This is a genomic window from Ignavibacteria bacterium (assembly GCA_013177855.1).
In the GTDB taxonomy this organism is placed as follows: domain Bacteria; phylum Bacteroidota; class Ignavibacteria; order Ch128b; family Ch128b; genus Ch128b.
The window spans coordinates 692057-749727 of record JABLYA010000001.1; the positions used below are offsets into that span (position 1 = coordinate 692057).

Consider the following 57671-nt stretch of genomic DNA (forward strand, 5'->3'; position numbering starts at 1 on the left):
AGATAAAATTTAGAGACCAATTAATTGAGACAAATGAAAAATTAAAATTATTGGTTGAAGGTATCCCCTATTTCTTCTTTTATACACACGACACTGAAGGAAGAATTACATACATTTCCCCTTCAGTTGAAAAAATAACTGGATACACTGTTTCCGAATGGATTGGAAATAACAGTTGGTTTTTGACTGATAATCCAATTAATGAATTAGCTCGAGAAAACACAAGAAAAGTTTTACGTGGTGAACCGGGGAAATTTCCAATTTATATTGAAATATATCACAAGAATAGTGATAAAATAATTTTAGAAATTTTTGAAGTCCCTTACTATAAAGAAGGAAAAATTATTGGGCTGCATGGAGTTGCAAGAGATGTAACGGTTGAAAAACGATACGAAGAAAAATTAATAAAAAGCGAAGAAAAATTTAGAAAATTATTTAAAGAACATTCAGCAGTAAAAATCATATTTGATCCAGAGACGGAAAAAATATATGATGTTAATAATGCTGCCATAAAGTTTTTTGGATACGATTATAATGAAATGGTAAATATGACTATGAGAAATCTAGCTGTTGAAGCTCGTGAAAATATTTTAAAGAAAGTTACTGAAGTAAGAGAAAAAGGCTCACCATTAATAGAAACAAAATACAAACTAAAAGATGGTTCAATAAAAGATGTAGCGGTGTTCTTTAGTAATGTAGAAATCGATTCAAAAAATTATATTCATTTAATAATCATAGATATAACTGAAGCCAAAAAACTGGAAAAGGAAATAGAATTGGAGAGATATAAGTTCCAGCAGCTTTTCGATAACTCCCCAATTGCAATTACAATGATTGATAAAGCGCAAAAAATAGTGACGACAAACTCCCAATTCTTAAATTTCTTTAATCTAAAACAGGATGAGGCAACCGGGAAAATAATTACAGAGATTTGCTGCAAAGAAGATTTCGATATTACTTTAAAGAATTTTATTAACCGGGTTTTAAATGGTGATAAACAATCTACAGAAACTTATATTCAGAAATTGAATGGTGATTTTGCTTATGTACAATTGATGGGCCTTCCAATTTTTATTAGTGGCGAGATTATTGGAGCTTTTATAATGATTGTTGATATTACCAAAATCAAAAAAGCTGAAGAAGATATGCGAGCAGCAAAAGAACTCGCCGAATTGGCAAACAAAATGAAAGATACTTTTATTGCTAACATTTCTCACGAAATTCGAACTCCACTTAATGCAATTCTTGGTTACAATGAATTGATCAAAGAAATTACATTGGACTATCTGGATCAGGAAGAACAAAATTATTTTAATATTATTAAATCTGCTGGTGATAGATTGATGCGAACAATTGAAATGATTATGAATTATTCCAGGATTGTCTCGGGTGATATGCCAATAAGAAAAGAAATCATCAATCTTAATGATATTTTAGAAAATCTCTATAATGAATTTCAGATAAGAGCTACTCAAAAAAATCTTGAATTTACTCTGACAAACGAATGCGGAGATATTAAAATTTTTGCGGATAGATATTGTATCACTCAAGCTATTGCAAATTTGATAGATAATGCGATTAAATACACCAAAAAAGGTAATGTTAAAGTTTCTTTAAGACGAAATGAAAATTCTGAAATAGAATTAGAAATTTCTGATACAGGAATTGGCATTTCCGAAGAATATCAAAAAAGAATTTTCGAACCTTACACTCAGCAGGAACTCGGTTGGAATCGTCCTTACGAAGGAGTTGGGCTTGGATTGGCTCTTGTAAAAAATTATCTAAATCTGAATGGGATTGACTTAACATTTATAAGCAAAGAAAATGTAGGAACGACTTTTATTATTCACTTCAAAGGCACTGAAGTAAAGGATTAAAAGATTTTATTTGAGCATTAAAATAATGTCATCCCTTCGGGATTTTATTTTTTTGGGGTGCATTTTCATTTCTATAATAATTTCATCCTTTCAGGATTTTATTTTTTCCCGTTGTTCATAAATCTATAACAATTTCATTCCTTCGGGATTTTATTCCCGTTATTTTCAACCCTATAATAATTTCATACTTTTAGGATTTTTATGTTGATCGAATTTCTTTTTAAAATTTTTTCATTTGATCTTTGCGAAACTTTGCGTTCTTTGCGTCTCAGCGTTTAAAATCATTCTCAACATTCGTTTTTTTAATAATGTCATCCCTTCAGGATTTTATTCTTTTGGGTGCATTTTCACTTCTACAATAATTTCATCCCTTCGGGATTTTTATTTTTGGGGTGAGTTTTCATTTCTATAATAATTTCATTCTTTCAGGATTTTTATTGTTGAAAAAACTTTCCTTTCAAGATTAGAATTAAAACTAAACATTTAACCTCGAAGAGGTGAAATTATTATAGAAAAGTTTTTTGAGTTCATTTATTAAAACTCTGAAAGAGTGACATTATAGCAACTTCTAAGAAATCTAATTTTTATTCCAACCATTGAAATAAATATTCTGGTTTGTATTCAATTTCAAATTTTTTCAGAAATTCAATGTATTCATCATGGAATGTTTTCTTTTTGTGATGCTCTTCTTGTTTTAGAATATAACTGTATACTCTATTTAATTGAGAGTGTGAATATGAAAATGCTCCGTAACCTTCTTGCCATCTAAAATGGCTTTTTATGAATTTTCTCTCATTAATATATTTTGATGAATTATTCTTTATATCACGAACTAAATCTGAAATTGATGAATATGGTTTTAATCCAATTAAACAATGAACATGATCTTGTTATCCATTTACTATGATTGCCTTATGACCTTTATTTTTAATTATCCCTGAAATATATCTAAAGACTTCTCCTCTAAATTCTTTTCTCAGTAAATTTTCTCTACCCTTTACTGCAAAAATGATATGAACATAAATTTGAGTATATGTTCCTGCCATGAGAAACCTCAATTTTGAATAGAGATATTTAAACGACAATTATAAATTTTTTTAATAATGTCATCCATTCGGGATTTTTATTTTTTGGGTGCATTTTCATTTCTATAATAATGTCATCCCTTCGGGATTTTATTTTTTTGGGGTGCATTTTCATCTCTATAATAATTTCATCCTTTCAGGATTTGATCAATAGTGCATACAACTTTTTTAAAATTACATCAAATAATATTTTGCTCAACTTTGCATCTCTGTATTTAATATAATTTTCAAAATTTATTTTTCAATAATGTCATTCCTTCGGGATTTTATTCCCGTTATTTTCAACCCTATAATAATTTCATCCCTTCAGGATTTTTTGAAGGTTTGTTCAATCTATAAAGGTCCGACTACTTCGAGATATTTTTGTTTGCCCTACCTAAAAATGAATTTATCTCTCTAAGATTGTAGGTTTTATGACTCTTTTAATCATCCTGAAATGAATTTCATTAAAGCTTGTTAGTTCAAATGAGAAAATTCAACAAGTCGGTACTGATCAGAAAAAAATTTAAAGCTTCATCATTGAAGCTTCATCAATCTTTCTCTGAATATTTTTGCTTCATCAAAATTCTTTTCAACATTTTCAAGAACTGTGATTACTAATTGTATTGCTTCTTTCAAATCCGGTTTGTACTCGAGAGATTTTAGAGCGCTTTCTTTAGCTAAATCATATTTTTGTTGCAAAAAATAAACTCGTGCAAGTTCATAATGTGCTTCGTAATATTCTGGAAATAATTCAATTGCTCGTTTCAGATACGTCTCAGCATTTTCATAATCTTTTAAGAAATCATAGACATTGCCCAGAAGCAAAAGTGTACGAGATGATTTTGGATCAAGTCGTAAAGATCGCATCAGAAAGTCTAAAGCGGCTCTATAATTTCCATTTTGAACAAAAAACAAAGCCCGCTGGTTATAGAACGATGCTTCCTTCGGCATTAAATGAAATCTCTGCGGATCAAATTTAAAGACTTCCATAAATTCAAACTCGTTAATAGGAATATACACAGGTCTCTGATTAACAGCTTCAAACCAGTTCCTCATTGTCACAAAATATGAGACATTATTTTTGATAAAATAATTTTTCAAATAGTCAGATAAATTTTTGTCATTGAGATGTTCAATCACTTCAGGATTGACAAGTCCAACCATATCAATAATTTTTCTATTGCTATAAAAAGCAATTGCGCCTATATCGTGTGTTGCAATAACTTCATTTTCTTTTGTGTTCTGTTTAATCCACTCAGCTATTCTAATGTGACGGTCATAATGATATTTACCGGTGTAAGCAATCTCTTCAGCATTCTTTGGAATTTGATTTAAAGACAGTACCAGAATGAAAAGTCCAAAAGCAACATAAATTATATTCAAAAACTTACTTTGATCAGATTTACTCTTAACCTGCAAATAATTCAATATTCTCTGGAAACCATCAAAAGCTGTAAGTAAATAAATTGGAATTACAGGCATTAAATACCTTCCGAACCTGTGCGTAAATGGAAGCTGGATGTAATAAATTAAAATGAATGATAAGATAAATGAAAAATAGACAATCGATTTATTGTATTCTTTTTTGAAAATGTCCCTCACTATGAATAATATATTAAGAACAAATGGTATCCAGATAAGAATAAATTCTTTAGTCGAGAAATAGTCGATTACATCTCGCTTGAGAAAATTCTTTCTATCAGAACCAAAATAATAAGTCAATTTAGCTTTGTAAGTATTTGGCAAAATATTACCCGACAGGATGTAATTAAACAAGAAATAAGAAATTATTATAATTAGAATCGGCAGAACAAAATGAACATATCTTTTTTCTTTAATAAATTTTTCAGCAAACTCTGTCTTGAAATAAATTATTTGAATTATCAAATCAAAGGTCAAAATTGCAATTAGAATTAAACCTTCTGGTCTTGCCCATACACTTAATCCAGAAAATATTCCAGCAATTAAATAATTCTCTCTTCTATAAAAATATATAGACGAAATTATAAAAAAGATAAACATCGTTGTCTCCATCCCCGAGACAGATATCAATCCAAGTTTCGGTTGAATCGCAACCAAAATGCTTAAAACTAATGCAGCATAATTTGAATTAAACTCAAACTGAGTCAACTTGAAGAAGAAGTAAGTCATTAAACCAAAGAATAAAATTCCAATTATGTAACTTAAAATGAATTCATTTTTGATAATTAAATAAAGTAAAGCAGCCAGAAAAGTATAAAGCGGTGAGGTTGATCCTGAAGTTATAACCTGATCTTTAAAATAAGAGTAAGCACCATACTCAATTAAATTTCTTGCAAATTGTAAATGGATCCAGGGATCATCAAGCGGAAAAGAAAAAAATCCATTTTTCGAATACTGGTAAATTACATAATAGACAGGAAGAGCTATGGCAATTAAAATTGGGACAATTAGAAAAACAAATCTTAACCTTACCGCCGACACTTTTTGAAATAAAAGCGGGCTTTTGGATATAATTTTCTGATGATGTTTTTCTTTTTTAATCTTCTTCGTTTTCATTTTTACTCTGAGTTATTTTTTTGAAATGACAATTAATCCAGTGCCTTTATCTATTCTGGATTTTGTGTCGAGATAGTTTAATAAAATAAAGAAAGGTAAGATCAGGATATAATAAAAAGGTAAGAGCAATAAAAATATTTTACTCACATTTAAAAGCAGCATTGGATATTTAATTCCAATTCGCCAGGCTTTATCACCCCAGAAACCATAAGTGTAAAACCCTTCGAATGAATTAAAACCAGCTAGTTTTAATTTTTCAAACATTTCCTCCTTTGAGTAACCAGTTCGAAAATGTTCACCAATAAAACTTTCATCTTCTTCACCGTGAGCGTCACTGCCGCCAAAGATTGAAGGAGTATTAATAATTAAATATCCATCCTTCTTTAATGCACGATGAAAGTTTCTTAAAACACCAATATCGTTCTCGATATGTTCCATCACATCAACGCATACAATCAGGTCAAACTCATTATTGTATGTGATTTTTGTCAGATCATCAATTTTGAATTCGACATTTTTCAGGTTTGATTTTTTGAAAAATGTGGAAGCGTCGTTTATGTAATCTTCCTTTATATCAACAGCAAGAATTTTTGTGTTTGGGAATTTCTTAGCTATAAAGTAGGAGTATTGACCAAATCCAGTCCCTGCATCGAAGACAACCGGCGCAGATGTATTAATTTGTGGAATTATTTTTTTTAATAACTTTCTGATGTACCAGCTTCTCAGGAAAAATAAATTTAAGAGAGAGTAAAAAATCTTTCTTAGTAATAAATTCGATTTGATAAATTTTGCGAAGATATTTTTGATGGGATCGTAATGCATTTTATTCCTTCATTTGTTCAATTAATTTTTGAAATACAGTTTCGGGTTTAATTGAATTCATACAATTCGGATCAAAATCGCAATCCATCTTGTAACAAACAAGACAATCGAGGTCCGATTGAATTTTTGTAATCAATCCATAATCTTCTATTTCATTGGCAGAGGTAGGACCAAATAATGCAATTATTTTTTTCCCTAAAGCTGTTGCTGTGTGCATTGCAAGAGTATCGCCAGTAACTAATAAATCGCACAAGTTCATCAAAGCAAAAAATTGTCTGAGAGAGTTCTCTGTGCCAGTATCTACAACTCTTGTGGAATGCAATTTTGCAAGATAATTATTCCTTTCTTTTTCAAATGGACCACCGTAAAGAAAAACATAATAATCAGTTTTATCCAAAATCATTTTGATGAGAGTTTCAAATCCATCGAGCGTCCAGCTCTTAAATTTCCATCTTGTACCAGCTCCAGTGTTTAGTCCGATAATTTTTTTTGATTTATCGATATTGCTATTGAGCAAAAATTTTTTTGCAAATTCTTTTTCCTTCTCATCAAGGGTCAAAATTATTGGGAAATTTTTTGTTTTTATTTTCGCAATCTCAAGAATAATAGATTGATAAGTTTTCGTGTTTTTCTTTTTCACATCATCGAAAGCACCCATAATAAACCATTCTTCAGCTTCTTTATTTATCGGATAGACTTTGCCTTTTTCATCTAATCCGTATCCTAATTTCTCCTTACCTTTAACCGCAGAACAAATTGCTGAACTGATTGTTGATGAATCTAAATTTATTACAAGATCAAATTCTTCCACAGATAGAAAATAGTTTGTTTCGTTTTTCTCGATTTCAAGCAGACGATCTACAAGATTATTGTTATAAAAAATTTCTTTTGCACTTGAGCGAGTTATCCAAGTGATGTGAGATTGTGGATATTTTTCTTTTAGACCTGGCAGAATACAAGTTGTTCTCAAAACATCACCAACTGCATCAAGTTTAATGATTAGTATTTTAAAACTTATCGTTTCATAGTGTGGACAATCATCACATTTGATTCCAGTAAACTTATGAAACGAGCAAGGTCGATCTCCAGGAAAATGTTTACAATCTCGTTTTAACATAGCTGAAACTTATTTTTTCAAAGTTAAGAATTTCAATATTTCTTTGATTAATGTTTTCTCAGCAAAAAAATCAAAACAGAATTCAGGTTCAGAACTGTTAAACTTTATTATTAATAAATCTTAATTTATACTTAGTAATAATTTTAGTATGTGAAATTGAATTCAAAATAATTATGATACTAAGGATAAAATTTAAGTAAAATAATCTAAAACATTTTAATTTTATTTTGGTTATTCGACTTACCGTAGGCAGACCAATCGTAGTCCCTTGAGTGGGAATGAAAGGAGACAAAACAATAATGACAATTGTCGAAGGCCAATTAGCAGTAATAATATACAAAAGCGAAAGTACAAAAAGTTTGTTAAAATAGTTTAGAATATTTAGTTACTTATGAAAGATAATTTAAGATTTAAATTGGCAAGAAAATAGTTTTTAGAGTCGCTCGGCTGAGCGACTCTACGGTAAAATTTAATTTGTTAAGATTTTTCTACCTTAGGTAGATGCATCTACCGTAGGTAGACAAACTTCTTTGTCGAAGTGAATGAACCTGAACGTAGTTGATATAAATAGATTCCTGAACTCAATCCATATTTACTTGCATCAAACTCAACTTCATATTCACCGGCTTGCATTGGTTCATTTACAAGTACGGCAACTTCACGGCCGAGTAAATCAAAAACTTTCAATGTAACAAATTGTTCTGCGCTCTGATTACTGCCTACTGCATATCTTATTTTTGTTGTTGGATTGAATGGGTTGGGGTAGTTTTGATGCAGAACAAATCCATTTGGATTCTGTACTTCCAAGGAAACATCTGTAGTGTTCCGCTCTATGATTAGTTTTACCGGCATGTCAACTACCAATCCCCAATTTTGACTCGTTTCGTAAAATCCGATTGAGTTACCGCTAATTGGAATATTAGTTGGCCACACCAAATCAAGTGGTCCAATCAATCCGTAAGGTACCTCTATTACTCCCTGGATAGGAATAAAGTTTGTATCAACAATTACCTTATACCAATTCGGATAAACATCTACTGAATCTAAAATATCATTAATCGTTTGTTCAAACACTTTTGTTTTTAATGTATCTTTATAAAAAGCGATTGCTTTTAATGTATCACCAATTACATTATGCGAGAATAGGTAATGAATTTCTTTTATTTTATAAGCTTCCCAATCATCCTTTGGTCTAAATCGGCCATGTCGATAATAAATTTCATCAGTTAAAGCGTATTTAACTAAAAACCTTGCTGTATCAGGAAGATAATAAAGTGTATCTATGTCTGTTAGCGTTTGTTTCTGAACCATTGTTCCTCTGGTAGAAACTGAGTTCGAAGAGGATGATGATAGACTATTGTTTTTCGCCTGAACATAATAAAAGTATATTTGACCTCTACCAATCCCAATTTGATTATCAATAAAACTCAAAGTGTCTTTATTTGTAAAACCGATAAGTGAATAGTTGTTAGGTGGTGTTGATCCATCGAGAGAGACCCCTCTATAAATATCGTAACCTGTAACGAAGTTATCTGGAGAGGCGTTCCAAGTAAGTTTAGGATTTCCATTATAATTTGTTAAAACCAAATTAGAAGGTGGATTAGGAAGCTTACATGAATTCCCCCCTGAATTACATATTAATGAAGAGCCATTTAAGAATGTTATGTTTGCACCGGATTTAATTAAGACACTTCCTCCTTGCTCAATGACTATGTTTGTATTTACAGTTAAATTTCCTTCTATTATCAAATTACCGTAAACAATAAATTGGCAATTATTATTGAATAGTAATTGAGTATTTGGTCTTAGCGTTAAACTTACATTTTGTGCAACAGCAATTGTATAATGCGGTTTTAATGTTTTACTCCAAATGGTATTTTCTGTAATATATCCATTGAAAGTTAATGCTTTGTATGCATTCAATAATCCATTACCTATCAGTCCATAGAAGTCAAAATTGCAAATGTTGCTACTTGCCCTGTTTTGTTCATCTCTATTTGTACATGTCATTAAAATCTGATTTATAATTTTTTCGTTGTTCCATGAATGATATTTTGCAGCCAATAAAGCGACAAGACCTGATGTCATAGCGGTTGTTCCAGAAGAGTGAACTGTCCATCCATAAGTATACTGTCCAGAATTATACCAAGGCCATCTAACTAATTTTGATCCTAGAACATCTATCTTGTTATTGACATAAGAATTCAATCTCATATGAACACCATCTCCATCTAAGACTGATGCGGCGATAACATTGTTATATGAAGCGGGAAAGGTATAAGTATTGCTCGGACAATTAGAGTATGTAAAGCCACCACAAGCAATCAACACACAGTTTTTGACATTATATGCATAATTAATTATATCTTGTTCATATTGACTTGGTAGAGTATCGATGCTTGGATAGAAAAAACTCATATTGATTGCTTTAACCCCCTTGTTTGCTGCATAATAAATAGCATCTACCCAATCTCCCCCTATAGTTCCATTTTCACCAGCTTTAAGATGTAAAACTTTACTATAAAAAGATACTCCAGCCGCACCCTCATTGTTATTACCCTTTGCCGCAATTATACCGAAAATTGCCGTTCCGTGAGTAGAATTGGGATCGGGTGGAATAATGTTGTTATTTCCATTTAAAAAATTCCATCCAGCAAAATCATCTATCTTTCCATTTCCATCATCATCAATTCCATTAATATCACCTGGGTCAAATACTATTTGGTTATTAATAATCTCAAGCGTATGACCATCTCCATCTGCATCTTCACCATAATTTCCCGAACCACCAGTAATATTTTGATAAACATTATCCATACCTATATCAGGATGTCTCCAATCCAAACCATTATCAATCACGGCAACAGTAATCCCACTGTTTCCTGTTTCTACATCCCATGCTTCTGGTAGATGCATATCCCAATATGCTTTACAATTTACGGAATCAAGCAAGGGATCATTTGGTAAAAATGATGTTATCGGGATACTCATTTTTTCTACATAATCAAAGTAATCAGTGAGCAATGAATATGAATTGAATATATATTCAATATCCTCTGGAGATAAAAATTTAAATAAGTACCATCGATTAATATCATATTCATTAACATTGGGAAATTTTTGAACTACTTCAGTGCAAAGAAATAATTCATTCAATCTGTCTATGTCCTCAACTCCTGTAAATGTTATCAAGATTCCACTTTCATTATACCTTTGCTTTATATTAAAGTTAACATCTTCTTTGACTTTGATTATAAGTCTATCATTGTGAAAATTTTGTTGAGATATTGCACTTGTATTTAAAAAAAATAAAAACGCTAATAATAAAATTTGTGTTTTCATTGTATTTTTCCTCCTTAATTTTTAAGATATATTTACAATTGTTTCGCAATATCTTCCTCAAGTAAACCCTGTAGTATAAAAATATTGCCCCTTTGTTGATGAAGGATTAAATCTAACATCTTCTTTACATCTTAAACCATTGAGTAATTCTGAAAAAGAAATGAAATAATTAAGGCTATATATATGCCTGTTAATCAGTCTACAGAAAATATCTAATTTTCCAAACCCACAGACAAATTCTTTTATGCCCGAAGAAAAATATTTTGAAAAATTAAATAACATCTTTATCTCATGATTGAGATTAAGTTCTAACAAAGGTATAAATTGAAACATTGAAAAGCAAAAGTAATCTCTCATCAAAAGTCTTCAATCTCAAAAACAATTGTAGAGACACAACTATTTGTGTCTCTACTTAAATAGATATTTAAAAAATAAAATATACCTGAGAACTGTACCCGGCTTTTCACTCACTTATCGCCTGTTCATAATTTTCTTCAAGAGATAGGATTCAATCAGCTTTTAATTTTAAAATTATTTTAAAAAATCTTAGAACCGTCAAAATTAACTATTTCTTTTTTTTCACATTCCGATTTTTACTAAATACTTGTCTTTTTCTAATTTAATTTTGAAGGTTCTTCATTTTTCAAATACTTTTTGAACCAATTCAATCCTCTATTCAACATATTTAGATAATGTTGTGGTTCATTTCTAATTCCATGACCTTCTCTTGGATAAACAACAAATTCAACTGTCCTACCCAAAATTTTTAATGCCTGATACATCTCCTGTGAATTCGCAAGGTTCGTGTATTTATCTTTATCACCTTGAAGTATGAGAACAGGTGTTTTTATATTCTGTACATAAAATGCTGGTGAGCGATTTACCCAAAGATGATTCATTTCAATTGGCTTTTCCCAGTAGTAATATCCAAAATACATTTTCTCAAAAATCGGTTGCCAGGAATTTGAAAAATCGGTGAAGAAACTGAAAATTCCATACATCGAAACTGCTGCAGCAAAACGATCGGTTTGTGAAATTATCCAGTTTGTCATATACCCGCCATAACTTCCACCAATCACTCCCATTCTGGTTGAATCAACAAATCCCATTTTAATTACTTCGTCAACAGATTGCATTGCATCTTGAAAGTCACCACCACCCAAATCATAACGATTTGATTGACCAAATTTATCTGAATAGCCCGCACTGCCTCTTACATTTGGAGCGACTACGACAAAACCTTCATTTGCATAAACCTGCATTGGATAACTCTGCAAAAATGTTCTCTTGAATGCACTGTAAGGTCCGCCATGAACACACAAAATCAAAGGATATTTTTTCGATGGATCGAAATCAACTGGTTTAACTAACATTGATTCAATTTCAAACTTTTTATCGTAAGACTTAAATGAAAATATTTCAACTGACCCTTTCTTGAATTTCTTAATTTGCTCAGAATAATTAGTCAATAGTTCGATCTGATTTTTTGTCAGCTTACCGATTTCTTTCAAGAGATTTTCATTCTCATAGATGAAAAACAATTCACCATTACCCGCAATTTTTAAATTACTTATAACCGAACCATCATCAATAATTTTTTTAATTGAGTTTTTCTTAACATCAATTTGATAAATAGAATTTGTATAACCTTCATTCACCAGTGCAAAAATCAAAAAGTCCTTTGGATGCCAGATGTAATTAATTATTGAAAAACCAAAATTTTTCGTCAGATTAACTCTTGTCATATTTTGAAGATCGAGCAATTCGATATCCGTTTCGGCGAATTCAATATCAGGGACTGTCTGAGAAATGAATGAAACAAATTTCTCATCTGGAGAAGTTTGAGGTTCTGTCTCTGGTCCTTCAAAATCTGTCAATTGAGTTACAGTACCGTCAAGAGTCAATTTGTAAATATCGTGATGTTGTTCGTCATTATATTCACCGGTATAATTAGTCTGATAGAGCAAAAAATTTCCTTTTGATGAAAATCGAATATTGCTGATCCCGGCATCACCTTTAAAAATTTTTTTCAGTTGTTTGCTCGAAAAATCATAAAGCCATATTTCTTTTTTGGGATTTTCTTTTGGATAAACAATTTCATCATTTTTTGTTCTTTCTTTTTCATCAAGAATCTTTTGAAGACTATCGGAAATCTCTTCATCTGAAAGAAGTGCCAGATATTTTCCATCATTAGAGAATGTGAACTCATCAACTCCATTTGGTAATCTTAAAAAATGTTCTGCTTCACCGCCATCAATAGAAATTCTCCAGAGCTGTTTTTCACCTTTAATGGTCTTTCCATCATCACTCTGAAATTCCCTCGACGATAAGAAGTAAACAAATTTTCCATCCGGTGAGAAGGTAAAATTCCCCACTCCGGATTTGTGAGTTGTTAATTGCCGAATTTGTTTAGTTTTATTGTTCAACAAGTAAATCTGACTCGCCCACTTCGCATTTTCAAAATCTGGTTTTCGAATATTGAATGCTGTAAAATTCCCATCATTCGAAACCGAGATTGATGATGGATACTCAAGTTTGAATTGGTCTTCCAATGTAAATTTCTCTTGACCATTTAATACCTGTAAAGTAAATAAAAGAATAAAGATGAATTTACGCATATTAACTTCTCCGATAATTTTTCATTTAATTTAATTAAAGAAGATGAATTATTGAACGTGGATTTTTTGTTAATTCAATTGTTAGATATTAATTGAAGGGCAAAATTTTTATCGGTAACTTTGTAAAAATTTGAGGAGATAAAACAAAACATGGCTAAACTAATTCTATTAAGACACGGTGAATCGCAATGGAATCTTGAAAATCGTTTCACCGGCTGGGTTGATGTCCCATTAAGTCCAAGAGGCGAAGAAGAAGCCCGCAAAGCTGGTGAGAAGTTAAAAAACATTCAAATTGACAAGAGATATACTTCAGTTCTTAAGCGTGCAATCGATACAGATCGAATTGCAATGGAAGTCGCCGGAAAGCTTGATGTTCCTGTAGAAAGAGATAAAGCCTTGAATGAGAGACATTACGGTGCTCTTCAAGGATTAAATAAAGAAGAAACTGCTCAAAAATATGGCAAAGAACAAGTTCATTTATGGAGAAGAAGTTACGACATTGCTCCACCTAAAGATGTAACTCCACTAAATCCGGATGGAATTAGCGAAAGTTTGAAAGATACGGCAGATAGAGTCATTCCATACTTTTTAAATAAAATTAAACCCGACATTGATGCCGGATTAAATGTTCTCGTAACTGCTCACGGTAATTCACTGAGAGCGCTGGTGATGTATCTTGACGGATTGACAAAAGAAGAAGTTCTTGAATTAAACATTCCAACTGGAGTCCCTATTGTCTATGAATTCGAAAATGGTAAAATCGTAAATAAATATTACTTAGAATGATCAGTAAAAATTTCATACATAAAATTCTTTCTGAAGTCGAACTCGAAAAAATTGCTGAAGAGATAAAATCACAGGAACTCAGAACATCCGGCGAACTTAAAGTTTCGATTAAAAAAGGTCGCAGCCTTTTTGATAAAAGAAAAAGCATCCGAGAACTTGCAATCAGAGAATTCCACCGTCTCGGTATGACAAATACTCGAGATAGGAGTGGAATTCTCTTTTTTTTATTGTTAAATGACAGAGAGTTTTATATTCTTCCAGATATTGGTATCTCCGAAAAAATCCCGCAAACTTTCTGGGATGAACTTGCAAAGGAAGCAGAAAATTCATTCAGAGAAAAAAATTTCTTTGAAGGAATATTAAAAGTTCTTAGAAAATGCGGTGATGTTTTAGCCGAACATTTCCCCCGCAAATCAGATGATATGGACGAACTAAGTAATAAAGTGGAGATAAGTTGATGGAACAAGACTTAAAAGAAATTTTATTAAAAATTTCAATATCATTAGATAAAATTTCAAATTCACTTGAATTAATTAATAAACATTTAACGAAAAAAGCAGAAAATATTAAACCTGATAAACAAATTTTTATTGAAGACAATGCAGAGGAATTAAATGAACCTAATAAAATTGAAGATGAAAATAAAAATAATGAAACATCAAAATTAGCCTCATATTTTGCAAACAAGCAGATAATTTTAAAGTCCGCGGAAAGCACTGATTTTGTAGAACATAATTTATCAAAGCTGGCGAATTTCATTGGGAATAAACATAATTTAATAGTGCCTTTCTTAGAAAAAATTAAGAGCGCTTTAAACAATGGTCAAACTATTAAAATGGATTTAAAGTATGAAAGTCCTGAGCGTATTTCTGCTATTTGCCAATTAGGTAAAGACTTGCAGAACTTAGCTTTTTTAACAAATTTCTTTTACAGGAATTCTCCTGTTTGTGCTTTAACAGCTACCCCTAACAGGATTCCAGAAGCAATAAATTTTTTATCAGGTAAATGGGCTGAAATATATATTTCTGATACTCTAAAAAAAATTTTATTGCCTCTAAAGAATAAAATTTATTTTGAAGTTTTAATTAATCCAGTTTTCAGACTTCCAGACTCAACAGAAATCGAAATTGATATTCTATTATTAATAAATAATGAATTGTACTTGTTTGAAGTTAAAACTGGAACTTATCAAAAGTTCATACAGCAGTTCAAAAAAATTCAAAAGTATTTTAAAATCGATTCAAAAAATTGCTTTTTAATTCTTACAAACAATCAAAGTCTTAATATAGACTTGCTTTCCAATCTTTATAATTTGAATTTCGTTGAAATTCAAAACTTTAAATCACTGTTTTTATCATCGCTTAATATAAAATTAAATTTGCCTTGATCTTATAAATTTAACCATTTAATACTCTAATATTATTAATTTTATAATCCTTCCACTAAAAATTTCTACAAAACTTTCACAAAAAATTATTTACTTCTTCATTTAATCAAATTGTTTTCAAGATTTCAAAACTAAATATGTTATTTCACTTTGCAAGTATGACTTTTATTAATTCAATAGTTCAAACATTGTATTTGCCAGAAAGAATAATTTTTCTAACACCTAATTTTAATTTTCCTTATTTAGTGTATTTTCATTCTGATTTATCATAGGATTCTATGGTAAAAAAGGATGTCGGAAGGAAAAATTAATATGCTTCTGGTAAATTTTTATCTAACAATTTGAGACAAACATTGGATATAGGACATTTATTACATTCAGGATTTTGGGGATGACAATATTTCCTTCCGATTATCCAACAAGGAAAATCTAATATCCCGGGATATTCAGGATTTAATTCTCGTGCTGTTTGCAAAATAAGGTTCATATCATCTCTATAAACCAATCCTGTTCTCAAAAATATCCTCCGGACTTGAATATCATAGGAGACATCAATACCTCTTTTATCTTTGATTTCGATCTTAAAATCTCTAACTAACATATTTGTCCCCATTGAAGCTTTCTTTTGTCCAATACCTTGAAATTCTAAAAATCTTTGATGAAGTTCATTACTTTCTGGCTTATCATTCCAAATGTTTTCAACCTTCCCATTATATTTTTCAATAATATGTTGACAGGCTTTTTTAACAAACAAAGCCATTCTTCTGGGAAATCGATGAAGTTTTGGTGCCTCCATAAACACAGATATAATTTCTTCATCTGAAATACTTGCGATTTTAAAGACATCCAAGTGCCCTAATCTCTGTTTGAGTAAATAAGGAATTTCCCAGGCCTTTTCAGCCTTCATACCTTGGTCTAATAAAACAGCCAAAAAAAATGCTAGTGGATTGTTCCATATTAGTTGTTCTGCATTTGGGTTACGAGTAAAAAATATTTCTTTTTTCGAATTGAGATTTTCTAACACTTGCCCAAATTTAATTAAAGCTTTAGCAATGTTATGTTTATAATTATCAGTCATCATTTTAATGATAACTATCGAATTTATAAGATTATTTAATAAAATAATGATTAGTTAACTTAATTAAAATTTTTATTTATTGAGTTGCTTGAGAATATGAAGCATCGAACGACTGACCTTGAGCCGTAGTTGGCAAGATACCCATAAAGAATCCTCTTGATGGTAGCTGAGGTGAATCATCTGGAATAATCGTTTCAGGCTCGGTAGGAGTAGTTTCTTTTTTTTCACATCCAGATATCAAAACAACACCAATTATCATCATCGCAATAAATGCCAGTCTGATTAAATTTTTTGTTTTAATCTTGAGCATTCTATTCTCCCCTCCTTTCTATTAATTCTTTAGACCTTTTAAATATTTTTCCAAATCTTTTACCTCAACAGCGTGGTTCGGAATTTCATATAATGTCCACATGTTGCCAAAGCTCAACCGCCCTAAGGCCCCCACAAAAGTCGCAGTATTCGACGATGTGGTGAAGCCGTCGTCTTACAGGACTTGGGCGGATGAGTTTGGTCGCGCCCACTTCATGAACCATCATCTTCGAAACAGCTTCATGATTCAGCCTTCCTCTTCGAATACCCATCTTCGAAATACCGCAACCCGCCAGCAGCAACATATTGTCATATTTCGTATCAAGCCCTGGACAGAAGTTATTCAATTACACGCCAGCTGAACTAGGATGGTTAGCTGGTCGGCAATAAATATTTCCAAACTTTATCGTAATACTAGTAATACAATCAATGTAATTGGCATTAAAAAATCCGGCAAAATAATCCATGTATTGCCAGGTTCGAAATTTTTGTTCCTTATCATTTCAATAATATGAATTGCTCCAGCCCCAATTAGAAATGTCGAAAACGGAATTATCGTCGCAATCCAAAAATTGTCTCTAATCCAATAACACAAGATACCTGATATTCCAATCCCCAAAGAAACCCATCCCAGCTCTTTTTGAAAAAGATTGGACTCCCATCCTATTTTTTGGGCAACTTGCTTACTTAAAAAAACATGTCCAATAAAGTTAAAAATTCCGAAAAATCCAACTGTAAAAACTAATTGAACCAGTAATTGAGTATTGATAAAACCATATTCCGGTTTTAAGAAGTATATAATTATCCCTAAAATCCAACCACAAAGATAGCTAACTAAATAGATCATATTGTAATTCCTCCATTTTTTAATAATAATTACTTAAGTTGTTTTTGCTTTAGATACACCTCCTTGAACTACCATAAATGGCCGTGCCCACTAAGGGACCGCCACGCGGGCCTGATATGTCATATAAGGTTTTGGACTATACGAAGGTCTGCGATAGCCGATTTGGGCGAACGGAGTGAGCGTATAGCCCGTGTTATGTGAAGTAAATTTAAAGCCATTTATTTTTCAACTTGGGTATCCAAAAACTGCTTCATTAGAATAAAGGAAAATATTATTCCTTCTTTTTCAGAAAAAATTTCTTTTAAATAAATTTTTGTATACTCTATATATTTCTTAGGAAATTTGATACTTAAATATGTCATTCTCTCTTTTTGTGCTTCTCAAAATCTTTATTTTACTGTCTCCATTCCTTTATATTTGTTTAAAGATTTATCAATAGATTTTTCTTCTTCCTGCCAATTAATTATTAATTTATTAATCCAGACTTCATTCCAGCTTTCAAAAAAGAAAAATATACGACAATATTTCTAATGAATTTAAAAAGTTCACTTCCTATTTCAGCTTCCATTGGAGGTCTTGCTTTTTTAATGTGTTCAATTACCCATTTAATAGGAGGATAATTAAGCAATTCAGCGTAGACTGCAAAAACATATTCCAATACTTTTTTCCTACTTTTTTCTTTATCAACTTAGAAAATTCACAAGTGTCTGTCAAACAAATACACAGTGGTTATATGTCTTTCCGAAGCAGTCATATTTCTTTCCGAAAAGGTTATATGCCATTCCGAAGTGGTTATTTGTCCTTCCGAAACGGTTATATATGCTTCCGAAGAGGTTATATGTCTTTCCGCAATGGTTATATGTCGTTCCGAAAAGGTCATATTTGATTCCGAATAGGAAATATGTCTTTCCGAAAAGGTAATGTGTCATTCCGAATAGGTCATATGTCTTGCCGAAATGGTAATATGTGATTCCGAAAAGGTCTTTATTATCATTGAGCTTTTCAATCCAGTTCTTCTTCGATCTCTTCAGTTCTTCACTAAAATTAAGCTACTTTAATAGAACAAGTTTTTTTGTCAATATTTTTTCATCAGATACAAGTTGATAAAAATATATTCCTGAGGTTAGATGTTGTGGAAAATGATTCGAGTTCAATTCAATCTCATAATTGCCGGGATTTTTTGTTTCATTTATTAACTCAGAAATTTTTCTACCAAGACAGTCATATAGATTAATTTTTACATTAGTTTGTTTTGGAATGCTATATCGAATTTTTGTAATTGAATTAAATGGATTGGGAAAATTCTGGCTCAAGTAAAAATTTTCCAGAAAAAGTTTTTCATCTTCAACCGAAGTAGTTGTATCGATTGTAATTTGATATGCACCAATTCCATTATTTGTTGAAAGTACATAAATAATAAAAACTCCCCTTCCGTAATATCGCACTGCTACATCTCCACTTAAACCAATGTTATTGGCATTATCACCGAGTGTTGGAGTTGTTTCATATGTGGTTGCATTTGCAATTCCATTTGTTATATCTAATATCCTCGCATTTTCATTAAATACACCGTATTGATATGTGACTAAAAATTTTTTACCGAATTTTTCAAAATATCTTATTGCATTGCTCTGCGTTGCAACCAAACCAGTCGGACAGGTTCCGAGTATTGAACCTGTTGGAGAATAATATTTCGGTAAGATACTTGTTGCATTAACAAAAAAATTTGAATTACCTTTTCCTATCGGTGCGACAGATGGATTGGTTCCATAATTCGTTACATCAGAAAGCACAATCTCTTGAGGAGTTTGATTAAATGAACCATTGCTCATTGTCCATTTCAAAATTCTATTTGAATTAGCTGCTGCGGCATAAATAACTGCTGAATTATCCGACCAACTGCCTACGACAGTAATTTTATCACCTAGACGATAAGCATTGGCAGAATACTCAATTATGACTTGCGGCGCTGAATTTTCATCATCCCATTTATAAATTTTAAATGGAGAAGTAGATGCGCTTGTAGTGAGATTTGCAGCAATAATTTTTCCATCATCGGTTACTTCAACATCATTGAGTGTGAATGTTCCACCAGTGACTCCATTAATATTCAAACTGCCCACAACATCGCCAGTCTGTGCATCCAGGATTAAAACATTTGGTCTTGATACTACATAAAGTCGATGATTATTATTTGTAAATCCATATGCCAAACCTCGTTCTGTGCTTGCTGTTGGAGATAACCAGGACGGCATATTATTACCTGCATCGGAAAAACTCCAGGTCGGAATTCTTTCGCCGGTAACAGTCACTGAAATTGTATCTGCAAGATTTTTAATTCTTCCAATTATAATTCCAGTACCTACCTGCAATGGGTAGAAAAATCCAAGTGAATCGATATAACCATTCAAGCCTTGAATTTCCCAATTGACTTCAGATGGTAAGACATCAATTTCGTATCCCCATATATCTTTTCCATAGATTTCAATTTTTTTCGATTGAGTGGAGTCAATAAAAATTTGTCGGGGCCAGAGATAAAAGCTATCAATAACTTCACTTGCATAAATTTCGCTTATTGCAAGAAGTGCATTTGCAACAGATCTTTCTCCCGCAGCATCACTAGGTGAATTGACCACTCTATTTCTCACAACCATTGTAGTCGATCCTCCGCCATCTAAGTTTACAGCATTATAACAACCAATTGATTTCATATAATTTGCAAGCTCAGGTAAAGACATTCCAACACTAAAGCCTGGCTGACGCCCATCAACTGTTACGAAAAATAATTTTGTTGAGTCTTGATTAAATCCAACTGCGGTTCTCGGATGCACAGCAGTCTGAAGTCCATCAGGAATTACACCATTAATTACAAGTGTTGGTCCGCCACCTGTCATTGTAAAGATGTTTCCCCTAAATGGATTTGTACTGAAAAGAATTGTTATTGTATCGTTGACAAGAATTGTGGAATCTAAAAATGCTTTTGCTGTTCCATTTCCAGATAAAACATATTCATCTGCTGAATAAGTCATATTCCCAATACCAACATTTTTAGCTCTTACTACAAATTTGATTGAGTCGCCAATAACAAGCGGAGTTAATCTTTTCAACCTAACCTCAGTCACAGAGTTGTTTGTTTTAGTCGAAGTTCCAAAATATTTATTGAAAATTACCAGCGAATTTGATCTAACGGTATCGTTAAGACTTGAAATTGACCTCACATAACCTTGCTTTGTTTTAATGATTGCTGAAAAACCGAGATCATCGATAATCATTCTCTTTGAAGTATCAACCGCAAAAGATGGCCTCTGGCTAATTCTGCCAAAAGTGTACTCGTTATTATTTATCATTGAACCGATTAAAAAAGTGTAAGGATTGTACGGATCACTGATACCAAAGAAATCGGCATTGACGGCACCAATTACAACATGACCACTTCTGCTGCTTCTTTTAGCCATCGATGAAGTCTTTTCGAAACCAGTTCCAAGAACATCCTTTGCCAGTACAGTTTCAATTTTATTTTTTGGATGAGTAATATCTATCTCTAAAATTTTAATGTTGTATGGTCCAACTGAAGTTTTATAAACCGAATGATATTTAATTCCCGGTCCAACCATCACAGCTGTGGAATCATCTGCATAAATTTTTATGAAGAGAGAGAGAAGAATTAAGTAGAGTAATTTTATTTTCATAGTCACCTCGTTGTTTTTACAAAAATAAATTTTAAGGAATGAACTGAAAATCATTTTTCTTTTATTTATTTGTTAAATGCAAAGCATCTTAAAAACTAAATTGATGGGCTATGTCGATTATTCTAAGTTATTTTTTAATTCACAATTTCAAATTAAATTTCGAAATAAGTTGAACAAATTTGTGAGACAAAAATGGAACACAAAAAAAGACCAAGCTGGGATGAATATTTCCTTAAACTTGCAATGCTGGCTTCGGAACGATCAACTTGTCCAAGAATGCATGTAGGCTGTGTTTTAGTAAAAGATAAATATGTTTTAGCAACAGGATACAATGGTTCTTTGCCTGGTCTTCCACATTGCGATGATGTCGGTTGTTTAATTGTTGATAATCACTGCGTTAGAACAAATCATGCTGAGATAAATGCATTGGTGCAAGCATCTTTGCACGGAGTAAGCGTAAAAGGTGCAACTGCTTATGTGACAAATATGCCCTGTACAACTTGTGCGAAAGCTTTGATTGCTGCGGGAATTGTTCGAGTTGTCGTCTTTTCAGATTATCACGATTCTCTTGGGGTTCAATTTTTTAAAGATGCGGGTGTCCAAATTGATAAACTACCAATGCCTGAAAAGATCATTCACTACGATTTGGAAAGTTATACTTCAGCCAGAAAATGAATAACAAAATCTCTTAGTTTCAATTAAAAGTTTAATCGAAGATTCAACTGTGGATAATACTCAACAAAGTAATTAGACTGAATTTTTTCAAGGCTCATATCAAGTTTTATTTTAGAATTGTACTTATTGGCTGAAATGATTGCATCTACCATACTAATGATGTGATTTGTAATTGTGACTATCAAAGCTTTGTCTGCATAGTTGTAATAATCATTGGCTTTGCCTCTTAAACCTGAGTAGTAAATGAACTTCCCCTGAGTATCATAATAATATTCACCTGCAATTGTGTATTGTCCTCTTGCAAATTTTGAATCATCCCAGCCCTGACTGTATTGAGGATACTTACCGATCATCTCATAATATTGTTGATGTCCATGCGGATATAAAGTATGGGAAAATTCCCTGATTGATCTTTCAGCTGTGTTAAGTTCATCCCAATTTACTCTTTGCCAGGGTTTTAAGTTGACATCTGGACTGATATGAATATTCGCTGTGCCGCCAAGAGCACTTGCCCATTGATTTAACCATTCAGCATAACGAACTACGCTCCAGTATTCATCAGCATAATTCTGGAAAAAGATCGTCTGATCATCACCTTTTTTAGTGTAATGATAATTTAGATAAAGAGATACACCTTCAACGGCAACAAATAAAATTGCTTTCAAATAATCTCCAGTATAAATCTCACCTGCACCGGGAATTAAAGCAGATAAAGCACCAGCAAGAATTGGAGATTTCTGATTACTTATATTATTCAATTGAGCTGAAGATTGATTTTCTTTCTGTAAATTAATCTTAAAATCAGTCTGGAGATTACCTGTCCTGAAATTATCATCAATTGCAAAAAGATTTAAGGATAGAACAAAGATTAACGATGCGATTAATTTTTTCATAATTTTAACCTCATAATTCAAAACCGAATAAAATTCCAAAGTAAACTAAAAGTTCTTTTCCGTATTTGATTGTTTCCTTTGTAAAAATGTTTTCTCTTTTGAATTCATCAAAACCATAAGCAAGATTGACAAATAAGCTTGTGGGAAACATATAAAAAGAATTCATCTGAACTCTTAATTCTGCACCTACACCTTTTTTGAAGTTTTTCAATTTTACAGCTTTTGACTGCCAAGCATTACCAAAATCGAAATAAATTGAACCATAAATTTTATCGACATAAAGATTATAAATCCTCTTATCAATATCTTCAAAAATTGGGAAACGATAATTAACATTGAGATGAAAAATTTCATTTCCGCTAATTGCATAAAAAGGATAACTCTTCATTCCAATTAAGCCGCCCAGATAAAAATCGAAGAAACTATCCGTTTCGGGTCCGAGTGTTGTTCCTGCTCGCGTTTTGAAAGTTAAAGAATGTTTTCCAGCTGGAAGTTTAAATGCCTGCATCAGGTTCAATTCAATTCTTGAGTATTTTGTTTTACCATATCTTGTCAGCAGAGCACCTTCATTTTCATCATAATAAGTTTCTGGATTAAAGTCGTTTGTTGAATACTCAAAATTAAGATTGACTTTGGTTCCATATGGATTAATGTCATTGTCTTTTTTCAAAAGAATATTTTCAAAGTTATAAGTCAAATTAAAAGTCCATCCTCGCAAATAAATTTCAAATGTAGCAGGATAAAGAATTCCACCAGGCAGCAGAAAAGAACTAAGGTCTGCTGAGTAGCGGCTGTAAATTGTTTTAAATTGAAGTGTATGATTTTTTGAAAACAAGTAATGCTTTGCAGATAAATCAACTTCAAACAGATTATAAGTTACAGTGACAGGAGTTTTATATGCATAATTAATTGTCCCATCCGCTAAGGTATCGGGAGATAGACCTAGAAAATTTTCTGCTTTTCTGGAAACACTATAAACTTCGAGATTTAATTCTGGTTTTAATCCAAGTTGAAAGAAGATTGGAACTCGATCACGATATTCCAAGCCAAAGTATAAATCCCGCTCAAATCTTGAATTGATTGCAATGCTTCCAAACATTCCAGTTCGATTTAATATATCTGATGAATAGAAATAAAATCCCGGTTTGATCAGTTCAAATCCTTTTGCAGAGCGACTGTAATTATCATATCTAAGGAATGGAATGAAAGAAAGCTTTGTGAAATTTGCAGAGTATTTTTTCACTTTAAAATCAGGGATCTGTGTATCATCAAAGTTCTTGAGTTTTTCCCAGTCAAAATTGCCATTCACTTTTTTGCTCTGATCAATCGGGAACAATTTGTAATTGTATTCAGGAATATAATCGAAGTTCAGTGTATCAAATCTATCAACGAAAAATATTTTATAACCAGTCGAAGTATAACCAGCATAAGCAATCTCTCCTTTGAAGTTGCAGGCAGGCATAAATGCACCGCCAACTACATTTGTAATTTGTCTTTTACTTCCAGTGTTTAAGTTATAAACGAAAAGATTAAAAATACCTTTTTTATCAGTTGAGTATATTATTTCATCTTCATTAACAAATACAGGATTTCTTTCATCAATATTTTTTTCATTAATAAGAAAATCGATGTTTCCATCCAGATCACAAATTGCAATATCTCTGCTTTCATTAAGTGAATAATCAAAAACAATTTTTTTACCATTGGGTGAAAATTTTGGATTATAAACCTGCTCTCCGTTTTTAAAGAAAGTCAACTGCCTTTGATTTTTCCCTTCAATATCAATTAAAAACAAATTCAGCGTTCCATCTTTCTGGGAAACATAAACTATCGTTTTCCCATCTGGGGAAAGGGAAGGATTATTTGCTCTTAAACCGTAAGTTAAACGCTTCTCTTTCTTTTTCTCGAGATCATAGATGTAGAGGTCATGTATCTTTACAAGATTTTTGTTTTTTTCAGTGAGCTTGGAATAAATGATTTTATTCCCATCAGGAGTTAGAGCAAATGTCGAGCGAACTCCAGATTGAACAAGCTCAGATTTTTTGGTTTTGAAATCATAGACATAAAGTGAGGTTAAAAAATAATCTTCGTTTTTATTTGAAAGATAGTAGAGTTTAGAACCATCGGGACTGAATACTGGATAAAAATTACCAAATCCTTCTGGTTCGATTAATTGACCAGTGAATAAATTTCCCCTTATGATTTCGGTATTTTTAGTATAATAATCTTTTAAAAATTCTTTCCATTCGTTGTATAGTTGTTCTCCAGAAATATTCAGAACTTTCTTAATAGCCTCATCAATTGTGAAGGATAATTTATCTTTTAGTCGATTATTAATTTCAATTAATTTTTTCTCTCCGTAGCGATAAGCGATGTAACTGACAAGTGCAAAACCTGAATTGTAAACAGATTCATTTCCAAGGCTTGTCTTTTCAAAAACTGTCATTTGATTCCAGGTTAACATATTTCCATCAAGCACATAGGATCTTAAAATCATATCTCGATGAGAGTCCCAATAATCGTATTGAAATTCGTTTCTCATATATTGTGCAGTTCCTTCAGCAAACCACTGAGGCACATTTATCGATGGAATTGGATAAGATACGATTACATTCGGAAAACCATAAAGAACATCGGGTCTTCTTTCTCTTTCATAGTTCAAAACCTGTAAATAAAATGCTGGTACTCTGCGATTTAACTTCATTGCTGCTTGAAGTTGAACCATATGAGTAAATTCATGGGAAATTACATTTCGTAACCAGTGATGTGTCCCTCTTAAATCTGTATCAAGAGGCGGTGCCCAGATTTCAATCTTGTTGTCAAAAAAATATGTCGCTCCATTGGAATAATCATCAATGTCTTTAATTACAAAGTGAACACGTTCGGGTTTATAACCATAAAAAGAAGTTATGGGCTCGTAAATTTCTTCAGCAATTTTTGCAATTACTTTTGCGGTTCTTTCGGCACCTTCATGGAAATGAACAGAAAAATGTTTGGTTTCAATTGTGTACCAATTCACTTCTGGATAATACTCATTAAATTGAGCATTGGTTGAGTATGCACTTAGAACTAAAAAAATAAGAGTTACAAAAAAGTTATTTTTCATTTTAAGATTAATGATAAGTTTTGGTTAAAAGATTAATCTTCGTTAAGATTGATTTACTATTTAACAACAGCAACTTTAATGATCTTATAATCACTTTTACTTTGTGATTTTGCTTCGATACGAGCGAAATAAATTCCGCTTTGAATATTTGCAACATTCCATTTGATATCGGTTTCAATTCCAGCTAAGGCATAAGAATTTATTTCATCAACAAATTCTCCATTCAAATCATAAATCTTTATTTTAATCTTTGCATCTTCTGAAACATAAACTCTGAAATTTGTTTCGTTATCATAAACTGGGTTAGGCCAATTATAAACTTTAGACTTCGGCAGAAATTCATCTCTGTAAAATGCACCCGCTGGAATTTCAGATACATTATGATGATACAAATTGTTTGAATTCAAAGTCCATTTAATAATTTTAGGTTCATCAGCAATTTGTACCAGTTGAACAAAACCACTATCATTTCCTGTCAAATAAAATGTTTTGTTGAAATTATAAATAAGACTTGAACCACTTGACAGATAACCAATTGAATAAGTGATTAATGCATCCATTAAATTTTCGGAAGGCTTTTTCCCATTATAACAGATTAATCTACCATCTTCTGTTGAAACCAGAATATCGTTAACACCATCATTATTGTAATCAATTAAATTCAAATTGCCAATGAATTTTGTCCCGAAAGGCGGATAGATTGGAAAATTTTCAGCCACAGCGCCAGATTTGTTGAAAGCTAAAATTTTGTCTTTTGTGTTTACAAAAATGTAATTCGTTTCATCTGGTTTTAGATTTCCAGCAGCTATTGTAAAGCTTGAATCAGTCAAGTCAATTTTGAAATGAGCGATTATCCCTTTTTCATTTAATGTCTCAACAAAACCAGACTTATCAAAAATAACAGCAATCTCTTTATCAGCTGGAGTTTGAGCAAGTGAATTATCCCAGATTAAAACCATTTCAACCAGATCATTAAGCGAGTGTTCAACTTTAGTATTGCCAAAGTAAACATACTTAGAAGTCAGAGTAATAGTTCTATAACCATTATATGCTGACTTAATTGCTTTGTCAGTTACAATTAATCCAGTTGGAGCAAAAGTATTTTGTGGAGATTTAAATAGATATTGCTCGCCATTCTCCCTAAGAATTTCAATCACGAAATTTGATAGTAATTGCGATACTGGGTAGGTAATTAAATTTTTTACATTGTTTGTAAACGGAAGTTTAAATTGTTCTACCCATATTGTATCCGAAGAGATATAAACCAAACTAAGCAAAAGTTCGTTTGATGAATTCGATTCGACAAAAGAGTAAATATTTATTCCATTCAAAAAATTGATAAAAAGTATGTTAGTTTGAACTGAATTGGAAAAAATCTGTTTAGATTTTGATAAGAGATCGTAACTAAAAAATTCATTGCCAGATTTAATAAAAATTTTGTTCGTATCAATTTCATTTCTATGTATAAATTCAGTTCTGAGAGATTGAGCAATTCGTTCGTTGACAATTGGTTTTATTTTCTCGTTACCAAAACTTACACTAAAAGTCATTTGATTATTTAGTTCGGAGAAGTTGTAAATTTTAATATAAGTCGGTGTTCCATTGTTTGATAGAGTTCTCGGCTTAGTTTCATCTGAAAATTCATTCTTATAAAATTTTGATGGATTATTCTTGAACCAGAAATCAACTGAATCGCCTTCGCCAACAACTACATCACCGAAAATAGTAGTGAACTCATTACCTATATCCTGAATTCCATCGGCTTCAATTAATTTGATTCCTCGCAATTTCGGATTTGCATTTATCGAATTATCAGCGAAATTTTCAGCTATGATTTTTTCATCAATATGCCAGATCAAAATTCCATTACCTGGAGTTGCCCAATCAAATTCATCAACATCAATCACTACTCCGTCTACTGTATCAACATAGTAAGAACTAAAATTTCTAAAATCTTTGAAGAAATTATACTCAACAAGATTAACCCCGATCTGAGATTTGATTTTTATTCCATCATTTAAAACATCTTTCTGACGATTTTCAATTAAGTAATACTCTCTTGAATTGATTGGAATTTTGTAAACTGTTTTTGAATTATTAACTGATGCCAGGCGAGCAAAAACTTCTAAATCCAAAGTATCCTTTGAAATTTCAATTGGTTCAACTAAACCAAGAAAATATTTTTCCCAGGCTGATGGCTCTGGTGGGAAAAGTCCTGCATACGCAAACATTGCCTGACCATCCATCAAGCCAAAACGACCAATAGCCGTTTTACCAGTTTTAGTATCAAACAAATCTGGAAGTCCAAGAAAGCTGCCAAAACTTGCAGCAAGCAATCCATTAATGCTCAATTCAAGCAAAGCTTTGCCAGTTAAAGTTTGAATTTCCCGACTTTCAGTCTCGGGTAAAATCATAGAGTTTAGAACATATTTAGGTGGATTGCCAATTTTTACACCTTGATAATTTGCACCAAAGAAATTCTTCAATGTAGTTGGACTTAAGTAAACAGATGGAATATCTTTTTCAAGTCCGAATGTCTCTGGTATTACAATATCTCTTCCCACTCCAGCGTGAAAAATTGTAAAGACATCGTACTTGGTAAAATCCTGATCTGGATAAAGTGAATCGACTTTTCGCCAGACATCTTCGAATAATATTCCCAATCGTGATAGATCATTCGATTTCGGTGGTGAATAATAACTCATTACATTTGGAAGCGTAACAATTCTATCTAATACTTCATACTGAATTATAATTTTACCATCAGAGATTTTTTGATAGTAATTTTTTAAGAACTCAAGGTGTGATTTGAAATAATTTCTATCATGTGGCAGCGGATCAATTATACTTTTTCCGTAATCCTTTGAATAATGGGAACCAAATTTTCCATTCCCGTAAGTCGCTGCATCTTGATCAACTGCAAAATCAACCATCACAGCAAGCAAACGAAAAGTATCAACCGATGTCGTTCGGTAAATTTGACTTTCACTCGCACTAAACGGATTTAAATTATGTGGTAATCTCAATTCAATTTTAGCAGATTGAGCAAAAAGAATTGTCGATAAAGTCAAAAACAGGATTAAAAATTTTTCAAGTTTCATTTTTGATTATGTATTTAAAGTTATTTTCAAGATAATGTTTAATATCTTAGATTGAGTTCTTCAGAATTTTGGACAAAAGAATTTGATTAATAAAAAAGTCAGGTTTTCTCAACCAGAAGCTCTCTTAATTAAAAAATTCAGAAAGCTTTTGGTGGAGATTAATTCAACCTGACGATAATTTTATCATTCAAATCGTTTCCCAATTTAGTCTCTTCACAAATTCAATTACTTAAAGGTCAGTTTTATTTTTTATCAGAATACGGACCTGATGGGAAACCTTTTGTCTGAACAGGTTTAGCACCCCAGGCAATTGAGAGTGTAAATCTTAATGTTTCATTAAGCGGATGATTTTCCTGACCTTTGAACATTGAAGTTGTGATATAAGAAAAATCAAATCCATACATATCATATCTTACACCTGCACCAAGAGAAACAAATTTTCTATTTCCATAAGCAGGATCTTCGTAAAAGAATCCCGCTCTTGCTGCAAACATAAAATCACCTGGCATTCCATACCAATACTCAAGTCCCATTGATGTAACAATCTGTCTCAATTCTTCCTTAAATGGTTCATCAGTCCATGATGTAATCAATGATTTTGGCAAACCATCTGGTGGAATATCCTGGCCTGTTATTGGATCTTTTTTCCTTTTATGAACCAGCAGTTTGCTGAAATCAAGTGTGTAAGTAAAGGAGTTATAATCAATGTCGAGCAATTTTAAGGCAATTCCCATTCGTAAGTTAGTTGGGATTGGATCGGCTTGAGCTTGATCAATGTAATAAATCTTTGGACCAAGATTGCTCAAATTCATTCCGAAACTAAATCTCCTGCTAAAATCACCAATCAATGGGAGATAAAGATTTTGTGGACGATAAAGCATTGCAATATCAAAGCTAACAGTAGTTGCAACTCCTTTACCTTGTTCAAGCTCAGTTCCTTTATCTGCAAGTCTGCTGTGAATTAATCTGAAATTTCCACCAATACCGAGAGATGGATTAAGCTTTGTTGCATATCCGACTGTTAAGGCAGCATCAAAAGACTTAAATGTTCCAATTGGATCTGGTGATTGTGATGATGTTCTAACAAATTCACCAAAGTTCATATAAGTGATGCTTGTAAAGAGATGCCCATTTAGAGATGGGAAATATTGTCTGTAAGTAGCGTATTCGTAGAATAAATCGAGATTAAATTGTGGAAGCCAGTTTGAATGAGTAAAACTAACTTCACTTCCATCAAGGAAAGCAATCCCAGCAGGATTCCAGAAAACTGCATTAGCATTATCAGCCAATGCAACACCAGATTCACCTATTCCACCAGCTCTTGAGTCAGGAGCAAGTAAAAGAAATGGAACTGCTGCCTCTCCCTGAGCCTTTGCAATTTGACTTGTGCTTAAAATCACAAGAACAAAGAATGCGATTAATATTCGAACTGTTTTCATTTGTTATGTTCCTCCGAGTTATCTCATTATTGCTAATTTACCTAAGGCTTCGCTGCTTTTTGTATTGTCGAGCGAATTAATGATTATTTTATACAAATATACGCCATTACCGAGATAGTCTCCTTCAGCATCTTTACCATCCCAGTAAACTTTTACAAACTTTTCTAAGACATTTTGTTTTTCAATTTTATGAATAAGCCTGCCGCTTACTGAATAAATTTTGATCGTTACATTAACAGGTTGATCATAACTATGCTGGAATGTGAAATATGTCGAATTATTTACTGGATTCGGATAGTTGTAAACATTTTTAATTATGAGTTGATTATCACCAACGACTTCAAAAAACATTTCTGTTTCATTTTTGTTGTTGAAAACATCCCAAGCTGAAACTCTAATTTTATTCTTCCCAAGAGGTAAATCACTCAAACGATAGCGAACTTCACCTTTCTGATTTCCAGCATCCAGATCACCCTGAAAATATTCATTTAATTTAATTGAATTGGTTTCGTTATCATTAATTACAGCTTCAATATTATGACCAATGCCTAAGCCAGTTGTGTTGATGCCTGTCTCATCTTCAAGTTTAACAATTAGTAATGGCGACCGAGAAACTAAAGTCGCTCCAAATGAAAGATCATTATCAAAATAAATTTTAATATCAGGACCTTTTACATCAGTAATAGTAACGCTGTCAGCAGATACAACTTTGATATTTTCAGTGTAAGCAATACCATCTGTACTGTTATTAAAGAAATACACAGAGACTTTTCCATTATTGCCTTCATAAGAAAGATCTTTTGGTACAACAAATTCAGTTCTAAAAATTCCATTCTTTATTGAAACTCTACCTTTATAAATTATTCCACCAGATAATTCTATGCCCTTCCCTGGACCTGTCCAGCCTGGCCATTCTGGCACTTCTTGATATCTCTTTGAATCATAAACAGTAACAAGAGCTTCGCCATTGAAATTTGAATTAATGGTTCCATCTGAATTTCTGATAGTCCCCGTGATCGAGGCTCTATTCAAAGCCTTAATCTCTACAATACCTGATGTAGAAGAATTGTTAATTGAATCAACTAAACCGAGATCGCTCGGTGCAAGCAAATAGAGGCTGGGATCACCAAATAGATTATATTTTTGATCGTTATCAGAAACTTTAAATCGCTTAACTTGAAAATATGCTTCACCAATTGAAGGTTGAGTTGAGTTTGTTCTGCGATACGAAAACAAAGCTTGGAAAAGAGCGTAATTGATAGCTGCATTCTCGCTCGACCATACAGCTCGAGATGCAGTAAATCCTGATATGATTCCACCGTCAGCTTTTGTCAGAAGTAGTTCCATCGAACTCTGATTGGCGGGTTTATCATAATCACCAAAATCGCAGGTTGCCGCCGAAAGGAACGGAAGTCTGTTTGCATTTTTTAATTGTGGAACTGTCACAGTTTTTTCAAATACATATTCGTGAGTCCAGACTTCTGGATTTCCATGCCCAATGAAATTAATTACAAGAGTTCCATCATTAAAAGTATTTATAATTTCTCGATTGACATCAGGCTTTCTTCTTCCTCCAGCTGTTTCCACAGTTGGATATTGAATCAAATATATTTTCTTTGTTTCAAATGCTGGAGGAATAGTTTCTTTGGCAAGAATTTCTGATTGATTGGTGTGTATATGTCCATCATCACCTTTTGTAGTTTTACCATCATCAGCAACTAAGGTTATTAAATTTCTCCAAAGACCAAAATCCTTATTATTCTCATAGCGAATTATTTTATCAACAGCAGCTTTTGCTTCTTCAATTGACTGGATATGAATTCTTCCAACAGCTATATCAACAAATAAATCATTGCCTACAACTCTGCCGAAGAAATCATCTGTTGGATAACTATAAAGCAAGAATAAGCTTTCTTCCGTCTCATAAACTGGAATAAAGTTTTTACCATAACCTTCTATGTTTCTGTAATCATAATTTCCATCACCAAAAAGCAAAACATATTTTGGTTTGATTGTCCAGAATGTATAAGCATGTTTGATAAAATTTCTTATTGCTGAGACATCGAGTAATCCACCACTGAATTCGTTGTAAATCTCTTCGACATTGACAACGACTGTTGACAATGGTTTCTTCGATCTTGATTCTTTGTGAGACTTCAATCGGTTTGCTTCAGCTAAAAATTCTTTTGGTGAAATTATGATTAATTCTCCGCCTGGATTAATTCCCCTTAAATTTTGATTTGCTATTTTAATTATTTCAGATGGAAGTAGATAACCATTTTGACCAACAGCAAAATATTTTGAAGGAGAATTTCCATCCTCAATTGCTCTAAACTTTATCTGCATCCCGCTTATTTCTGCATTTGAAATCAACTTGACATCGTTAAATTTTGAAACATCAAAAACTTTTATATCACTATTGGAAAAATTGCTCACCAAATATTCATAAACTCCAGACTTCAGCGGTGAGAAGAAACTTATCCTATCACTTTCAGCTGATAAGTATCTTGGATAAAGAATTTCAAAATAATCAATATAACCTGAAGAGATTGCATCAGTTACATTATATGTTAACTTTAAGACACTCCTTGAGTCAGACAAATTTGATGAGTGTGTGAAAACACCAAAATTTGAGTAAGCATAAAGTCCAATACCATCTGCAAGATTTACTGGGTTCATTGAAATTGAACCGATTCTATCGTTCCCTTCATCAACAAAAAATGTTGTGACTCTATCGGATCTTGCAACTACACCTATTCGATAGGTAATAGTTTTATCAGGTACCAATCCAGGCAATCGATTTACATAAACCCTTGATTTAGTTCTATCATTAAATTCATCACCAAACCATCTTCTGCCTGTCCCGGCAAGATTTTTTTTGAATTCACGATACAGAATATAACCCGTAGTTGTTGTTACGATAGAGTCAGGATTATTAGAAACCGAAACTTTACTCGACATTCGTTTACCAATTGCATTGCCGAATGTCAACCACACATAATTCACATCACTATAATAATGAAAGTAATGCCCAATCGTTTTTGAACTTGATTTATATTCCCAGCCTTTGACTGATGGTGCGTAGAAAATTATGTAATCGGATGGATCAAATTTTCCATCTTCTTCACCAACAACTAAAATTGCATTTTCAATCAAATCAACATTTAAATAATCTTCAGGATTTTCACTTAAAGTTTTTCCACCATTTCCAAAAATTTGAATTGTTCTTGGATCAACATTCGCTAAATCAATTCCTTTTGATTTAAGAAAATTATAATCGAGTTTATAAATACCCTCTTCTGTAATTTTAATTCTATACCAATTACCATTACTCAATCTGCTATTTGTGACTTTCTGCATCGAAAAGTCTTTTGAATGATAAACCCAGTTCTTCGCCTGATTTTCATTAATTATCCCTCGATAAACAATATCATCATTATCGCGGATTTTGAATGAAACTATAGGTGTTCCGAAATTAATCTGGATCTTAATTTTCTTATAAATTCTTACTGTATTGGAACCAATCTGTTGATAAGGATAAACTCTGAGATTTCCAACAATTAAATCACGAACGATCCCAATTTCTCCCCATTTTACTAACTCAAATTCCTGGCTTTTAATATTTTCAGAAATTAAGTCAGAATATTCTGGGATTAAAATTCCATTTTCTCTAATTAATGTCGGAACAGGTTTTAGAGTTACTCCCTGTATATCTTCGAATTCAACATCTAAAATTGTAAAAGTATTTCCAGCCATTGAAGGCAGGGCAATTGGAATATTTTTATATCGATAATCTGGTGAACCAACATTAATAAACTCAGGAGCTGATGCATCTTCGAAAAGTGGTAGTATTCTGTTTAAATCATCACGATAATGATTTTCAGAGAGATATTTGGGTATAAACTCGAAAGTTAATCCCTTATCTGTCGAAAAGATTAAATTAAGATCCTGAGCATTGATGAAGCTCGCATAAAAAATAAATGAAATAAAAATTGCAAAGAATTTTTTCATAATAAAAAACCGAGTGTTTATTTGTGAATAAATACTCGGTAAACCTATATAGATTCCTTTACAATTTTTCATTTTGTTCTCCTTAGTAAATTAAATTGTAAAGAAATCTATATAGTCAACTCCTTCTTTTTGTTGCAAATATAACTGATATAAAAAACACTTGTCAAGTTAAAGTCCAAGTAAATCTTTTCTTTTTTTCATAGCCTCAATACAAAAGGCAATATGTTCTTCGAGTGGAACTCCAAGTTCTTCAGCACCTTTATAAATATCTTCTCTGCTAACATTCCTTGCGAAGGCTTTGTCTTTTAATTTTTTAGTGACCGATTTAACTTCAACCTCATCAATAGTTTTGTTTGGTCTTACATAAGTTACGGCTGTAATAAATCCGGCTAATTCATCACAGGCAAAAAGTGTTTTTGCAAGCAGTGTATCCCTTTCAACATTAGTGTAAGATGCATGGCCAAGAATTGCTTTAATAATTTTTTCATCAACACCTTTTTGTCTTAAAATTTCACTTCCTTTTAATGGATGATCAGGTGCATTTGGATACATTTCGTAATCAAAGTCATGTAAAATTCCCGTCACACTATATTCATTCACATCTTCACCAAATTTTTCTGCATATGCTATCATACAGGACTCAACAGCAAAAGCATGTTTTCTTAAAGCATCGCTTTTTGTGTATTCGAAAAGTAGTTGAACTGCTTCTTCTCTTGTCATTTCGATTTCCGTTTATTTGTTTTGAATGCAGAAGGACAGATGTCGTTCAAAAAACAGATCTCACATTTTGGTTTTTTAGCCTGGCAAATTAATCTTCCGTGAGTTGCAATTCTATGACAGGTTACAACCCATTCATTTTCAGGAATTATTTTTTTTAATTGTTCTTCTATCTTATCTGGATTTTCTTCTTTAACGAAATGAAAAATATTTGATAATCTTTTTACATGTGTATCTACTGCAATTGCAGGAATGCCGAAGGCATTACCAAGAACTACGGATGCAGTTTTTCTACCAATGCCAGGTATTTGTGTTAACTCATCAATATTTGTTGGAATTTTACCTTTATATTTTTCCACTAAGACCTGACAGCAAGCTTTAATTGCTTTTGCCTTTTGTTTATAAAATCCTGTGGAAAAAATATCTTTTTCAAGTTCCTCATTTGATACTCTTAAATAATCTTCGGGCTTTTTATATTTTTTGAAAAGAGTTTCGGTAACAATATTAACTCGATCATCAGTGCATTGAGCGCTAAGAATAGTTGCAATTAGGAGTTCAAAAGGGGTTTTAAATTTGAGTTTTATTTTAGCATCGGGGTAATGTTTTCTGAAGCGGTCTAAAATTTCTTTGTTTCTTTTTTCGTCGAAATATGAGCTCATTTAAAAGAAAGAAGTTTAAAGATTAACGAGTAACTCTTTGAATTTAGTAGCGCGTGCGGGATTCGAACCCGCGATCTCCGCCTTGAGAGGGCGGCGTCCTAAACCACTAGACGAACGCGCCAATATCAAAATTTTGTGATGCAATTTAGAAAAAAGATTAATTAAAATTAAGTGGTCAGATCAAATGATCAAATTTTAATTATTGTTGAAAATAAGGGAAGCATCTTTTATTGGTTATTTATCTCGTTATTATAATCACGACTTCATCATTACATATATTCTCAAATAATCATTAAAAACTCAAAAAGATATATCTCATCCTTTTTTTATATTGCAAAAAAAGTTTTATTAATGGAGTAAATATGCACTTAATTCTTTTTGGTCCACCTGGAGCAGGGAAAGGAACACAGGCTAAAATTTTATCAGAAAAATTTAAAATTCCTCACATCTCAACTGGTGATATGCTTCGTGATGCTGTTGCAAACCAAACAGAATTGGGACTAAAAGCTAAATCTATAATGGAAGCCGGGCAGCTTGTTCCAGATGAAATAATGATTGGAATTGTAAAGGAAACTCTAACCTCAATTAAGTGCAAAAATGGTTTTATCTTAGATGGCTTTCCAAGAACTGTCGATCAAGCAAAAGCTCTTGATAAACTTTTTAAGGAAATGAATATCAATGATGTAGTGATTCTGGATTTTAATATTGATGAAGAAGAAATAATTAAACGAGTTACAAACCGAAGACAATGTAGAAATTGTGGATCTCTTTTCAATCTCCTTTACGATAAATTAGATAATGTTTGTCCAAATTGCGGCGCAGTTGGAACCATTTATCAAAGGGATGATGATAAAGAAGATGTAATCAGAAAACGAATAAAAGTTTATAAAGAATTAACTCTTCCTGTTAAAAATTATTATAAAGAAAACAACGCTTGTTTTATCTCAATTGATGGTTTTGGTGAAATTGAACAAATAACGAATTCAATTTTAGAAAGATTGGAAAAGATTAAAGTTCATTAATTTGAACGGGCAAGAATTTTTCATTTTGAAGTTTTAAGACGCGAGCAGGAAATTTCTTAACAAGCTCATAGTTATGTGTCGCGACCAGAACAGCAGTCCCTCTTGCATTTATATCCCTCAATATTTCCATAATTTGTCTTGAAGTATCCGGATCGAGATTTCCAGTTGGTTCATCTGCAAGAATTAAGATTGGATCATTAATAATGGCGCGAGCAATTACGACTCTTTGCTGTTCCCCTCCAGAAAGTTCTGATGGATATGAATTTCTTCGATGACTTAAACCGACAAGTGATAATGCATTAAAAATTTTTCTCTTCACTTCTCTTTTTGGTGAATTAACAGAATGGAGAACAAAAGCAAGATTTTCTTCGATGGTTCTATCGTTCAGTAAACGAAAATCCTGAAAAATAATACCAAGTTTTCGCCTTAACATTGGAATATATCTTTCTTTCATAAAGAGCGAATTAAATTCGCCAATGGCAACTGCACCTTTCTTAGGTTTTAAATCCATGTAAATTAATTTTAATACTGTAGTTTTGCCTGAGCCACTTGGTCCAATTAAATACAAAAACTCGCCAGTATCCATTAGAAAAGAAGCACCATTTAAGATTGTATGACCATTATAATCAAAATAAACATCCTCGAAAGAAAGAATCATTTTATCTTATTCCTTGTCTTAAAGATTTTAATTGCGAACTTAATTGCCTCGAGCATACTTCGATGGTCAGCAAGATTTTTGCCGGCAAGATTGAAAGCAGTTCCATGGTCTGGGCTAGTTCTTATGATTGGCAATCCAGCAGTAAAATTAACACCATTATTAAAATTCAATAATTTAAACGGGATCAAAACTTGATCATGATACATTCCAAAGACGCAATCATAATTTTTGTATTCTTTTCTGCCAAAGAATCCATCGGATGAAAATGGTCCATAAATTCCGAATTTATTTCCACTTAATTTTATAATTGCCGGTTCAATTATTTGAGTTTCTTCAGTTCCGATTAAATCAGACTCACCTGCATGTGGATTTAAACCAAGCACAGCAATTTTGGGACTTCTTATATTGAAATCCTGGATCAGAGTTTTTCTTACAATTGAAATTTTGTTTTCGAGAAGTTCAAGATTTAAGACTCTTGGGACATCTTTTATTGGAATGTGAATGGTTGCAAGTCCTGCATAAAAAGAATTAGATAAAAACATCATTACAAAATTTTTTGTTTTGAAATGACTCGCATAAATCTCCGTATGTCCCGGAAAATTTGAGCCTGCTTTTGATATTGCTTCTTTTGAAATCGGAGCGGTTACAACAACATCGATAATTTTTTCATCCCACAATTTTAGACTTTCGTAAATCGCTTTCAAAGAAAGCTTGCCAGACATTACCGTGGGTGAGCCTAAATTCTGTGAATATTTCCCCAAATCAACAAATTCAATATTTGAATAGTCTTCTAACTTTAATTTAGAGATCAAATTGAGAAAAATATTTTTTGGTCCAATGAGATAAAATTTATAATCCCCTCGAAGATTTTTAATTGCTTTAATTGTAATCTCAGGACCAATTCCGTTAATATCCCCGCAGGTTATTCCTATTTTAATCATTGTTGTAAAATGTAATTTCCGTTTTTGTTTTCATCAAAGAATGTAAACTTTAAATTACGATTTGAATTATAAGTCCAGATTTCTAAAGCTCTGCCGTCTTTTGAAAAATTTCTTTCGATTGAATCTGGTTTACCATAGATAATGTAAATTTTCCCTCGATCTGTTAAAGCACCATCGGGCTGCGATACTGACTTAAATTCAAACGATGCATAATCAGCTCGTCTGTAAAATTCAGCCAGTAGTTCATTAAATGGAGTATTTGGTGTAGGATCGAATTTCTTCCAGATTGAATAAAACTTTCTGACTCTATCCTTGCCGTCAAGTAATTCCTTTTCAATATTATCATTTTCAAATAAATACTTCATTATCCTGAAAGCTTTTTCAGGATTTTTTAAATATTCTGGTTTTCCAATCCATCGAACAAAAATCTTTTTTGATTTTGTTGCCTGTGAGTTTTTTAAATCATATTCACCTTCTATTAGATCGAGGGTATCAATTGGAAAAATTGAATAACGATATCCTGTATTTATTTTTTCTGAGATCTTATAATCAACATAATTATCTTTTATTTCTATTTCTGAAAAGTCGTCTGTATCAGGCAATACAAGTACGTATTTATCTGATCCGAAAGGAATAAAATTGTAAAATCTATTTTTTATTTCATCCGAATTCAGCAAATCAAGATCACTTCCTTTAATGAAGACAGGTTCAAAATTTGAAGATTCACTTAAATCAAGGCTAAAGTTCTTATTGGCAATTTCTTTATTTCTAATTTCATCAAATAGAATTAAAGTAGCTTTAAATTTTTTATTTGGGACATTGAGCGAAAAATTACTTGTATAATAAATTTCTTTTGAAATTGTTTGATTGAAATCTGTGCTTTTTATTACGACTTCATCAATGTTTCTAATTGGACTCAAAAGATCAGAGGCTGACAATTCCAGAATAACCTTCACCTGAGCTTTGAAGGTATCTCCCAAAGCTTTTTCAAACAACAGAAAATCATATCTAATTTTATAATTAAGTATCAAATTATTGTCAAATTGAACTGGATTTATCCAAACAGAATAAAAAAATCTTTCATCGAAATCTCTATTTTCAAATCTTTCAGAACCAGCTGCAAACCTTTCTATTTTTTGGGCAGATAACGAATCAATTACAAAAAATAAAATGATGGCGAGCAATCTGAATATTTTCATTTTATCAAAACCGCTTTAATGAATTTATTATCAGCATTTGATTTTAAATTAATGTAATAAATACCAGAACTCAAATTAGATGCATCCCAATCAATTTCATGCAAACCCGAGGTAAAATTTTTATTTTCTATTGTCTCAACTAGTCTTCCAATTAAATCATAAACTTGAATTGTTATATTGGCATTTTCTTTAAGGTAAAATCTAATTTTTGTTCTTGAATTAAAAGGATTTGGAAAGTTTTGAAAGAGATGAAAATCTTTCTCTTGAATTTTTATTTCTTCTACAGAAGTTGTAAAACCAAAATAATTTAGAACTGCAGTCATTAAATTTCTTCTATTTTGTTCTCCTATAATTGTCTCAAACGGGAAACCAATATAGACGAGATTACAAACTTTTATGCCTTGAGGAACTAAGCCTTTATAACCAATTCCTGCTATTTTATTATTTGCATATCTCAATAAAACTTGACTTCCATTGATTGTGTCAATTGCATCTGGATAATCTTCATTATATGGTGATCCATAAGAAACTAGTCCATAATTGAAATTCAATCCAGCAAAGACAGAATTTGAATCACCATAAACTGTCAAACTACCTGAATTATCAGTTACATAATTCGCCCTTAGATAATTTGTATAAAAATCACGATCCGAAGTTGAACCATTTTCAAATAAATCGTAACCGATTTCGGAACCTGTAACAAAAAGTTTTCCACCATTCCTCAAGTAATTTTTGATAATATTCTGTTCATTTGAATTAAAGGTCTCATCAGCAATTGACTCATCGCCAGTGAACCAGATAACTGCATCGTATTTCATTAAATCGATTAAACCACTTTCAACAGTTTTAGCTGACGCAGTCTCGAAATCTGAATCGAAACTTGAACCATAGTAAAAAGCAAAATCGTGGTAAGGTTGTTTATAACTTCCCGATGTTCTTGTAAATCCATCGACGATCAAAATTTTTGGTCTTCCTGAGTTTATTCTAATTCCATAAACATCACTTTGAATTCCTACATTTGCGTTTGGAGAGTTGTCAACTGGATTAATTTTAAAGTAGATGGCTTTATTCATCGTATAGTCGTAAGTTCGTGAAGTCATTACAGCAGTTATGACATTTTCATTTTCTCTTAAAGTCCAGCTTGAGTTATTAAAAGAAAAATAAATTCTATGTCCTTTCAAATCAGGAGTTGGATTTTCTTCCCACTCAAGGGTGATTTTGTTAGTCGTGTCAGAAACGATTGCTTTTAAGTTTGTTTGAGAAGGTGGAATCAAATCAACGCTAGTTTTATAAATAGGAATATAAACAGTATCAGCATTACCTCGAGTATCATAAGTATAAACCATTACGATATAATTACCATCAGGTAGTAGATCTGCATCCCAATAATTATTTAATATTCTACGAGTTTGATGGACATCATCAGCTCCGTTTCCATTTGTAATGATGTAAACATGATTTGATGTAGTTGCCTCTGGCTGATAATAATTATAATTCACATAATCATTTAATGGTTTTACATAATAACGATAACGAAGCGAATTACTTGGTGGATTGTAAACTACGGTTTGTGTATCTGCCGATAAAATTTTATAACCAATTGCATAACTTCCATTGTTTGTTCCAGAACCAGAACCGCTCCAATTTGCTTCTTGAATATGAACAATAATGTCAACCTTACCACCAATATAATTTGGCGAAAGCTGTGTTGAAGTTCCATCAACAAAAAATCTAACACTTCGAATTGATGGTTTCCAGATATCGATAAGAGGTGTTAATCCACCATCGGGACGAATTGGATTTACTTCAACTGAAGTATTGCCAAGATAATATTCAATGAGATGAACATGATCTATTGCTATTGTTGAGATAACATCACCAACATTTACAGTTTGTCCAACAGACTTAACTGGATTTGTGTGATAGTAAGTTATGTCTTTGTTTTTACCATCAATTACACTTCTTACTCGAATATAATTATCATAACCTGTCGGATCACCTGAATAAGCAGTGATTACTGTTCCTGGCAAAACAGCTAAAACCGGAGTTCCTGCTGGTGCAGGAATATCAACAGCATTGTGATAGTGACCGGAAGCTGAAGTGCTTCGGTATTCACAGAATGTTCCTGAAATTAATTTTGATTGATTTGTTGGAGAAAGAGGCCAGGGGTAAGTAGTTAAATCCTGACCAAAAATTAAACTATTCAGAGTTATAAAGAGTAGTAAAGTTTTGACTTTCAATTTTAACTATTCATTGATTCAAGAAATTCTTTGTTGTTTTTCGTTCCTCTCATCTTATCGAGCAAGAATTCCATAGCTTCAACAGGAGTTAGATCACTAAGGATTTTTCTGAGCAGCCAGATTCTATAAAGAGTTTCTTCTTTGATAAGCAATTCTTCTTTTCGAGTTCCAGAACGATTAACATCAATTGCTGGGAAGATTCTTCTATCGGCGAGATTTCTATCGAGAACAATTTCCATATTACCAGTACCTTTAAATTCTTCGAAGATAACTTCATCCATACGACTTCCTGTATCAATCAAAGCGGTCGCAATTATAGTAAGACTTCCACCTTCTTCAGTATTTCTTGCGGCACCAAAGAATCTCTTTGGTTTGTGAAGTGCATAAGCATCAACACCACCAGAAAGAATTTTTCCCGAGTGTGGAATAACCGTATTATTTGCTCGAGCAAGTCTTGTGATACTATCAAGCAGGATGACCACATCATTGCCCATTTCAACTAATCTTTTAGCTTTTTCAATAACAATATCAGAAACCTGAACGTGTCTTTCTGCAGGTTCATCAAATGTAGAAGAAATGACTTCTGCTTTAACTGTTCGTTTCCAGTCGGTAACTTCTTCGGGTCTTTCATCTATCAAAAGAACAATTAATTTCACATCAGGATGATTACGAGTAATTGAATTGGCAATTTTTTGGAGCAAGATTGTCTTACCACTCTTAGGCGGCGAAACAATTAGACCACGCTGACCAAATCCAATGGGTGCAAGTAAATCAAGCACTCGCATTGAATATTCACCTGGAACAGTTTCAAGCTGGATTTTCCTTTCAGGATAAAGAGGGGTAAGATTATCAAACAATCTTCTTTGCATTACTTTTTCTGGTTCTTCGCCATTGACAGAAGTAACCTTAAGTAATGCAAAGAAACGCTCTCCATTTTTCGGTGGTCTTACCTGACCTGCAACTGTATCGCCTGTCCTTAGATTGAATTTTTTGATCTGCGAAGGAGAAACATAAATATCATCAGGTGAAGGCAGGTAATTGTAATCTGGTGAACGCAAGAAACCATATCCATCGGGTAAAACTTCAAGCACACCAGAGCTGAATGAATAACCTTCTTTTTCTGCTTGCTTCTCAAGGATCTTAAATATTAAATCCTGTTTTCTTAAGTCAGAGTAATTTTCAATTTCGAGCTCTTTTGCAATTTTATTTAACTCAACAATCTTTTTACTCTTAAGTTCGGAAATATCCATTGCCATATTTATTTACCTTTAATTTGTTTATACTTAAAACTATTGGAAAGAAACAACATACCATTTGAGGAATATTGATAAATCAAATTGTTTGAAAACTTTCTTGTGGGTTAATGTGGAAAATCTATATGCAAAATTAGTGAAATGTCTTTTAATGTCAAGATGTTTATTAATTTTTTCTTTCAAGAAATTCAATCGCTTCTCCTACTATAAAGTTTGATCCAAAGATTACAATTGTTTGATCTTGAGGAATTTTATTAATTGCTTTGTTAAGTGCTTCTCCAACTGAAGTGAAGATTTCAACATTTGAATGTTTGAATTTCTCTGCAAGTTCAACGGCTTTCATTGATCTTTCAGTTTTTGCCTGACATATAAAAATTTTATCAAATGAGCTTTCAATCAATTCAATCACATCGTCAATTTCTTTATCTCTCATAATTCCAAAAATTGCGACCTTTCGGCTGCTTAAAAGCTTATTTAAACTTGAGAGGAAATTTCTAATCGCATCTGAATTGTGACTTGTATCAAGTATAATTTGCGGTTTTGTGTCTAAAACTTCAAATCTTCCTCGCAGTTTGAATTTTAAATTTTTAATTCCATTTAATACTGCTTCTTTAATTTCCTTTCCAATGAATAACCTTTCAATCGCTGCTATGGAAGTTTTTAAATTTTCAATCTGAAAATCTCCAATCATCGGTGAGTTAATTAAGTATTCATTGCTAGTTTTTTGGGAAAATATTTTTACTTCTAATTTCTCAATTGATTGTTGCAAGTTCGAGTGAAGATAATTTTCATCTGCAAAAATTATTTCTGCATTTTTTTTGACTGCAAATTCCTTAAAAATATTTTTCACTTTTTCTTCATTTTGCGAGACAATGACTGGCACACCTTCTTTAATTATTCCAGCTTTCTCTCTAGCAATGTCTTCGATTGTATCTCCAAGAAATTCCTTATGATCATATCCAATTTTTGTAATGACTGATATTTCAGGTAACAAAACATTGGTTGAGTCAAGCCGTCCGCCAAGTCCTGTTTCAACAACAGCGAAATCAACTTTTTTATCAGAAAAATATTTAAATGCAAGTGCGGTTGTGACTTCAAAAAAAGTGGGTTTGATTTTTTCAATATCAGGTTTAAGATAATTCACCATTTCAACAAGATAATTATCTTCAATCTCATTGCTGTTAACTTTTATTCTTTCATTAAAACGAACCAGATGCGGTGAAGTGTAAAGTCCAACACTAAAATTCATTTCCGATAAAATAGATGCAATAAAACTGGAAGTTGAACCTTTGCCATTTGTACCTGCAATATGAATTGACTTGAAGTCATTTTGTGGATTACCTAACAATTCAAGTAATCGATAGGTGTTTTCTAGTCCAAGTTTAATTCCAGTTTTTTGCAGTGAATATAGATATTCAAGTGATTGTTTGTAATTCATCTTAACTTAACTGAAGCGATCCGATGACTTCATTAACATCTTTGAAATTAAAATTTCTAAGATAATCTTCAATCCCTTTGATAATTTTGATTGGAGCAGAAGGATCAACAAAATTGTGAGTTCCAATTTGAACTGCTTTAGCACCAGTAATTAAAAACTCAAGAGCATCTTCAGAATTTGTAATTCCGCCAATTCCGATAACTGGAATATCAACATTTTGAACGATCTCAAAAACTTTAGCAAGTGCGAGTGGCCTGATTGCTGGCCCAGAAAGCCCACCTGTAATATGACTTAATTTTGGTTTTCTTGTAAAAACATTTACAGCCATTCCTACAAATGTATTAATTGCAGAAACTGCAGTTGCGCCTTCTTCTTTCGCGACTTTTGCAAACTCGCTGATAAAAGTTACATTTGGAGTAAGTTTGATAATTACTGGTTTATTAGTTGATGCAACGACTTTCCCTGTAATTTCACCAACTTTTGAAAGGCTTCTTCCAAATTCTAATCCACCTTCCTTTACATTTGGGCAGGAAACATTTATTTCAAAAGCATCAATTTCTTCTTTATCAAGAATTCTGACACATTCAACATATTCTTCTACAGAACTTGCTGCAATATTCACAATTATTTTTGTATTGAGTTTCGTTAATAACGGAAGTTTTTCTTCAATAAATTTTTCAACACCTATATTTGCTAAGCCAATTGCGTTCAACATTCCAGCAGGTGTCTCGGCGATTCTTTTCGGAGGATTTCCTTTTCTTGGTTTCAGACTTAATGATTTTGTTATAATTCCTCCGAGCTGATTCAAATCAAGGAAATCAGCTGATTCAATTCCGTAACCAAATGTGCCGCTGGCAACAAGAACTGGATTCTTTAATTCAAGATTTCCGATTTTAACTTTAAGATTTATTTCACTCATAATTTAATTTCTTTTACATTAAAAACTGGACCGTCTTTGCAAACGAGTTTAAATCCTGACGAATCAGATAATTCAATAGGACAACCCTGACAGATTCCAAAACCGCAAGCCATAGCTTCTTCTGTTGAGACTTCACAAATCAAATCATACTCTTCGCTCAATTGCTTTAGCGCTCTTAGCATTGGGGTAGGACCACATCCAAAAATTTTAATCTTCCCGTTGAAAAATTTTTTATCTAAATCATTTTTAAGCAATTCAACTACATTTCCATTAAATCCAATTGAGCCATCATCTGTTGCGATCTTATAATTTTGAAGTCCATAAGTCACAACAAACTCTTTTGTTCTTGCACCGATGTAAGTGTAAATATTCTTCTTATTTTTAAGAACTCTTGTAAAAAACGGGAATGGTGCAATTCCAAGTCCACCACCAACAAAAATTGCATTTTCAAAATCATCATCTAAATTAAAACCATTACCAAGTGGACCAATCACATCAAATTTTGAACCTATCGAAGCATTTGCTAACATTTTGGTTCCTTGACCGTAAATTGTGAACATCAATTTAAAAGTATCTCTTTCCACATCGCAATAAGAAAATGGTCTTCTTAAATATGGATAGCAGGTTTCAGATACTCTTACATTGACAAATTGGCCTGGTTTTACATTGTTAGTTAATTCTTCAGATCTAAGAGTGACAAGTATAATTTGATCAGTTAAAATTCTCTTTTCGACTACTTTGGCTAATGTTTGAAACATCATAATATTTTGAAATTAATTTTCAGGAGTTTCGATTTTCAATGTCAGTAATTTTATCAAGACGTTTTTGATGCCGCCCACCTTCAAAGTCTGTTTGAAGCCAGAGGGAAATGAAGGATTTTAGAATTTCAACATCAAATACGCGGGCACCTAAACTCAGAACATTAGAATTGTTATGTTCTCTTGAACTTTTAATTGCATATTCATTATAACCAACAGCAGCACGAATCCCCTTCACTTTATTTGCAACCATTGCAGAAGGAATTCCAGTTGCATCAATCACTATTCCTCTTTCAGCTTGATTGTTTTTAACAGCGAAAGCAACTGCGTAAGCAAAATCGGGATAATCGCAGGACTGCTCGGAGTTCGTTCCAACATCAATTACTTGAAAACCTTGAGAACTTAAAAAATTAATTAGCTCTTTTTTTACCTTAAATCCAGTATGATCAGAACCAATTGCAATTGTTTTAACTAAATTTTTTGAAGCCGATGAATCTGAACTCAATTGTTTAAGTTGAATATTTCTTAATTCAATCTTTTCTCTAATTATTACATCTTTAGCCGATGGAGTAAGAATTGTGTTTTCATCAATGTAAAGTTCCTTCAAACCCTGTCGAACCAGTTTTAAAACATCAGCTTCGGTAATTAGTTTTTTCATAAGTAGTCATTCATTTTTTTCATTTTCAAATAATCTACAACTTTTTTCACATCCTGCGAGTGAGTTCTATTTGCAACTAAAACCGCATCATCAGTATTGATGACAATAACATGCTCAAGTCCTAAAACTGCTGTAAAATTATTTTCTGAATAGACATAAGAATTCTTTACATCATCAACAAAGCACTTACCGTGCAGAGAATTTCCATTTTCATCTTTATGACTTAACTGATAAACTTCTTCCCAACTGCCAACATCGCTCCAGCCAAAAGTGCTTCTTATCACATAAACCCGATCTGATTTTTCCATCACTCCATAATCAATTGAAATACTTCTTAACATACCATAAACAAGCTCAACCTGTTTTTGAAAATCATCTTTCAAGAGATGCTTTTGCAGCTTTTCTAATCCTTCATAAAGGTCTGGCATATGTTTTTTGAATTCTTCAAGAATAACATCTACACGCCAGATAAACATTCCAGAGTTCCACAAGAAGTCACCACTTTCAAGAAATCTTTCTGCTGTCTGGTAATTCGGCTTTTCAGCGAATGTTTTCACTCTAAAAATATTTTCTTCAATTTCTTTCTCATCTCTTTGAATATATCCATAACCAGTTTCGGGTCTCGTTGGTTGAATTCCAATTGTAACCAATCCTTTTGAATGATAAGAAAAGTAGATTGCTTTTTTGATTATTTGAACGAAGGCATCTTCATCTCTAATTATGTGATCGGCGGGTAGAACAACTGTAACCGCATCCGGATTAAAACTATGAATAATTACAGATGCAAGACCAATACATGCTGCCGTGTTGCGGCCGAATGGTTCTATTATAATATTGTCATGCGGTATTTGTGGTAATTGTTTCTTAATCTCTTCTTTTTGGATTTTGTTCGTCACAATAAAAGTATTTTCAAGTGGAATGACTTTATTAATCCTTTTTACCGTGTTTTGAATCATTGTGTTTTCATCAAAAATTCTTAAAAGTTGTTTAGGCATTTTTTCGCGGCTTCTGGGCCAAAACCTTGAACCAACTCCACCTGCCATTATTACTGCATAAACTTTCATATCAGACCTCATATTGTAGTTGTTGAAGTTTTTCTTTAAGTAAATTATGTTTTTTCAAAAAGGGTTCGAGATCAATATCTTTTTCTTTTAATAGAGATACAAGAACAATCAAAGTGCTTCGAATTAATTCAGCTTCAGATTTTTTAACGACAATTTTATGATCTCGAATCGCAACAAGTGCAAGCCAGTAAACTTTGATCAATTCAGAAATAAAATCATGGTTTAACTGAGCTGCAAGTTGAAAACATTTATATGCCTGCTGAATTAGTCGGAAAATTTCTTCTTCTGAAAAATTTTCATTAATAATTTTATTTAGAAACTCATCTACTTCGAGAATGTTTTGCAAAATTAATTTCTCGAATTCAAGAAATAATGTATCGTTTGAAAGTTCCTTAGAAGGATCTAAGACTTCTTTGAGGGTGGATTCTTTTTCTTCTTCAGATTGTTCCTCTGAAATATCATCAAAAGTCTGAGCATTTAATTGCTCAATTTCTTTAAGTGTTTCTTCAGCTTTTTCAATCTCTTTTTCACCATCAAAATTTTGCAATGTTTGTTCTGTTCGAGTTTCTTCAGTTATTTTTTCTTCTTCAGTTAATAATTGTTTTTCTGAATCAAAACTCTCATCAGTTGATTGGTAAATATCTTCTTGACTTTTTTGCCCAATTGTATCTGTTGTAAATTGTTCAGTGCTTGTTTTTCCATCGTCAAATTGAAGCGGAAGAACTAAAGCATCTTCTTCTTTTTCTGTCTTTTCAATTTTCTTAGAGATTGATTTTTTAGCAATTCCGTTTTCAATCTCTAATTCTTCTTTGACTTCAGACTCTTCGGTAATTCTAAATTCTTCTTCTACATCCGACTTTTGTTTATTCAAATCTGATTCAGTGATTGACTGACTTTGTTTATCTAAATCATCTTTCTTAATTGCAATAATCTCTTCTTTTTCATCTTTTAGAAATTCATTCAGATCAAGTTTGGGCTGCTTGATTTCTTCTATAACTTTTTCTTCTGTCTCATTTACTTCCGGCTCTTTCAACTCATAAAAGGTGAAAGTTGTATCGTCAAAGACGATTTTTGGTTTTTTTCGCGATAAAATTCCGCTTCTATAATTCCCCTGCAAAAATCTTCGAAGAATTGATTGAACTGCATCACGATCAGAAACAAATTGATAACTAATTTTTTCCAGATCGATATGCGATTTATTCAGTCTTCTATAAATTGAGATGAGTTTTGATGCCGTCTCTTCAAGTTCAACAACCCGTTCCATCATTTTAAGATCGGGAAATAAGTCCCGGCTGTTCTCTATCTTAGAAACTAGTCGAGAAAGGAGTTTCTCTTTTTCCTTATCAGAAACTCTAATTCTTGAAGCGGCACTTTTAAACAGCTGAACTATGTAAAATTTTACGAAATCCAATTCAATAAATGAACTTTCTTTTTACTCTTTTTGAAATAGATGTACAAACTTCATAAGGAATTGTATTCAAAATTTGAGCAATATCATCCGCATCAAATTTAAAACTTTCTGATGAACCAAGCACAATTACTTCATCTTCATACGAAACATCGTCACAACCAAAATTAACCATAATTTGATCCATTGTAACTCTGCCTACGACATCATACATTTTATTACGATAAATCACTTTGCCTTTATTTGAAAGTAAACGATTATACCCATCAGCATAACCTATTGGAAGAGTTCCGATTTGTGTTTTTTCATTTGTGAAATAAGTTCTGCCGTAACTGACGCTTGTATTCTTTTCAACCCATTTAAGAAAAGCGACCTTTGTTTTAATTGACATTACCGGTTTAAGTGGAATCGATTCACTTGTTTCTTTCGAAGGATAATAACCATATAAAGAAATTCCAGGTCTGACAATATTAAAATACGATTGAGGAAGATCTAAAATTGCTCCGCTGTTTGCTGCGTGAAAGTATTTTACATTTTTGATTTTACTTTTGGTAATCTCAATTGCTGTATTAAACCTATCAAGCTGATGAAGTGCAAATGTCTTATCTCTATGATCCGAAGTTGCAAAATGTGTATAAACACCTTCAAGGTAAATCGATTTATTCTTCTTGATAAAATTTAGATAATCTTCAAGCTCATTCAGTTGAATTCCAACTCGGCCCATACCTGTATCAATCTTCAGATGAATATTAATTTTTGTTTTCGATTTTTCAGCATATTCGGCTAAACCTTTCAAAGTCGAAAAATCATAAACAGTCGGAGTAATTTTCAATCTCGAAATGAACTTGAAATCAGCTGGATAAATTTTCCCAAATACAAGAACATTTACATCAGGAAATTTTCTTTTGAATTCTATTGCTTCTTCAACTAAAGCAACGGCGAAGTATTTTGGTTTGGGAGTAGTGTTTAAGAGAGCTTCCACACATTTAATCATTCCATGACCATAAGCATCGGCTTTTACAACTGGCATCACTAAAACATCTTTACCAACTTTCTTCGCAATTGATTGATAATTGAAGATAAGATTAGATAAGTTAATCTCAGCAAATGTTGGTCTCATCGTTGCAAATATACGAAGATTGAATCTCCGTTTTATTGATTAAATATTTTTAGTTAGTGTAATTATTAAAGTTTTCAACGACGAAAGTGTTGAATGTGAATAAAATGAAATGTGAGAAAAATCTTTTCTGTATTTTATTCGGTTACAATGTCATCACTTCGGGATTTTTTTCTTTTTTATTCTGATTTATTCAATAATAATTTCATCTATTCTGGATTTTTATCCTCCAAAATGTTGGAAAGATTCTTTTCTTAACACAAGGTTAATTCGTTTTTTATTAAGGGAAACTTCACTCAAAAAATCCACATTGTTCCCTTACAGGTGTATTTCAACATTTCCCACTCATTAAAATTGATTAATCAATCCTGAAATTAGCTTCAGCTCCGATCATAAATAGACATTACACTAAAAAATAAATCCTTAAAGAGGTAAAATTATTATAAAACCAATTCTCATAATTGTCTCTCAAAACTCAGAAGGGATGAAATTATCATATCAACAATAAAAATCCTTCATATAAAAATTTCACTCTATGATTTGGATGATTAAAAATCACTCATTCATAATTTTTAATTTTAATCAACTTGTCTTTTGATTATAATAATTCCCCTCTTCATGATTTTAAATTAAAAGCTTTCATCCAGCAATGTTCTACCATTTCTTATTTGAATTACCTTTCATTTTTAATAATTTCAAAAAATCAAACGAGGAGAAAAATGAAACAACCTGTTGAGAAAACTTCTGATGGACTTGTAAGAGGTCTCTCAGTAACAGCAGCAACGATGATTGTTGCGGGTTCAATGATTGGCTCAGGAGTTTTTCGTAAGCCATCGATAATGGCTGAGCAATTAATGTCGCCTGAACTCGTTTTACTTGCCTGGGTTGTTGCTGGAATTTTTACACTTATTGGTGCACTAACAAATGCTGAAGTTGCAGGAATGATTGATGCAACGGGTGGTCAATACAAATATTTCAGAACAATGTACGGTGATTTTATTGCGTTTATCTATGGATGGTCAATTCTTGCTGTAATTCAAACTGGAAGTCAGGCATCAATTGCTGTTGTTTTTTCAGAATATCTTGGTTATTTCATTAAGTATCCACAATTCTCTGAAGAGGTTCAAAAATTTTCGATTTATGTTCCACTTGTAGGAAATATTTATCCGCTTCAGGATTTTGGAACAAAAGCTGTCGCGATACTTTGTCTTCTCTTTATAACAGGAATAAATTATGTGGGAGTAATTTTTGGAGGCGGAGTTCAAACTTTTATTACATTTGTAAAGATTGCTTCGATACTCCTTTTAGCTTTACTTGCTTTCATTTTCGGGAACGGAAGCCTGGCAAATCTTACTACGGATGCAATTCCCGTTCACAATGAATACAATGTTTTAACAATGTTTGGTCTCGCACTTGCAGGAGCCTTCTGGGCTTATGACGGTTGGAATAATGTAACTTTTGTTGCCGGCGAAGTGAAAAATCCCAAACGAAATGTTCCAAAAGCTCTTGCATTCGGGACTTTAATTGTTATGGGAGTTTACTTAATTATCAACTTAGCATATATGTATGTCTTGCCAATTGATAAAATTGCAAAATCTCCGCTTGTAGGTGCGACTCTTGCTGAAACAATCTTCGGACCAATTGGTGGATCAATCATTTCAATAGCAATCATCATTTCAACATTTGGTGCAGTGAATGGAAGTATTCTTGCAACTGCTCGAGTTCATTTTGCAATGAGTCGGGATGGATTGTTTTTCAAACCACTCGGCAAATCGCATCCAAAATTTTCTACGCCTGGAACTTCTTTAATCGTGCAGGGAATCTGGTCAAGCATTTTGACTTTAACAGGAACATTCGATACAATCTCTGACTATGTGATATTTGCTTCATGGTTATTTTATGGAATGGGAGCTTTTGGAGTTTTTGTATTAAGAAAGAAAATGCCAGATACTCATCGACCGTATAAAGTTATTGGTTATCCATTTCTTCCAGCATTATTTGTGATCTTTGCGGTTCTTTTTGTCGGCAATACACTTTACTCCGATACAAGCAATGCAATGATGGGATTAATTTTAATTTCACTTGGAATTCCATTTTATTTTTACTGGAAGTATTTTGCAAAAAAGAAGGCTTAGGATTTTATGAAAAAAGCATTTTTAATTGATGGAATGTCGATGGCTTATAAAGCCTACTTCGCTTTTATTTCGAGACCTCTCAGAAATTCAAAAAATCAAAACACAAGCGCCGTTTATGGATTTCTTTCATCTCTCTTGAAAATTTTAGAAAACGAGAAACCCGATTACATCGCAGTTGCCTTCGATACAAAAGAAAAAACTTTTCGACATGATAAATTCCCAGAATATAAAGCAAATCGTCAGTTAATTCCCGATGATATGATTTATCAACTTGACTACATCAAAAAAATCTTAAAAGCAATCGACATCGAGATAATCACAGCACCAGGATTCGAAGCCGATGATATTATTGGAACGCTTTCAAAGAAATTCAAGGACCAAAAAGTTCAATCATATCTAGTTACTCCTGATAAAGATTTTCTTCAATTAATTGAAGATGGAATTTATGTTTATAAACCATTAAAGAAATCCGTTGAGGATGCTGAAGTTTATGATATTAATAAAGTTAAAGAAGAATATGGATTAACTCCTGAACAATTTATTGACTTTTTAGCTTTAACCGGCGATCCAACCGACAATATTCCAGGCGTGAAAGGAATTGGCGAAAAAACAGCGCTCGAACTAATTAAAGAATTCGGCTCACTCGATAACATTTACAAAAGCATTGATAAGATCAACAAAGTAGCTCTTAAGCAAAAATTGATTGACGGAAAAGAGATGGCTTACCTTTCCCGTGAACTTGTTACCATCAAACGAAATATTCCAATTGATGTAGACCTTGAGAACTTAAAGATTAAATCGCCCGATGTCAAAACTCTTGAAAATTTGCTCAACGAACTTGAAATAAAAACCTTTAACAAAAGATTAGAAAATCTACTGAACACAAAAATCAAATCTTCTACACCGACTTTATTTGATACCGAAGAAGTTGAAAAACCAGAAATCAAAATCAAGGAAATAGATGGGACTAATTACATACTTTTAGATTCAGAAGAAAAGATAAAACAATTCATTCTTAAAGCAGAAAAATCTGATTTAATAGTTTTTGATACTGAAACTGACAACTTAAATTCAATCGATGCAAATTTAGTTGGACTTTCATTCTGCCTGAATAAATCGGAAGCATATTTCTACAAACTCGAAAATCATAGGAACTTTGACGCAAAGGAAAATGACAGAAAGAATTTGAAACTTTTTAAGAAAATACTTGAAGATCAATCGAAATTAAAGATTGGGCAGAATTTGAAATACGACATTAATGTTTTATACAATTATGGAATTGATGTACAACCTCCGTTTTTCGATACAATGGTGGCTGCTTATGTTTTAAATCCTGATGGAGTGACTGGATTGGATGATATGGCTAAGAAATATCTTAATTACGACACTTATAAAATTTCCGCTTTAATCGGAGATAAGAAAAACTCAGCACTGATGTGGAATGTGCCAGTGAATGATCTTAAAATTTATTCGTGCGAAGATGCGGATATAACTTATCAACTTTATTTGATTTTAAAAGAAGAATTAAAATCAAAAGAGTTGATCGATCTATGTGAAGAGATTGAATTTCCACTTGTAAAGACTCTTTCTGATATGGAATTAAGAGGAGTTTACATCAATACTTATGATTTGCAAGATTTGAGCATTGAACTCGGTAAACAAATCTCCAACATCGAAGCAAAGATTTACGAACTCGCAGGAGAAGAATTTAATGTTAACTCAACCAAGCAATTACAGGAAATTCTTTTTGTAAAATTAAAATTAGAACCGACAAAGAAGACCAAAACTGGATACTCAACAGATATTCAATCGCTTGAGCAAATGCGATTTTCACATCCCATAATTGAGCATCTGATTAATTACAGACAGCTTGTTAAACTTAAAAACACTTATGTAGACTCACTCCCTGAATTAATTAACAAGAGAACAGGAAGAATTCATACAAACTATAATCAAACTATTACTTCGACTGGAAGACTTTCGAGCAGCGATCCAAATCTGCAAAACATTCCAATTCGTTCTGAGATGGGAAAAGAAATTAGAAGAGCTTTTGCTGCGTCAGATGAAAATTGGAAAATTCTGAGTGCCGATTATTCTCAAATTGAATTAAGAATTTTAGCTCACATCTGCGAAGATCCAAATTTAATTCAGGCATTCGAAAATGATCTTGATATCCACGCTGCAACTGCATCAAAAGTATATGGGGTTCCGATTGATCAGGTAACTCCAGAAATGAGAAGAAAGGCTAAAGAAGTCAATTTTGGAATTCTTTATGGAATTGGACCATTTGGTTTGAAAACAAGGCTTGGAATTTCTCAAACTGCAGCTAAAGAATTGATTGACAGATATTTCAGGACTTACAAAAAAGTTCATGATTATCTTGAAGAGACAAAAAAATTTGCTCACAAAAATGGCTATGTGGAAACACTGAAGAAACGAAGAAGATATTTACCAAATATTAATTCCCAGAATGCGACGGTTCGTTCTGCTGAAGAAAGACAGGCGATCAATATGCCAATTCAAGGTACAGCTGCTGATATGATTAAAATTGCAATGAACAATATTTCAAAATATTTCAGAGAAAATAAATTGAAGTCAGCGATGATAATTCAGGTTCATGATGAGTTGGTCTTCGAAGTTCATAAGGATGAGCTCGAGGAAGTAAAGAGAGTCGTAAAGAAAGAAATGGAAGGGGCAATTAAATTAAAAGTCCCTGTCAAAGTTGATATTGGAATTGGTAACAATTGGTTAGATGCTCATTGAAATTAAATGAAACTTTCTTTGCGTTTAACTCTGCGAACTCTGCGCCTCTGCGATTAACTTTTTTCAACGCAGAGACGCAAAGGACGCAAAGTGTAGAAAAGAATCAGAAATTTACACCAACGGTTATATAATGCACATTCTTCAGCCTTCCGAAATCTTGATATGCATAATCAAATTTCATTGTGACTAAATCCACTAATCTATAATTTACTCCAAGCCCAAATGTAAAGCCCTGTTCAGAATCTTTTTCAAAAAGTGATTTATATCCAGCTCTTAAGAAAATTCTATCATTCCATGAGTATTCAAATCCAGAATTAACATACTCAGTATTGTCATTTGGATGAACTGCATTTGTCTCTAAAGTTAATCTCATCTCTTCAGTTTTAATTGCATCGACAGCAACACCAATTCTAAAAAGTAACGGTAAATCAAACTCATCTACATCATGTCGAGTATTTATAATGTTTTGTCCTCCGGGTCCAGTATTAGTCAATACAAGCAAATCTCTTCCTGAAAGTTTCATTTTAGTTCCAAAGTTTGAAATGCTTGCACCGAGCCTGGTCTCATTCAAGAATTGAATTTTATAAAATGTACCAATATCAATTGCAAAACCTTGAGCCGATTCATTCCAAATATATTCACGGATATATTTCGCATTAAAACCAATTGCAAAATTCTCTGTCAGATTTCTTGCATAAGAAATTCCCGCTGTAAGTGCACCAGCACCGAAGAATTCTCCAGTTCCTTCTGGTTTTTCAACTGTGCGGACTAACATTTCATCCATAGTCATAACTCCTACAAATGCACCAACAGTCCCGAAGTCAGATAAATTCATTCCAAATGCTGCATGATCAAATTTTACATCAAGTAACCAATCGATATGATTAAACGAAACTTCTCGATTTTGTATTAATGCCAGACCTGCAGGATTCCAGTAAACAGCCGATACATCATTTGGAGAAGCGACAAAAGCACCACCCATTCCAAGCGCTCTTGAGCCAACTCCAATTTTCAAAAATTGCGCTGCAGTTGTTCCTGTCTTTGTCAAACCTGCCCCAATCTGAGCAAATGAGTTTAAACTCAGAATAACTACAAAGATTAAACTGATTGAAAGAATCTTTTTCATAGTTTTATACTCCACACTCTTTTACTTAATGATTGCAAATTTTAAGAGTTTCTCCCCAAGATTAGGAGCTTCGATATGAGCAAAATAAATTCCATAAGAAACACTGAAACCATCACGATTCAATAAATTCCAGAAAGCTCTGCCATTTTCAAGTCCTGACGAATGATGAATGGTTTGAACAAGTTCACCAGCTAAAGTATAAATTCTAATTGTACATTCGGGTGGTAAGTTTTCGAAATAGATTCTTCGTTCACCTCTGTTTTGACCGGGTAACTTGTTTGTCGGTTCAATATCATTTACTACGACATAAGGATTAGGAACAACATAAATATTATCCAACCTGGATTTAGCAAGTGATGCATCAAATTTCGAGGCTTCTGTCTTGAAATAAAAAACATCAGCAGATTTGAACGGTCTTAAAGTGCGAATATAAAACACATCACCAGCAGAAGGCAGAACAGGTGATTTACCTGATGGCGGATAGAAAATCACACCCCATGTTGTAGTGTCCGTAGTCCTACCTGTTGATCCAGGTTTGAAGAATATAATTTCTTCACCAGCAGTGTAGTTTGTATCTCGAGTCAGAGCATTTTCTTTTAGATAAGTTAAAATTGGTTTAGGAACTCCAGTGGTTACATCTTTAACAGAATATTTAACCGGAACTTTTACCAATCTTCCAGCAACTAAAATCATTGCAGAGTCAATGTAAGTATCCGAGAAATGAATTTCGTAATCAGCTTCATTAGGAATTATCTTACCGCCAATTGTCGCTTTTTGAACTCGATGAGTGAAATTACAATTACCTGCAATCCATTTAGTATTAATTGAATCAATCTTAAGCTCTGGATAATCAATAACTTTTAATTTCAATCCGTCAATAACTGGATTTCCATC

39 protein-coding genes, 1 tRNA gene and 1 pseudogene (2 of these 41 running past the window's edge) are annotated in these 57671 nt (G+C 32.5%); 8 read left to right on the plus strand and 33 right to left on the minus strand.

Annotated features, from left to right (window positions below; all coding sequences use genetic code 11):
- On the plus strand, nucleotides 1-1877 hold the 3' portion of the coding sequence (locus HPY57_02985; protein NPV10735.1) for a PAS domain S-box protein. Its footprint begins 1876 nt before the window's first position; 1877 of the gene's 3753 nt are visible here — the last part of the coding sequence; its start codon lies off the left edge, out of view; its stop codon occupies nucleotides 1875-1877.
- 584 nt (nucleotides 1878-2461) lie between these two features.
- Here HPY57_02985 and tnpA read toward each other — a convergent pair.
- The 6 genes and pseudogenes from tnpA to HPY57_03015 all read right to left on the minus strand — a co-directional run bounded on the left by tnpA (nucleotide 2462) and on the right by HPY57_03015 (nucleotide 13381).
- Nucleotides 2462-2923, minus strand: a pseudogene (gene tnpA / locus HPY57_02990) (IS200/IS605 family transposase).
- Nucleotides 2924-3478: 555 nt separating this feature from the next.
- On the minus strand, nucleotides 3479-5482 hold the full coding sequence (locus HPY57_02995; GenBank protein ID NPV10736.1) for a tetratricopeptide repeat protein: 2004 nt from the start codon (nucleotides 5480-5482) through the stop codon (nucleotides 3479-3481).
- 12 nt (nucleotides 5483-5494) lie between these two features.
- Nucleotides 5495-6304 (minus strand): class I SAM-dependent methyltransferase, encoded by an 810-nt coding sequence (locus HPY57_03000; protein NPV10737.1) that lies wholly within the window; start codon nucleotides 6302-6304, stop codon nucleotides 5495-5497.
- Nucleotide 6305: 1 nt separating this feature from the next.
- On the minus strand, nucleotides 6306-7421 hold the full coding sequence (locus HPY57_03005) for a glycosyltransferase family 9 protein (GenBank protein NPV10738.1): 1116 nt from the start codon (nucleotides 7419-7421) through the stop codon (nucleotides 6306-6308).
- Between the two features lie 507 nt (nucleotides 7422-7928).
- Nucleotides 7929-9509 carry a T9SS type A sorting domain-containing protein gene (locus HPY57_03010; protein ID NPV10739.1) on the minus strand — a complete coding sequence of 527 codons (1581 nt, stop codon included), beginning with the start codon at nucleotides 9507-9509 and terminating at the stop codon, nucleotides 7929-7931.
- 1868 nt (nucleotides 9510-11377) lie between these two features.
- Nucleotides 11378-13381: a S9 family peptidase gene (locus tag HPY57_03015; GenBank protein ID NPV10740.1), complete on the minus strand. Its 2004-nt coding sequence runs from the start codon at nucleotides 13379-13381 to the stop codon at nucleotides 11378-11380.
- Nucleotides 13382-13531: 150 nt separating this feature from the next.
- Between HPY57_03015 and HPY57_03020 the strand changes: the two genes are divergently transcribed.
- The 3 genes from HPY57_03020 to HPY57_03030 are packed head-to-tail and all read left to right on the plus strand — an operon-like array spanning nucleotide 13532 to nucleotide 15554.
- Complete coding sequence (locus HPY57_03020) at nucleotides 13532-14167, plus strand: 2,3-bisphosphoglycerate-dependent phosphoglycerate mutase (GenBank protein ID NPV10741.1); 636 nt, start codon at nucleotides 13532-13534, stop codon at nucleotides 14165-14167.
- Nucleotides 14164-14625: a hypothetical protein gene (locus tag HPY57_03025; GenBank protein ID NPV10742.1), complete on the plus strand. Its 462-nt coding sequence runs from the start codon at nucleotides 14164-14166 to the stop codon at nucleotides 14623-14625. Before HPY57_03020 ends, HPY57_03025 begins: the two co-directional genes overlap by 4 nt.
- Nucleotides 14625-15554, plus strand: coding sequence for a hypothetical protein (locus HPY57_03030; protein ID NPV10743.1), 930 nt, complete (start codon nucleotides 14625-14627; stop codon nucleotides 15552-15554). Before HPY57_03025 ends, HPY57_03030 begins: the two co-directional genes overlap by 1 nt.
- A 307-nt stretch (nucleotides 15555-15861) precedes the next feature.
- Here HPY57_03030 and HPY57_03035 read toward each other — a convergent pair whose 3' ends face one another.
- From HPY57_03035 to HPY57_03055, 5 genes are all read right to left on the minus strand, one after another.
- On the minus strand, nucleotides 15862-16635 hold the full coding sequence (locus HPY57_03035; GenBank protein NPV10744.1) for an endonuclease III: 774 nt from the start codon (nucleotides 16633-16635) through the stop codon (nucleotides 15862-15864).
- 73 nt (nucleotides 16636-16708) lie between these two features.
- Nucleotides 16709-16942, minus strand: coding sequence for a hypothetical protein (locus HPY57_03040; GenBank protein ID NPV10745.1), 234 nt, complete (start codon nucleotides 16940-16942; stop codon nucleotides 16709-16711).
- 402 nt (nucleotides 16943-17344) lie between these two features.
- Complete coding sequence (locus HPY57_03045) at nucleotides 17345-17788, minus strand: stearoyl-CoA 9-desaturase (protein NPV10746.1); 444 nt, start codon at nucleotides 17786-17788, stop codon at nucleotides 17345-17347.
- A 466-nt stretch (nucleotides 17789-18254) separates the two neighbouring features.
- Nucleotides 18255-18446: a hypothetical protein gene (locus HPY57_03050; protein ID NPV10747.1), complete on the minus strand. Its 192-nt coding sequence runs from the start codon at nucleotides 18444-18446 to the stop codon at nucleotides 18255-18257.
- Between the two features lie 391 nt (nucleotides 18447-18837).
- Nucleotides 18838-21477, minus strand: coding sequence for a DUF4623 domain-containing protein (locus tag HPY57_03055; protein ID NPV10748.1), 2640 nt, complete (start codon nucleotides 21475-21477; stop codon nucleotides 18838-18840).
- Between the two features lie 192 nt (nucleotides 21478-21669).
- On the opposite strand from HPY57_03055, the gene HPY57_03060 reads away from it, so the two are divergent.
- Nucleotides 21670-22152: a dCMP deaminase gene (locus tag HPY57_03060; GenBank protein ID NPV10749.1), complete on the plus strand. Its 483-nt coding sequence runs from the start codon at nucleotides 21670-21672 to the stop codon at nucleotides 22150-22152.
- Nucleotides 22153-22175: 23 nt separating this feature from the next.
- Here the strand turns inward: HPY57_03060 and HPY57_03065 are convergent, their stop codons facing one another.
- The 8 genes from HPY57_03065 to HPY57_03100 all read right to left on the minus strand — a co-directional run bounded on the left by HPY57_03065 (nucleotide 22176) and on the right by HPY57_03100 (nucleotide 36199).
- Nucleotides 22176-23045: a hypothetical protein gene (locus tag HPY57_03065; protein ID NPV10750.1), complete on the minus strand. Its 870-nt coding sequence runs from the start codon at nucleotides 23043-23045 to the stop codon at nucleotides 22176-22178.
- Nucleotides 23046-23055: 10 nt separating this feature from the next.
- On the minus strand, nucleotides 23056-26151 hold the full coding sequence (locus HPY57_03070) for a biopolymer transporter Tol (GenBank protein ID NPV10751.1): 3096 nt from the start codon (nucleotides 26149-26151) through the stop codon (nucleotides 23056-23058).
- 56 nt (nucleotides 26152-26207) lie between these two features.
- Nucleotides 26208-29252, minus strand: coding sequence for a T9SS type A sorting domain-containing protein (locus HPY57_03075; GenBank protein ID NPV10752.1), 3045 nt, complete (start codon nucleotides 29250-29252; stop codon nucleotides 26208-26210).
- 242 nt (nucleotides 29253-29494) lie between these two features.
- Nucleotides 29495-30691 (minus strand): type IX secretion system outer membrane channel protein PorV, encoded by a 1197-nt coding sequence (porV, locus tag HPY57_03080; GenBank protein NPV10753.1) that lies wholly within the window; start codon nucleotides 30689-30691, stop codon nucleotides 29495-29497.
- A gap of 18 nt (nucleotides 30692-30709) precedes the next feature.
- Entirely contained in the window at nucleotides 30710-34774 is a 4065-nt protein-coding gene (gene porU / locus HPY57_03085; GenBank protein NPV10754.1) for a type IX secretion system sortase PorU, read from the minus strand.
- A gap of 96 nt (nucleotides 34775-34870) precedes the next feature.
- A complete protein-coding gene (locus HPY57_03090; GenBank protein ID NPV10755.1) occupies nucleotides 34871-35422 on the minus strand; it encodes an HDIG domain-containing protein in 552 nt (183 codons plus the stop codon).
- Entirely contained in the window at nucleotides 35419-36078 is a 660-nt protein-coding gene (gene nth, locus HPY57_03095) for an endonuclease III (protein NPV10756.1), read from the minus strand. Before nth ends, HPY57_03090 begins: the two co-directional genes overlap by 4 nt.
- Nucleotides 36079-36125: 47 nt before the next feature.
- Nucleotides 36126-36199 (minus strand) — tRNA-Glu (locus HPY57_03100).
- A gap of 241 nt (nucleotides 36200-36440) precedes the next feature.
- Between HPY57_03100 and HPY57_03105 the strand changes: the two genes are divergently transcribed.
- A complete protein-coding gene (locus HPY57_03105; protein NPV10757.1) occupies nucleotides 36441-37100 on the plus strand; it encodes an adenylate kinase in 660 nt (219 codons plus the stop codon).
- Here HPY57_03105 and HPY57_03110 read toward each other — a convergent pair.
- The 12 genes from HPY57_03110 to alr all read right to left on the minus strand — a co-directional run bounded on the left by HPY57_03110 (nucleotide 37087) and on the right by alr (nucleotide 50756).
- Nucleotides 37087-37758 carry an ATP-binding cassette domain-containing protein gene (locus tag HPY57_03110; GenBank protein NPV10758.1) on the minus strand — a complete coding sequence of 224 codons (672 nt, stop codon included), beginning with the start codon at nucleotides 37756-37758 and terminating at the stop codon, nucleotides 37087-37089. The genes HPY57_03105 and HPY57_03110 overlap by 14 nt on opposite strands.
- Nucleotides 37755-38699 (minus strand): 4-hydroxythreonine-4-phosphate dehydrogenase PdxA, encoded by a 945-nt coding sequence (pdxA, locus tag HPY57_03115; GenBank protein NPV10759.1) that lies wholly within the window; start codon nucleotides 38697-38699, stop codon nucleotides 37755-37757. Before pdxA ends, HPY57_03110 begins: the two co-directional genes overlap by 4 nt.
- Entirely contained in the window at nucleotides 38696-39898 is a 1203-nt protein-coding gene (locus HPY57_03120) for a GWxTD domain-containing protein (protein NPV10760.1), read from the minus strand. The genes pdxA and HPY57_03120 overlap by 4 nt, the downstream gene beginning before the upstream one ends.
- Nucleotides 39895-42138 (minus strand): T9SS type A sorting domain-containing protein, encoded by a 2244-nt coding sequence (locus HPY57_03125; GenBank protein NPV10761.1) that lies wholly within the window; start codon nucleotides 42136-42138, stop codon nucleotides 39895-39897. The genes HPY57_03120 and HPY57_03125 overlap by 4 nt, the downstream gene beginning before the upstream one ends.
- A 2-nt stretch (nucleotides 42139-42140) precedes the next feature.
- Nucleotides 42141-43388, minus strand: a complete 1248-nt coding sequence (gene rho, locus HPY57_03130) for a transcription termination factor Rho (GenBank protein ID NPV10762.1) — start codon at nucleotides 43386-43388, stop codon at nucleotides 42141-42143.
- Nucleotides 43389-43557: 169 nt separating this feature from the next.
- Nucleotides 43558-44829, minus strand: a complete 1272-nt coding sequence (locus tag HPY57_03135; protein ID NPV10763.1) for a bifunctional folylpolyglutamate synthase/dihydrofolate synthase — start codon at nucleotides 44827-44829, stop codon at nucleotides 43558-43560.
- A 1-nt stretch (nucleotide 44830) separates the two neighbouring features.
- Nucleotides 44831-45739 carry a dihydroorotate dehydrogenase gene (locus HPY57_03140; protein NPV10764.1) on the minus strand — a complete coding sequence of 303 codons (909 nt, stop codon included), beginning with the start codon at nucleotides 45737-45739 and terminating at the stop codon, nucleotides 44831-44833.
- A 5-nt stretch (nucleotides 45740-45744) separates the two neighbouring features.
- Nucleotides 45745-46506, minus strand: a complete 762-nt coding sequence (locus tag HPY57_03145; GenBank protein NPV10765.1) for a dihydroorotate dehydrogenase electron transfer subunit — start codon at nucleotides 46504-46506, stop codon at nucleotides 45745-45747.
- 22 nt (nucleotides 46507-46528) lie between these two features.
- Nucleotides 46529-47164, minus strand: coding sequence for a ribose 5-phosphate isomerase B (gene rpiB / locus HPY57_03150; protein ID NPV10766.1), 636 nt, complete (start codon nucleotides 47162-47164; stop codon nucleotides 46529-46531).
- A complete protein-coding gene (locus HPY57_03155) occupies nucleotides 47161-48228 on the minus strand; it encodes a mannose-1-phosphate guanylyltransferase (GenBank protein NPV10767.1) in 1068 nt (355 codons plus the stop codon). Before HPY57_03155 ends, rpiB begins: the two co-directional genes overlap by 4 nt.
- A 1-nt stretch (nucleotide 48229) precedes the next feature.
- The gene (locus tag HPY57_03160) at nucleotides 48230-49495 is read right to left on the minus strand and encodes a hypothetical protein (protein ID NPV10768.1); all 1266 of its coding nucleotides are present in this window, start codon (nucleotides 49493-49495) and stop codon (nucleotides 48230-48232) included.
- 145 nt (nucleotides 49496-49640) lie between these two features.
- Nucleotides 49641-50756 (minus strand): alanine racemase, encoded by a 1116-nt coding sequence (gene alr, locus HPY57_03165; GenBank protein ID NPV10769.1) that lies wholly within the window; start codon nucleotides 50754-50756, stop codon nucleotides 49641-49643.
- Between the two features lie 716 nt (nucleotides 50757-51472).
- Between alr and HPY57_03170 the strand changes: the two genes are divergently transcribed.
- A complete protein-coding gene (locus tag HPY57_03170; protein NPV10770.1) occupies nucleotides 51473-52888 on the plus strand; it encodes an amino acid permease in 1416 nt (471 codons plus the stop codon).
- Between the two features lie 6 nt (nucleotides 52889-52894).
- The gene (gene polA, locus HPY57_03175) at nucleotides 52895-55651 is read left to right on the plus strand and encodes a DNA polymerase I (protein NPV10771.1); all 2757 of its coding nucleotides are present in this window, start codon (nucleotides 52895-52897) and stop codon (nucleotides 55649-55651) included.
- Nucleotides 55652-55754: 103 nt separating this feature from the next.
- Here polA and HPY57_03180 read toward each other — a convergent pair whose 3' ends face one another.
- On the minus strand, nucleotides 55755-56777 hold the full coding sequence (locus HPY57_03180) for a PorV/PorQ family protein (protein ID NPV10772.1): 1023 nt from the start codon (nucleotides 56775-56777) through the stop codon (nucleotides 55755-55757).
- A 21-nt stretch (nucleotides 56778-56798) separates the two neighbouring features.
- On the minus strand, nucleotides 56799-57671 hold the 3' end of the coding sequence (locus HPY57_03185) for a hypothetical protein (GenBank protein NPV10773.1). It continues 2667 nt past the right edge of the window; the window shows 873 of its 3540 coding nt (coding positions 2668-3540); its start codon lies off the right edge, out of view; the stop codon is at nucleotides 56799-56801.

Bases quoted from the DNA above. Each gene is read 5' to 3' on its own strand.
- HPY57_02995 (NPV10736.1), bottom strand. From the start codon at position 5,482: ATGAAAACGAAGAAGATTAAAAAAGAAAAACATCATCAGAAAATTATA.
- HPY57_03035 (NPV10744.1), bottom strand. From the start codon at position 16,635: ATGATGACTGATAATTATAAACATAACATTGCTAAAGCTTTAATTAAA.
- HPY57_03120 (NPV10760.1), bottom strand. From the start codon at position 39,898: ATGAAAATATTCAGATTGCTCGCCATCATTTTATTTTTTGTAATTGAT.
- HPY57_03155 (NPV10767.1), bottom strand. From the start codon at position 48,228: ATGAAAGTTTATGCAGTAATAATGGCAGGTGGAGTTGGTTCAAGGTTT.
- nth (NPV10756.1), bottom strand. From the start codon at position 36,078: ATGAGCTCATATTTCGACGAAAAAAGAAACAAAGAAATTTTAGACCGC.
- pdxA (NPV10759.1), bottom strand. From the start codon at position 38,699: ATGATTAAAATAGGAATAACCTGCGGGGATATTAACGGAATTGGTCCT.
- HPY57_03015 (NPV10740.1), bottom strand. From the start codon at position 13,381: ATGCGTAAATTCATCTTTATTCTTTTATTTACTTTACAGGTATTAAAT.
- HPY57_03135 (NPV10763.1), bottom strand. From the start codon at position 44,829: ATGAATTACAAACAATCACTTGAATATCTATATTCACTGCAAAAAACT.
- HPY57_03045 (NPV10746.1), bottom strand. From the start codon at position 17,788: ATGATCTATTTAGTTAGCTATCTTTGTGGTTGGATTTTAGGGATAATT.
- HPY57_03030 (NPV10743.1), top strand. From the start codon at position 14,625: ATGGAACAAGACTTAAAAGAAATTTTATTAAAAATTTCAATATCATTA.
- HPY57_03005 (NPV10738.1), bottom strand. From the start codon at position 7,421: ATGTTAAAACGAGATTGTAAACATTTTCCTGGAGATCGACCTTGCTCG.
- HPY57_03040 (NPV10745.1), bottom strand. From the start codon at position 16,942: ATGCTCAAGATTAAAACAAAAAATTTAATCAGACTGGCATTTATTGCG.
- alr (NPV10769.1), bottom strand. From the start codon at position 50,756: ATGAGACCAACATTTGCTGAGATTAACTTATCTAATCTTATCTTCAAT.
- HPY57_03065 (NPV10750.1), bottom strand. From the start codon at position 23,045: ATGAAAAAATTAATCGCATCGTTAATCTTTGTTCTATCCTTAAATCTT.
- rho (NPV10762.1), bottom strand. From the start codon at position 43,388: ATGGATATTTCCGAACTTAAGAGTAAAAAGATTGTTGAGTTAAATAAA.
- HPY57_03075 (NPV10752.1), bottom strand. From the start codon at position 29,252: ATGAAACTTGAAAAATTTTTAATCCTGTTTTTGACTTTATCGACAATT.
- HPY57_03010 (NPV10739.1), bottom strand. From the start codon at position 9,509: ATGACATCAGGTCTTGTCGCTTTATTGGCTGCAAAATATCATTCATGG.
- HPY57_03105 (NPV10757.1), top strand. From the start codon at position 36,441: ATGCACTTAATTCTTTTTGGTCCACCTGGAGCAGGGAAAGGAACACAG.
- HPY57_03020 (NPV10741.1), top strand. From the start codon at position 13,532: ATGGCTAAACTAATTCTATTAAGACACGGTGAATCGCAATGGAATCTT.
- rpiB (NPV10766.1), bottom strand. From the start codon at position 47,164: ATGAAAAAACTAATTACCGAAGCTGATGTTTTAAAACTGGTTCGACAG.
- HPY57_03070 (NPV10751.1), bottom strand. From the start codon at position 26,151: ATGAAAAATAACTTTTTTGTAACTCTTATTTTTTTAGTTCTAAGTGCA.
- HPY57_03055 (NPV10748.1), bottom strand. From the start codon at position 21,477: ATGAAAATAAAATTACTCTACTTAATTCTTCTCTCTCTCTTCATAAAA.
- porU (NPV10754.1), bottom strand. From the start codon at position 34,774: ATGAAAAATTGTAAAGGAATCTATATAGGTTTACCGAGTATTTATTCA.
- HPY57_03145 (NPV10765.1), bottom strand. From the start codon at position 46,506: ATGTTTCAAACATTAGCCAAAGTAGTCGAAAAGAGAATTTTAACTGAT.
- HPY57_03060 (NPV10749.1), top strand. From the start codon at position 21,670: ATGGAACACAAAAAAAGACCAAGCTGGGATGAATATTTCCTTAAACTT.
- HPY57_03110 (NPV10758.1), bottom strand. From the start codon at position 37,758: ATGATTCTTTCTTTCGAGGATGTTTATTTTGATTATAATGGTCATACA.
- polA (NPV10771.1), top strand. From the start codon at position 52,895: ATGAAAAAAGCATTTTTAATTGATGGAATGTCGATGGCTTATAAAGCC.
- HPY57_03000 (NPV10737.1), bottom strand. From the start codon at position 6,304: ATGCATTACGATCCCATCAAAAATATCTTCGCAAAATTTATCAAATCG.
- HPY57_03025 (NPV10742.1), top strand. From the start codon at position 14,164: ATGATCAGTAAAAATTTCATACATAAAATTCTTTCTGAAGTCGAACTC.
- HPY57_03090 (NPV10755.1), bottom strand. From the start codon at position 35,422: ATGACAAGAGAAGAAGCAGTTCAACTACTTTTCGAATACACAAAAAGC.
- HPY57_03170 (NPV10770.1), top strand. From the start codon at position 51,473: ATGAAACAACCTGTTGAGAAAACTTCTGATGGACTTGTAAGAGGTCTC.
- HPY57_03160 (NPV10768.1), bottom strand. From the start codon at position 49,495: ATGATGGAACGGGTTGTTGAACTTGAAGAGACGGCATCAAAACTCATC.
- porV (NPV10753.1), bottom strand. From the start codon at position 30,691: ATGAAAACAGTTCGAATATTAATCGCATTCTTTGTTCTTGTGATTTTA.
- HPY57_03180 (NPV10772.1), bottom strand. From the start codon at position 56,777: ATGAAAAAGATTCTTTCAATCAGTTTAATCTTTGTAGTTATTCTGAGT.